The following is a 57,215-nucleotide window of genomic DNA, read 5'->3' as shown; positions in this document are numbered from 1 at the left end:
GCCCTGGACGCCGGCACCCGCGACGACGCGCTGGCCCAGGTGTTCTGGACGAGCTCGCCGGGGATCGCCCAGATGCCCCTGGCCGCCGCCCTCGGCCTGGTCGTGCTGGCCTGCTGGGGCGTGATCCTGGTCAGCCGCGGACGCTGGCGGCGCCTGGTCGCGGTGGCCGGCCTGCTGGCCTCGCTCGGCCTGGTGGTCACCTGGGCGGTCGCGCTGGCGCAGCTGCCCGACCAGGTCGCCGGCCGGCTCGCCGACGCCGGTGTCGCCCACGGCGAGCTGGAGCGCACCGGGTGGTTCTGGGTGGCGCTGCCGGCCGCCCTGCTGTGCGTGGCGGCCTGCGCGGTGGCCGTCCGCCTGGCCCCGGGCTGGCCCGCGATGGGGGCGCGGTACGACGCTCCCGGCACCGGCTCCGGCACCGGCTCCGCGCGGCGCCCCGCGGAGGACGCCACCGCCGGCACCCCGGGCGCCGGGGCGGCGCCGCCGGACCCCACCGAGCTGTGGAAGTCGCTGGACGAGGGCCGGGACCCGACCTGAGACCGCGCCCCCTAGAATGGCCGCGGACCTTCGCCCACCGCTGACCTTGGAGCGCACCTGAATGGCTGACAATCACGGCAACACCCCTGCAGCATGGACCGCGGTGTCGGTCGCCTTCCTGGGCTTCGTGGTCGGCAGCATCGCGCTCATGCTCAACCCCGTCAGCATGGTGCTCTTCTGGGTCGGCGTCGCGCTGGCCGTCGCGGGGCTGCCCGTCTTCCTCGTGATGGACAAGATGGGCTACCACCAGTCCAGCCACTGAGCGCCGGCGGCGTCGGGCACCCCGCCCGAACGCCGTCATCCCGATCTGCAGAAGCGAGTGAGCCCGTGTCCGTTCTCGACGACATCGTCGCCGGTGTCCGGGTCGATCTGGCGCGCCGAGAGGCCGAGGTCCCGCTGCGCGACCTCCGGGCCGCTCTGGCCGACGTCGACCCGCCCCGCGACCCGATGCCGCACTTCCGGGCACCAGGCTCGAGCGTCATCGCGGAGGTGAAGCGGCGCAGCCCCAGCAAGGGCGACCTCGCCGACATCCCCGATCCCGCCTCGCTCGCCGCCGCCTACGCCCGGGGCGGGGCCGCCGCCATCTCGGTCCTGACCGAGGAGCGGCGCTTCGGCGGCTCCCTGGCCGACCTCCGGGCGGTGCGCGCCGCGGTCGACGTGCCGGTGCTGCGCAAGGACTTCATCGTCGAGCCCTACCAGCTCCTCGAGGCCCGGGCGGCGGGGGCCGACCTGGCCCTGCTGATCGTGGCTGCGCTGGACGACGACCGGTTGCGCGGCCTCTACGACCTGGCCGGCGAGCTGGGCCTCACGGTGCTGGTCGAGGTGCACGACGAGGACGAGACCCGTCGCGCGGTCGAGGTGGGTGCCGGGCTGATCGGCGTCAACGCCCGCAACCTCAAGACCCTGGCCGTCGACGGCGCCACCTTCGGCCGCCTGGCCCCGCTGGTGCCCGAGGACCGGGTCAAGGTCGCGGAGTCCGGGATCAACGACGCCTCCGACGTGGCCGCCTTCGTCGCCCAGGGGGCCGGTGCGGTGCTCGTCGGGGAGGCCCTGGTGCGTCACGGGGACCCCGAGCAGGCCGTCCGCACGATGACGGGGGTGACGGCATGAGCGTCGTTCCCGGAGCCTTCGGCGCCGACGAGCGCGGCTTCTTCGGCGACTTCGGCGGCCGCTTCATGCCCGAGGCGCTGATCGCCGCGCTCGACGAGCTGGACGTCGCGTGGCGCGAGGCGATGGCCGACCCGGTCTTCGTCGCCGAGTTCGACGCGATCATCCGCGACTACGCCGGTGCCCCCAGCCGGCTCTACCACGCCGAGCGGCTCTCCCGGCAGGTCGGCGCCCGGGTGCTGCTCAAGCGCGAGGACCTCAACCACACCGGTGCCCACAAGATCCGCAACGTGCTCGGTCAGGCCCTGCTCACCAAGCGGATGGGCAAGACCCGGGTGATCGCGGAGACCGGGGCCGGTCAGCACGGCGTGGCCAGCGCCACCGCCGCGGCCTACTTCGGCCTGGACTGCACCGTCTACATGGGCGCCGTCGACACCCGACGCCAGGCCCTCAACGTGGCCAGGATGCAGCTGCTGGGCGCCACCGTCGTGCCGGTCGACTCCGGCAGTGCGACGCTCAAGGACGCGATCAACGAGGCGCTGCGCGACTGGGTCGCCAGCGTCGACCACACCGCGTACCTCTTCGGCACCGCCGCCGGGCCGCACCCCTTCCCGAGCATGGTCCGCGACTTCTGCCGCGGGATCGGCGACGAGGCGCGGGCCCAGTGCCTGGAGCAGTACGGCCGGCTGCCCGACGCGGTGGCCGCGTGTGTCGGCGGCGGCTCCAACGCCATCGGGATCTTCACCGCCTTCTTCGACGACCCCGAGGTCGCCCTGCTGGGCTTCGAGCCCGGCGGCGACGGAGTGGAGACCGGCCGGCACGCCGCCACCATCCACGCCGGTGCCAGCGGCGTGCTGCACGGCGCCCGGACCTTCGTCCTCCAGGACGAGGACGGGCAGACCGTCGAGTCGCACTCGATCTCCGCCGGGCTCGACTACCCCGGCGTGGGGCCGCAGCACGCCCACCTGGCCCGGGTCGGGCGCGCGGTCTACCGGCCCGTCACCGACACCGAGGCGATGGAGGCGATGGCGCTGCTCAGCCGTACCGAGGGGATCATCCCGGCCATCGAGAGCGCCCACGCGCTGGCCGGCGCGCTGCGCGAGGTGCCCGCCCTGGTGGAGCAGCACGGACCCGAGGCGACCCTGCTGGTCAACCTCTCGGGCCGTGGCGACAAGGACATGGGCACCGCGATCGAGTGGTTCGGCCTGGGCCGCACCGACGCCGCCCCGGAGGAGTCGCGATGAGCACCCGCGCCGCGTTCGACCGGGCGCGCTCCGAGGCCCGCGCCGCCCTCGTCGGCTACCTGCCGGCCGGCTTCCCGGACGTGGAGGGCTCCATCGACGCCCTGCGGGTGCTGGTCGAGTCCGGCTGCGACGTGATCGAGATCGGGCTGCCCTACAGCGACCCCGTCATGGACGGGCCCACCATCCAGGCCGCCGCCCAGCAGGCCCTGGACGCCGGCACCCGCACCCGCGACGTGCTGCGCGTGGTCGAGGCCGTGGCCGCGACCGGCGTGCCCACCGTGGTGATGACCTACTGGAACCCGGTCGAGCGCTACGGCGTGGAGCGGTTCGCCGCCGACCTGGCCGGGGCGGGCGGTGCCGGGCTGATCACCCCGGACCTGACGCCCGACTCGGCGCAGGAGTGGCTCGCGGCGGCCGACGCCCGCGACCTCGACAAGATCTTCCTGGTCGCGCCCAGCTCGACCGACGACCGGATCGCCATGACCACCTCCCACTGCCGCGGGTTCGTCTACGCCACCGCGGTGATGGGGGTGACCGGCGCCCGGACCACCACCAGCGACCTCGCGCCGCCCCTGGTGGCCCGGACCAAGGCCGTCACCGGGCTGCCGGTGGGCGTGGGCCTCGGGGTCAGCAACGCCGCGCAGGCCGCGGAGATCGCCGGCTACGCCGACGGCGTGATCGTCGGCTCGGCCTTCGTGCGCACCCTCCAGGAGAACCGCGAGGACCGCCGGGCCGGGCTGCGCGCCCTGGCCACCCTGACCGAGAGCCTCGCGCGGGGAGTGCGGGGGGAGCACGCATGAGCCGCCGCCCGGTCACCGCCCTGGTCAGCCTCCTGCTCGCGCTGGCCCTGCTGGCCGGCTGCGGAGGCGGGGGCGGCGCCGAGGGTGCCGCGGCCGACCTCGACGGCGACGGCCTGCACGGCACCGCCCTGGACGAGCCCTACGTGGTGCCCGACACCCGCCTCGTCGACACCTCCGGCGCCGACTACTCCCTGGCCGAGGCCGAGGCCGACCTGACCCTGGTCTTCTTCGGCTACACCCACTGCCCGGACATCTGCGGGATCGTGATGTCCTCGATCGCCAGCGCCCTGGTCCGGCTCGACGAGGCCGACCGGGAGCGGGTCGACGTGGTCTTCGTGACCACCGATCCGGCCCGCGACGACCCGCGGACGCTGCGGAGGTACCTCGACGCCTACGACCCGGAGTTCGAGGGGGCGACCGGTGGGATGAGCACGATCGTGGAGACCGCGCGCGAGCTGGCCGTCTTCGTGGAGAAGGGTGAGAAGCTGCCCGGCGGCGGGTACGAGGTCGTGCACAGCGACCCCGTGCTGGGTCTCGACGACCAGGGTCGGGCACACACCGTCTGGTCGGCCGACACCTCCGCCCAACAGCTCGCCGAGGACATCGAGGAGCTGCTCTCCCCGTGAACCGCCCCAGGAGTCGATGACCATGCTCGCGTCGCTGTCGGCGTTCGCCATCCCCAGCCCCGACCACGGGGTCTGGCACCTCGGTCCCGTCCCGCTGCGCGGCTACGCGCTGGCGATCATCCTCGGCATCGTCGCGGCGATCTGGATCGGCGAACGGCGGTGGGTGGCGCGCGGCGGCGCCTTCGGCGAGGTCCAGGACCTGGCGATCTGGGCGGTCCCCTTCGGCCTGGTCGGCGGCCGGCTCTACCACGTGGCCACCGACTACGAGCGCTACTTCGGACCCGGCGGCGACCCGTGGGCCGCGCTGCAGATCTGGCGGGGCGGACTGGGGATCTGGGGTGCCATCGCCCTGGGCGCGGTCGGGGTGATGATCGGCGCCCGGCTCCACCACATCCGCCTCGCGCCGATGCTCGACGCCCTGGCGCCCGGGGTGCTGGTCGCCCAGGCGGTCGGGCGGTGGGGCAACTGGTTCAACCAGGAGCTCTACGGCCGACCGACCGACCTCCCCTGGGGGCTGGAGATCGACCAGGCGCACCGGGTCGAGCAGTACAGCGGTCCCGAGGACGCCGACCTGCTCTTCCACCCCACCTTCCTCTACGAGTCCCTGTGGGCGCTGGCCGGCTTCGCGCTCCTCGTGTGGGCCGACCGCCGCTTCCGGCTCGGGCACGGCCGGGTGCTGGCGCTCTACGTGATGGTCTACACCGCCGGCCGCGGCTGGATCGAGACCCTGCGCATCGACGACGTCCAGCTCTCCGACGTCGCCGGGCTGCGGCTCAACGTGTGGACCTCGCTGGTCCTCTTCGTCGCGGCGCTGGTCTTCTTCGTGGTCTCCGCCCGACGCCACCCCGGCCGGGAGACCCAGGTCTACACTGGATCCCGGACGTCCGAGGCGCAGGCGGTCGACGCGGAACGGCGTGACTGAGGCCTGTTACAGGGTGGTAAAGTCGGTCCTCGCGCTGGCCAACGTCGTCCCGTGCTCGCACCACGCCTTGCCAGTTCGCCCTTCGGCCCTCCGGCCCGGGCGCAGACGACGGGAGGATGCCCATGCATGCATTCCCTCCGCCCCAAGGGCTCTACGACCCCACCCACGAGCGTGACGCTTGTGGTGTGGCCTTCGTGGCGACCCTGACCGGCGTTGCCAGCCACGACATCGTTGCCAAGGCGCTCACCGCGCTGCGCAACCTCGACCACCGCGGTGCCGCGGGCGCCGAGACCAACTCCGGGGACGGTGCCGGCATCCTGATGCAGGTGCCCGACGCCTTCCTGCGCGAGGTCGTCGACTTCGAGCTCCCGGTCCCGCAGGGCTACGCCGTGGGCACCGCCTTCATCCCCGGCAGCCCCGAGGAGGCGGCCAAGACCCGGCAGCGGATCGAGGAGATCGCCGCCGAGGAGGACCTCGCCGTCCTCGGCTGGCGCGAGGTCCCGATCGAGCCGGGCATCCTGGGGGCGACCGCGCTCAGCGTGATGCCGGCCTTCAGCCAGCTCTTCGTCACCGCGCGCGGCGCGCGCCGCACCGGCATGGCCCTGGAGCGGATGGCCTTCTGCCTGCGCAAGCGCGCCGAGCGCGAGACGGGCGTCTACTTCCCCTCGCTCTCCTCGCGGACGCTCGCCTACAAGGGCATGCTGACCACCGACCAGCTCGACACGTTCTTCCCCGACCTGCGCGACGAGCGGGTCGCCTCCGCGCTCGCCGTGGTGCACTCGCGGTTCTCCACCAACACCTTCCCGAGCTGGCCGCTGGCCCACCCGTTCCGCTTCATCGCCCACAACGGCGAGATCAACACCGTGATGGGCAACCGGAACTGGATGCGGGCCCGCGAGGCGCTGCTCGCCTCCGACCTGATCCCCGGCGACCTCGAGCGCCTCTTCCCGATCTGCACGCCCGGTGCCTCGGACTCCGCCTCCTTCGACGAGGTGCTCGAGCTCCTGCACCTCGGCGGCCGCTCCCTGCCGCACTCGGTGCTGATGATGATCCCCGAGGCGTGGGAGAACCACACCGAGATGGACGCCGCCCGCCGCGCGTTCTACGAGTTCCACTCCACGCTGATGGAGCCGTGGGACGGCCCGGCCTGCGTGGTCTTCACCGACGGACGCCAGATCGGCGCGGTCCTCGACCGCAACGGCCTGCGCCCCTCCCGCTACTGGGTGACCGACGACGGCCTGGTCGTGCTCGCCTCCGAGGTGGGGGTGCTCGACCTCGACCCCGCCACGGTGGTCCGCAAGGGCCGGCTCCAGCCCGGCCGGATGTTCCTGGTCGACACCCAGGAGCACCGGATCGTCGAGGACGAGGAGATCAAGAGCGAGCTCGCCGCCGAGCAGCCCTACGACGAGTGGCTGCACGCCGGCCTGATCAACCTCGACCAGATCCCGGACCGCGAGCACGTGGTGCACACCCACGCCTCGGTGACCCGGCGCCAGCAGGTCTTCGGCTACACCCAGGAGGAGCTCCGCATCCTCCTCACCCCGATGGCCAACACCGGCGGCGAGCCGATCGGCTCGATGGGCACCGACACCCCGTTGGCCGCGCTGTCGGACAAGCCGCGGCTGCTCTTCGACTACTTCGCCCAGCTCTTCGCGCAGGTGACCAACCCGCCGCTGGACGCCATCCGCGAGGAGCTCGTCACCTCCCTCTACGGCACGGTCGGCCCTGAGGCCAACCTGCTCGACCCGACGCCGGCCTCGTGCCGTCAGGTGGTGATCCCCTTCCCGGTGATCTCCAACGACGACCTGGCCAAGCTGCGCCACATCAACCACGACGGCGACATGCCGGGCTTCATCACCCACGTCTCCCGCGGCCTCTACGAGGTCGACGGGGGAGGCGAGGCGCTCGCCCGGCGCCTGGAGGAGATCTGCCGCGAGGTCTCCGACGCGATCGCGCGGGGCGCACGGATCATCGTGCTCTCCGACCGGCACTCCACCGCCGAGCTGGCGCCGATCCCGTCGCTGCTGATGACGGCGGCCGTCCACCACCACCTGGTCCGGGAGAAGACCCGGACCCAGGTCGGCCTGGTGATCGAGGCCGCCGACGTCCGCGAGGTGCACCACGTCGCGCTGCTGATGGGCTACGGCGCGGCCGCGGTCAACCCCTACCTGGCCATGGAGTCCGTCGAGGACCTCGCCCGTGAGGGCTACTACGTCAAGGAGGAGCCCGCCAAGGCGGTCGCCAACCTGGTCAAGGCGCTCGGCAAGGGCGTCTTGAAGGTGATGTCCAAGATGGGCGTCTCCACGGTGGCCTCCTACACCGGCGCGCAGATCTTCGAGGTCGTCGGCCTCTCCCAGGAGGTCGTCGACAAGTACTTCACCGGCACCACCTCCAAGCTGGGCGGCATCGGCCTCGACACCATCGCCGAGGAGGTCGCCCGGCGCCACGCGACGGCGTACCCCCGGGGCGGGATCGTGCCGGGCGTCCGCGAGCTGGCCACCGGCGGCGAGTACCAGTGGCGCCGCGACGGGGAGCCGCACCTCTTCGACCCCGAGACGGTCTTCCGGCTCCAGCACTCGACCCGCAGCGGACGCTACGACCTGTTCAAGGAGTACACCCGCCGCGTCGACGAGCAGGCCGCCCGGCTGATGACCCTGCGCGGGCTGTTCCGGTTCAGCTCCGACCGGACCCCCGTGCCGCTGGAGGAGGTGGAGCCGGTCTCGGAGATCGTCAAGCGCTTCTCCACCGGTGCCATGTCCTACGGGTCGATCAGCCAGGAGGCTCACGAGACCCTGGCGATCGCGATGAACCGGCTCGGCGGCAAGTCCAACACCGGCGAGGGCGGGGAGGACCCCGACCGCCTCTACGACCCCGAGCGCCGCAGCTCGATCAAGCAGGTCGCCTCGGGCCGCTTCGGGGTCACCTCGGAGTACCTCACCAACGCCGACGACATCCAGATCAAGATGGCCCAGGGCGCCAAGCCCGGCGAGGGCGGGCAGCTGCCCGGTCACAAGGTCTACCCGTGGGTGGCCAAGACCCGGCACTCCACCCCGGGCGTGGGGCTGATCTCGCCCCCGCCGCACCACGACATCTACTCCATCGAGGACCTCGCCCAGCTGATCCACGACCTGAAGAACGCGAACCCGTCCGCACGGGTGCACGTCAAGCTGGTCGCGGAGGTCGGGGTCGGCACCGTCGCGGCGGGGGTCTCCAAGGCCCACGCCGACGTGGTGCTCATCTCCGGGCACGACGGCGGGACGGGCGCCTCGCCGCTCACCTCGCTCAAGCACGCCGGCGGTCCCTGGGAGCTCGGCCTCGCCGAGACCCAGCAGACGCTGCTGCTCAACGGGCTGCGCGACCGGATCGTGGTGCAGGCCGACGGCCAGCTCAAGACCGGGCGCGACGTGGTCATCGCGGCCCTCCTCGGTGCCGAGGAGTACGGCTTCGCCACCGCGCCGCTGGTGGTCTCCGGCTGCATCATGATGCGGGTGTGCCACCTGGACACCTGCCCGGTCGGCGTCGCCACCCAGAACCCGGTGCTGCGTGAGCGGTTCACCGGGAAGCCGGAGTTCGTCGTCAACTTCTTCGAGTACATCGCCGAGGAGGTGCGCGAGCTGCTGGCCGAGCTCGGCTTCCGCAGCCTCGACGAGGCGATCGGCCAGGTCGGGGCCCTCGACGTGGTCGAGGCGGTCGACCACTGGAAGGCCTCCGGGCTGGACCTGTCGCCGATCCTGCACCAGGTCGAGCAGCAGGAGCAGTTCGGCGGCCAGGACCTGCGGTGCACCAAGACCCAGGACCACGCCCTGGAGAAGGCGCTGGACAACCGGCTGATCGAGATCGCCCGGCCGGCGCTGGAGTCCGGCGAGCCGGTGCGCGCCCAGATCGAGGTGCGCAACGTCAACCGCACGGTCGGCACGATGCTCGGGCACGAGGTCACCAAGCGCTACCGCGGCGAGGGCCTGCCCGACGGCACCATCGACCTGACCTTCACCGGGTCGGCCGGTCAGTCGTTCGGGGCGTTCGTGCCGCGGGGGATGACCCTGCGGCTCGAGGGCGACGCCAACGACTACGTCGGCAAGGGGCTCTCGGGTGGCCGGATCGTGGTCCGCCCGGACCGGGCGGCCGCGTTCGACGCCTCCCAGCAGGTCATCGCCGGCAACACGATCGGCTACGGCGCGACCGCCGGCTCGATCTTCCTGCGCGGCCAGGCCGGCGAGCGGTTCTGCGTCCGCAACTCCGGGGCGACCGCGGTGGTCGAGGGGGTGGGCGACCACGGCTGCGAGTACATGACCGGTGGCCGGGTGGTGGTGCTCGGCCCCACGGGCCGCAACTTCGCCGCCGGCATGTCGGGCGGCTACGCCTTCGTCCTGGACCTCGACGAGGGCCGGGTCAACCGCGAGCTGGTGGAGCTGGCCCCCGTCACCGGGGAGACCGTCGCCGAGCTGCAGGGGATCGTCCGCGAGCACCTGGAGGAGACCGGTTCCTCGGTCGCCCAGGAGCTGCTCGACGACTGGGCCACCGCGGTGACACGGTTCACCGAGGTGATGCCCAGCGACTACAAGCGGGTGCTCGAGGCCCGTGCGGAGGCCCTCGAGGAGGGTCTCGACGAAGACGAGGCCGCAGCGCGGATCATGGAGGTGCTTCATGGCTGACCCCAAGGGATTCCTCAAGCACGGGCGCCAGGTGGCCACCCGGCGGATCGTCGAGGAGCGGGTGAAGGACTGGAACGAGGTCTACCCCGACGGCATCGGCCGAGCGCTGCTGCCGATCATCAACACCCAGGCGGGGCGCTGCATGGACTGCGGCATCCCGTTCTGCCACCAGGGCTGCCCGCTGGGCAACATCATCCCGGAGTGGAACGACCTGGTCTGGCGTGACGACTGGGACGGGGCGATGGACCGGCTCCACCTGACCAACAACTTCCCGGAGTTCACCGGGCGGCTGTGCCCCGCGCCGTGCGAGACCGCGTGCGTGCTGGGGATCAACCAGGACCCGGTCACCATCAAGAACGTCGAGGTGGCGATCATCGACCGCGCCTGGGAGTCCGGCTACGTCCGGCCCCAGCCGCCGGAGTGGCTCTCGGGGCGCACCGTCGCGGTGATCGGCTCCGGCCCCGCCGGGCTGGCCGCCGCCCAGCAGCTGACCCGGGCCGGGCACACCGTGGCGGTCTACGAGCGCGACGAGAAGGCCGGGGGACTGCTGCGCTACGGCATCCCCGAGTTCAAGATGGAGAAGAAGCACCTGGACCGGCGTCTGGACCAGATGCGCCGCGAGGGCACGATCTTCCGCACCGGCGTCGAGGTCGGCACGGGCAACCTCACCGGTTCGCGGCTGCGCGAGCGGTACGACGCGGTGGTGCTGGCCACGGGCTCGACCCTGCCGCGCGACCTGCCCGTCCCGGGACGCGAGCTGGCGGGGATCCACCAGGCCATGGAGTTCCTGCCGCAGGCCAACCGGGTGGCCCTCGGCGAGGAGGTGCCGGACCAGATCCGCGCCGACGGCAAGCACGTGGTGATCATCGGCGGTGGCGACACCGGGGCCGACTGCCTCGGCACCTCGATCCGTCAGGGTGCGGCGAGCATCACCCAGCTGGAGATCCTCTCCCAGCCGCCGGTGGAGCGTCCCGCGGGCCAGCCCTGGCCGACCTACCCGATGACCTTCCGGGTCTCCTCGGCGCACGAGGAGGGCGGGGAGCGCGTCTACGCGGTCTCCACCCAGGAGTTCCTCGGCGACGAGCAGGGCCGGGTTCGTGCGCTGCGCCTCGTCGAGGTCGACAGCAGCTTCGCCCCGGTGCCCGGCACGGAGCGGGAGATCCCGGCCGACCTGGTGCTGCTGGCGATGGGCTTCACCGGCCCGCAGCGCGCCGGCCTGGTCGAGCAGCTGGCCCTCGAGCTCGACGAGCGCGGCAACGTGGCGCGCGACGGGTCCTACGCCACCTCCGAGCGTGGCGTCTTCGTGGCCGGCGACGCCGGCCGGGGCCAGTCGCTCATCGTCTGGGCGATCGCGGAGGGGCGTGCCGCGGCCGCTGCCGTCGACGCGTTCCTCACCGGCTCCACCGCGCTCCCCGCGCCGGTGGCGCCGACCGACCGGCCGCTGGTGGTCTGAGCGGTTCCGAGCAGCACGCGTGTCGCACGCCCCGGGTCGGCCACCGACCCGGGGCGTGCCGCGTCCGGCACCCTGCCGGGGCCGTCGTCCCGGCGCCCGGACCCGGTGCCCGCCTTCGGTTGGAACGTTCAAGGGGTAGGCTCGAGGTGTGCGTAGAGCAAAGATCGTCTGCACCCTCGGCCCGGCCGTGGGCACCCCCGAGAAGATCCTCGACCTGGTCGAGGCCGGGATGGACGTCGCCCGGCTCAACATGAGTCACGGCTCCTACGAGGACCACGCCCGCATGTACCGGATGGTGCGCGAGGCCAGTGACGCGACCGGTCGCGGGGTCGGCATCTTCGCCGACCTGCAGGGGCCCAAGATCCGGCTCGAGCGCTTCCGGGACGGCCCGGTGGAGCTGGAGGCGGGCCAGGCCTGGACCATCACCACCCGCGACGTCCCCGGTGACGCGGTCGCCTGCGGGACGACCTACAAGGGGCTGCCCGGAGACGTGGCGGCCGGCGACCCGATCCTGATCGACGACGGCAAGGTGCGCCTGCAGGTGACCGGCGTCGACGGCGCCGACGTGCACACCCGGGTGCTGGTCCCCGGCCGGGTCTCCGACCACAAGGGGATCAACCTGCCCGGCGTCGCCGTCTCGGTGCCCGCGCTCTCCGGCAAGGACGTCCAGGACCTCCGGTGGGCCCTGCGCCAGGGCGTCGACTTCGTCGCGCTCAGCTTCGTGCGCTCCGCCTCCGACGTCAACGACGTGCGGGCGGTGATGCTGGAGGAGGGCTTCAGCGTCCCGGTGATCGCCAAGATCGAGAAGCCCCAGGCGATCGACAACATGGAGTCGATCATCGACGCCTTCGACGGACTCATGGTGGCCCGCGGCGACCTCGGCGTGGAGTGCCCGCTCGAGGACGTCCCCCTGATGCAGAAGGCCCTGGTCGAGCTGGCCCGGCGCCACGCCAAGCCGGTGATCGTCGCGACCCAGATGCTGGAGTCGATGATCGGCGCCCCCGCGCCCACCCGCGCGGAGGCCTCCGACGTGGCCAACGCGGTCCTGGACGGCGCCGACGCGGTCATGCTGTCGGGGGAGACGAGCGTCGGCCAGTATCCGCTGGAGGCGGTCCGCACCATGGCCCGCATCATCGAGTCGACCGAGGACCACGGCCTGGCGCGGATGGCGGGCGTGGCCTGGGCCCCCCGGACCCGGGGCGGCATCATCGCCAAGGCGGCCGCCGAGGTGGCCGACCGGATCGGCGCCCGCTACCTGGTCGCCTTCACCCAGAGCGGCGACTCGGCGCGACGGCTCGCCCGCTACCGCGGAGCCATCCCGGTCCTCGCCTTCACACCCCTGGCCAGCACCCGCTCCCGGCTGTCGATGACCTGGGGCGTGGAGACCTTCAAGACCTCCGACGTGGAGCACACAGACGAGATGGTGCGCCAGGTCGACGAGGCCCTGCTGGCGATCGGTCGCGTCCAGGAGGGCGAGCAGGTCGTCATCATCGGCGGCAGCCCGCCCGGGATCGCCGGGTCGACCAACGCCCTGCGGATCCACCGGATGGGCGACGCGATCCACGGGAAGGCGCCGGCCTACCGCCGGCTCGGCGAGCGCTGAGTGCCCCGGGTGGGATTCGAACCCACACTGGACGGTGTTTGAGACCGCTTCCTCTGCCGGTTGGGATACCGGGGCCTGGCCAGGCGACACCGTACCCGAACCGTATCGGCGCCCCCGGACACGGGCCGGGCCGATACCCTCTGCTGCGTGAACGCGAGCGAGCCCCGATCCGCCCCCCGTGTCGTCATCGCCGAGGACGAGGCGCTGATCCGCATGGACCTGGCCGAGATGCTCACCGAGGAGGGCTACCAGGTCGTCGGCCAGGCCGGTGACGGGCAGCGGGCGATCGAGCTCGCCGAGGAGCTGCGCCCCGACCTGGTCATCCTCGACGTCAGGATGCCGGTGCTCGACGGGATCGCCGCCGCGGAGCGGATCGCCACCCAGCGCATCTGCCCCGTGGTGATCCTGACCGCCTTCTCCCAGCGCGACCTCGTGGAGCGCGCCCGCGACGCGGGCGCGATGGCCTACCTGGTCAAGCCGTTCAGCAAGTCCGACCTGGTGCCGGCGATCGAGATGGCGGTCAGCCGCTTCGCGGAGGTCCGCAGCCTGGAGGCCGAGATCGGGGACCTGACCGAGCGGCTGGCCACCCGTAAGGCGATGGACCGGGCCAAGGGGGTCCTCCAGTCCGAGCTGGGCATCAGCGAGCCCGAGGCGTTCCGCTGGATCCAGAAGACCGCGATGGACCTGCGTCTCTCGATGCGGCAGGTGGCCGACGGGGTGATCACCCACGGCCCCGGCATCGCCGGTCAGTCCTGACCTGTCCTGACCTGACCTGGCCTGACCTGGCCCGACCGGGCCTGAGCGGGTGACCCGCGCCGTGCCTGGCCGGGTGAGCCGCGACGCCTGACGAGCACGACGGTTGAAAAAGGTCACCGTTTGGCATCACTCGCGGCCATGGTCCGGCCGATCCTCCCCAATGTGGCGCGTCACACCTACACTTCCGTGTGCGTCCGCGACGGGGCGTGCTGATGGGAGGCCTCGAGTGAAGGTTCGCCAAGATTCGCCCCAGGTGTCGCCACGAGCCGCCGGCAGCCTCCGGCTGCTGCTGGTCATGCTCGTGGCGGGGATCGCCTGGTCGCTGGTGCCACCGGCCCAGGCGGTGATGACGCTGTGCATGCCGAGCGAGACCACCGGCTGCCTGGGCGGCACCCTGCGCACCGAGGAGGGCGTGGTCCCCGACGTTGACGTCAAGGTGACCAGCCCGTCGGGTGAGGAGACGGTTCTCACCACCAACGACCAGGGCAAGTGGAACCTCACGGTCGAGGAGGAGGGTCCGTGGACCCTCCAGGTCGACCCCGAGACGCTCCCCGACGGCGTGGGCACCACCGGCGAGGAGGTCGTCACCGTCCAGGCCCGGTTCGGGGCCACCATCCCCGGCCTCATCCCGGTCCGCACCGAGAACTTCAGCTCCGAGCGGAGCTTCACCGAGTACCTCGCCCAGAGCGCCGTCAACGGCCTGCGGCTGGGGCTGCTGCTCGCGCTGGCGGCGGTGGGGCTCTCCCTGATCTACGGGACCACGCGGCTCTCCAGCTTCTCCCACGCCGAGCAGGTGACCCTGGGCGGCATGGTCGCCTACGGCCTGGTCAACGTGGTCGGGCTCAACCTCTGGATCGGCGGGGCCCTGACCGTGCTGATCTGCGCCGCCACCGGCTGGACCCAGGACCGCATCATGTGGCAGCCCCTGCGACGCCGCGGGCTCGGCCTCACCCAGATGATGATCGTCACCATCGGTCTCTCGCTGGCCATGCAGTACTGCTTCCAGTACTTCGTGGGCGCCCGGACCGTCCGGGTGATCCAGGACAACCCCGAGGTCCTCGACATGGGCCCGATCACGCTCACCTACCAGTCGCTGGCCGCGATGGGCATCTCGGTCCTGGTCCTCGCCGGGGTGGGCTACGGCCTGCTCCGCACCCGGGTGGGCCGGGCGACCCGCGCCGTCTCCGACAACCCCGCCCTCGCGGCGGCCTCCGGGATCGACGTCGACAAGGTCATCCGGCTGGTCTGGGTGGTGGCCACCGGCCTGGCCGGGCTGTCGGGGATCATGTACGCCCTGGTCACCAACGGCATCAAGTGGGACTCCGGGATGCAGATCCTGCTCCTGCTCTTCGCCGCGGTGACCCTCGGCGGCCTCGGCACCGCCTTCGGCGCCCTCCTGGGGGCGCTCATCATCGGCATGGTCGTCGAGCTCGCCCCCGTCTTCGGGATGCCCGGCGACTTCAAGTACGCGACCGCGATGCTCATTCTCATCCTGCTCCTGCTGGTGCGGCCCCAGGGCCTGCTCGGCAAGGCTGAGCGGGTCGGGTAGGAAGGGAAACCCATGACCATGGATGCAGAGGCACGCACGCTCGCCGAGGCGCCGGCACAGGAGCCGAGCAAGCTCCGCCGCGGACTCGTGATCACCGCCGGGATGGTCGGCGGGCTCGTCGCGCTGTGGCTGGTGGGCCAGTTCGCCCCCGGCGACGTCGGCTCGATCGCCCGGGCCATGATGCGCGAGGCCATCTCGCCGCAGACCGCCGCGGTCGCCATCGCGGTGATCGGGCTCAACGTGCACTTCGGCTTCACCGGCCTGCTCAACATCGGCCAGGCCGGGTTCATGCTGCTGGGCGCCTACGGCTTCACCATCTCCATCAGGTACGACGTCCCCCTGGTGCCGGCGGTCCTGATCGGGCTGCTCTCGGCGGTGGTCTTCGCCCTGATCCTCGGCCTGCCGACCCTGAAGCTGCGCGGGGACTACCTCGCGATCGTGACCATCTCGGCCGCGGAGATCATCCGCTACGTCGGACGCTCCGCGCTGCTGACCGACTTCACCGGTGCCGCCCAGGGCATCCAGGGCAAGACGTACCGCGACCCCTTCACCGACCTCTCGTTCTTCGGCAGCGGGGAGGCCAGCATCGGCTTCCTCAACTACCAGATGACCGGCGTCAACGGGTGGTGGGTCAGGTTCGTGGCCTGGACCCTGGTCGGCCTGTGCGTGCTCGGCATCTTCCTGCTGGTGCGCAGCCCCTGGGGGCGTCTGCTGCGCGGCATCCGCGAGGACGAGATGGCCATCCTGAGCCTCGGCAAGAACGCCTTCGCGGTCAAGATGCAGGCGCTGGTCATCGGCGGCGTTCTCGGTGCCCTCGGCGGCATGGTCTACGTGCTGCCCTCGGCGGTGCAGCCCGACTCCATGGGTCGCGCCCTGACCTTCTTCGCGTGGACCGCCCTGCTGCTGGGCGGCGCGGCCACCATCTTCGGCCCGGTGCTCGGCTCGATCCTGTTCTTCACCGTCCGGATCTTCATCAAGGGGACCGCCGACGTGGTGGTGCCCAACTCGCTGATGAACAGCCAGCAGACCGAGCAGTTCTCCTGGATCGTGGTGGGCGTCGCGCTGATGCTGCTGGTGATCTTCAAACCACAAGGAATCCTCGGCGACAAGAGGGAGCTTCGGTTCAATGTCTGAGACGACGACCGGGACCGCCCGGTTCGACAGTGCCGACCCCGAGCAGCGCCGAGCGCTGATGGCGGGCGTCGCCGCGGAGCCCGGCTCCGCCAAGCCCGACCCGATCCTCAAGGTCGACAACATCGTGCGCACCTTCGGCGGCATGACCGCCGTCGACGTCGGCCACCTCGAGGTCCAGCGCGGGGTGATCACCGCCCTGATCGGTCCCAACGGAGCCGGCAAGACCACCTTCTTCAACCTGATCACCGGCTTCGACAAGCCCACCTCGGCGCGCAGCGGTGCCCACTGGTCCTTCGACGGCGCCAAGCTCGACAAGACGTCGCCGGCCAACGTGGCCCGCGCCGGCATGGTCCGCACCTTCCAGCTGACCAAGGCGCTCAACCGGATGACGGTGCTCGACAACATGATGCTGGGCGCCACCGGACAGGCGGGGGAGAACCTGCTGAAGTCCTGGCTCTCGCCGCTGTGGCGGGCCCAGGAGCGGGAGATCGAGGCCAAGGCCAAGGACCTCCTCCAGCGCTTCAAGCTTCTGGAGAAGAAGGACGACTACGCCGGCAGCCTCTCCGGCGGTCAGCGCAAGCTGCTCGAGATGGCGCGGGCGCTGATGACGGACCCGAAGATGATCATGCTCGACGAGCCGATGGCCGGGGTGAACCCGGCTCTGACCCAGTCGCTCCTGGGCCACATCCAGAGCCTGCGCGACGAGGGGATGACCGTCCTGTTCGTCGAGCACGACATGCACATGGTCCGGCACATCTCCGACTGGGTGGTCGTGATGGCCGAGGGCCGGATCGTGGCCGAGGGAGCCGCGGGCGAGGTGATGAGCAACCCGGCCGTCATCGACGCCTACCTGGGTGCCCACCACGACACCGACCTGGGCGACGACTCGTTGCTCACCGACGAGACCATGGAACAGCTCGCCGAAGAGGCGCAGGACGAGGAGCCCGCCGAGCCCCACCCGGCCGGCACGACGGAGGAGAGCCGATGAGCCAGCTCACGGACGGGTCCGTGCCCGTCATCGAGGCGCAGGACATCGTCGCCGGCTACCTGCCGGGCGTCAACATCCTCAACGGGTGCAGCCTCACCGCCTACCCGGGCGAGATGATCGGCATCATCGGGCCCAACGGCGCCGGCAAGTCGACGCTGCTCAAGGCGATCTTCGGCCTGGTCAACGTGCACGAGGGGACGGTCCGCCTGCACGGCGAGGACATCACGAACGCGCGGACCAACAAGCTGGTGGAGATGGGGGTGGGCTTCGTCCCGCAGACCAACAACGTCTTCCCCAGCCTCTCCATCGAGGAGAACCTGCGGATGGGGCTCTTCCTGCGGCCGAAGAAGGTCAGCGAGCGGCTGGCCGCCATGTGGGACCTCTTCCCGGTGCTCCACGACCGGCGCAACCAGAGTGCCGGCGCGCTCTCCGGTGGTGAGCGCCAGTCCCTGGCCATGGCCCGGGCCCTGATGATGGAGCCCTCGGTGCTGCTGCTCGACGAGCCGTCGGCCGGGCTCTCGCCGGTGCGCCAGGACGAGACCTTCCTGCGCACCCGGATGATCAACAAGACCGGGGTCTGCGTGGTGATGGTGGAGCAGAACGCGCGCCGCTGCCTGCAGATCTGCGACCGCGGCTACGTCCTCGACCAGGGCCGCGACGCCCACACGGGCTCGGGCCGCGAGCTGGCCAACGACCCCAGGGTGATCGAGCTCTACCTCGGCACGCTCGCAGCCGACGTGGAGACCAAGGGCACCGAGACCCAGGCCCCCGCCTGACGGCTCCGCCGGGCGAGGGCGACCTCCGCCCGGCCCACACGGATCAGCACCCGGAACAGCGCACGAAGAAGGCCCCGGACCTCTCGGTCCGGGGCCTTCCGCGTGCGCGGTGGTGCAGGTCAGATCTTGCCCTCGACCGTGCCCGAGCGCTCGTTCTTGTTGTTGCCGTCGAAGGTGTAGATGCCGACGTAGGCAGAGGACGGGTCGTTGTCCTCGTTGATCGGGCCGATGCCGGAGGGACCGACGTAGCGGATCTCCTCACCCGCCTCGATCAGCTCCACGCAGTCGGCGTAGGAGGTGCACTCCTCGCCGTCGGTGGCACCGGAGACGGCCGCCAGGTTCTTCTGGACGGTCGTCGACTTGGTGTCGCCGCCCTTGACCGCGGCCAGCGCGGCCAGGATCACGGCGTCGTAGGACTCCTGCCCGTAGGCGAAGTCGTTGAGGGTCTCGTTCTCGGCCTGCTCGTACCAGGCGATCAGCTTGTCGCCGAAGTCCTCGGCGACCTCACCACCGGGGATCGTGCCCTGCGCGCCCTCAAGCGTGCCGGCCTCGAAGTCCTTCGTGTAGTCGGCGGTGTTGCCGTCGGTGAAGTAGGTCTTCGGCATGTCCCAGCCCTGCGAGGCGAGCTCGGGCACGATGGCCTTCGTCTCGTCGAAGGCGAGGACCACGATCGCGTCCGGCGAGGAGTTGAGCGCGGCGGTCACCTCGGCCGAGAAGGTGGTCTGGCCGGCCGGGAACTCGTCCCCGTCGCCCTTGCCGCCGTAGACGACCTCGCCACCGGCCTCGGTGAAGGTCTTCTCGACCGCGTTGCGCAGCCCGGTGCCGTAGGTGTCGTTGAAGACAAGGAAGGCCAGTCGCTGGTGGCCGTCCTGGGCGATCAGGTTGCCCAGCGCGTTGCCCTGGATGGTGTCCGGGGGAGCGGTGCGGAAGTAGAAGTCCGAGTAGCCGCTGAGGTCGAGCGCCGTGTTGGCCGGGGAGATCTGGACGATCTTGTTGTCGGTGAGGGTGTCCACGAAGTTGAGGGACACGCTCGACGACGCCGCGCCGATGACGACCGAGGGCTTGCCCGAGACCATGTTCTGGGCGGCCGCGGTGGAGATCGACATGTCGGTGGAGTCGCCGGAGTCCTCGATGGTGTGGCAGGCGTCCGCGCCGCCGACGCCACCGGCCGCGTTGATGTCGGAGACGGCGAGGCCGACGCCCGAGATCTCCGGGGGGCCGAGGTAGGCCAGGTTGCCGGTCAGGGGCAGGATGCCGCCGACCTTGAAGGTGTCGGCGCTGGTGACGTCGCCGCTGCACTCGTCGTTGGTGAAAGTCATCTCGGCGGCCTCGGCCGACGGGGAGTCGCTGGCCTCGTTGCCGGACTCAGACTCATCGGTGTCGCCACCGCAGGCGGTGAGCGCGAGGGACAGCGTGGCAGCGCCCGCCATCACCTTCAGCCAGGAGGCTGTCGTGGATCGATTCACGTCGTGAACCTTTCTTTCAGGAGTTGTCTTCCACCGGCGCCCTTTCCAGACAGGGTGGGCTCAGCCCTGTCAAGGTAGGGCTGAGAGACCCCGACGAGCCCCGCCCGTCCCGGGTCGTTGCCGATTCGTTACCCATGTGCCCGGCATCCGGACCCGGGCAGTGGAATGCGCGGATCTCCGGACACCTCCTCCTCCACCGGTCCGAACCGCCCCTGCCGGAGTGCAGGCGGAGCCGCTATCGTGTTCACCCGGCGCGTGCGGGGGGCAAGAGCGTGGCCGGGTCCTGGCTGTCGGAGGTTGACCATGGTGCGAGCCAGCGTGACGATGCGACCCGCCACGCCCGACGACGCGGAGGCGCTGGTCGAGCTGTGGGGCGACGCGCTGCGTCGGGGTTCGCAGGAGCAGCAGGCCGACGACGTCGCGCGCATCCTGGGGACGGCGGCCGCCCCCTCCTCCGGGGTCCGGGTGCTGGTGGCCGAGGTCGACGGCCGGACCGCCGGCGCGGTCTACCTCCAGGTGAGCACGATCTCCCCGGTCAACCGCGAGCCGGTGGTGCACGTCGTCGCCCCTCACGTGCATCCCGACCACCGCCGGCGAGGCGTCGGCACCGCCCTGATGGAGGCCGCCGTGGCCTTCGCCGAGGAGCGCCACGTCCCGTTGCTCGGCGCGGCCGCCATCTCGGGGTCCCGCGAGGCCAACCGCTTCTTCGCGAGGCTCTCGTTGGGCGCGAGCGCGACCCTGCGCATGGCGACCACCCAGAGCGTGCGCCACCGGCTGGTGGCCCTGCGCCCCGAGCGGGCGGGGCAGCAGGGCAGCCGTCACCTCGACCGGGTCCTCGCGGCCCGGCGGAGCCGGCGGGGTGAGCGGGTCTCCTGACCCCCGCGGCCTCAGTCGGTGGGGCGGACTGCCGGGATCAGCGCGCAGGTGATCCGGGAGGTGCACAGCCGGCGTCCCTGGTCGTCGCTGATCACGATCTCGTAGGCGGTGCTGGTCCGCCCGCGGTGGATGGCGGTGGCCACGCCGGTCACCAGTCCCGAGGTGGCCGAGCGGTGGTGGGTGGCGTTGATGTCGACGCCCACCGGGATGCGGTCGGGGTGGGCGTGGACGGCGGAGGCCATGGAGCCCAGCGACTCCGCGAGCACCACCGACGCACCTCCGTGGAGCAGGCCGAAGGGCTGGGTGTTGCCCTCCACGGGCATCGTCGCGACGGCCCGCTCGGCGGAGAGCTCGAGAACCTTGATCCCCATCTTGTCGCCGAGCGCTCCGTTGTGCTCGGACATCAGGGCGACGAGGTCGTCGAGGGGGGTGTCGTGGTCGGGGGTGCTCCGCTGCTCGCTCATGGCCCCATTCTGGGGGACGCGGCCCCGTCGCCGTCGGCGGATAGGGTCAGGACGTGACCGCGACACCCTCCCGCCCCCGCCTGCTCCTGCTCGACGGCCATTCCCTGGCCTACCGCGCCTTCTTCGCGCTGCCGGTGGAGAACTTCTCCACGACGACCGGTCAGCCGACCAACGCCGTCTACGGCTTCACCTCGATGCTGATCAACGTGCTGCGCGACGAGGAGCCCACCCACGTCGGGGTGGCCTTCGACCGGTCCCGGCAGACCTTCCGGCTCGAGGAGTACGCCGAGTACAAGGCCAAGCGCAACAAGACCCCCGACGAGTTCAAGAGCCAGCTGCCGCTGATCCAGGAGGTGCTGGACGCCCTGCACGTCCCCCACCTGTCCGTCGAGGGCTACGAGGCGGACGACATCATCGCCACCCTCGCCACCCAGGCGGTCGCCCAGGGCATGGAGGTGCTGATCCTCACCGGGGACCGCGACTCCCTCCAGCTGGTGGGGGAGACCTCCACCGTGCTCTACCCGATGCGCGGGGTCTCCGAGCTGGCCCGGATGACCCCGGAGGCCGTCGAGGCGAAGTACAACGTCCCCCCGCATCGCTACCCCGAGCTCGCGGCGCTGGTCGGCGAGGATTCCGACAACCTCCCGGGCATCCCCGGGGTGGGGCCCAAGACCGCGGCCAAGTGGATCAACGAGTACGACGGTCTGGACAACGTGATCGCCCATGCCGACAAGGTGAAGGGCAAGGCCGGGGAGAACCTGCGTCTCCACCTGGGCGACGTGATCCGCAACCGCCGGCTCAACGCGCTGGTGCGCGACCTGGAGCTCTCGCTGAGCCCCGACGACCTGCTCCGGCAGCCGTGGGACAGGCAGGAGGTGCACACCCTCTTCGACGGGCTGGAGTTCCGCGTCCTGCGCGAGCGTCTCTTCGAGTCCCTCACCTCCGAGGAGGACGTGGAGGAGGCCGGCTTCGAGCTGAGCGGCGTGGTGCTGGCCACCGACGAGGTCGCGGGGTGGCTCGCCGAGCACGCCACCTCGACGATCGGGCTGCACGTGCGCGGCGCCTGGGGCTCGGGCACCGGGCACGTCGAGGCGCTCGCGCTCTCCACCGCGTCCGGCGAGGCCGCCTACCTGGACGTCTCCACCCTCTCGCCCGCCGACGACCAGGCCCTGGCCGCGTGGCTCTGTGACGAGGACCGGCCCAAGGTGATGCACGACGCCAAGGGGCCGATGCTGGCGCTGGCCGCCCACGGCTGGTCCCTGGGCGGGCTGCGCAGCGACACCGCCCTGGCCGCCTACCTGGTCCGCCCCGACCAGCGCTCCTACGACCTCGCCGACCTCACCATGCGCTACCTGCGCCGCGAGCTCCGCGAGGAGGTGGAGGACGGGCAGGCCCTCCTCTTCGACCAGGACGAGGCGGTGGCCGACGTCGCGATGCTGCGGGCCCGCGCCGTGGTGGAGCTGGCCGCGGCCCTGGAGGACGCCGTGGAGGAGCACGGCGGGACCCGCCTGCTGGCCGACGTCGAGCTCCCGCTCGTCCACATCCTGGCCGGGATGGAGCAGACCGGGATCGCGGTCGACCTCGAGCACCTCCAGGGCCTGGAGGAGGAGTTCGGCGACGAGGTCCGCCGGGCGGCCGAGGAGGCGTTCTCGGTCATCGGCAAGGAGATCAACCTCGGCTCGCCCAAGCAGCTGCAGGTCGTCCTCTTCGACGAGCTCGGGATGCCCAAGACCAAGCGGACCAAGACCGGCTACACGACCGACGCCGACGCCCTCCAGCAGCTCTTCGTCAAGACCGAGCACCCGTTCCTGCTGGCCCTGCTGCGGCACCGCGACGTGAGCCGCCTGCGCCAGACGGTCGAGGGCCTGCTCAAGACGGTGGCACCCGACGGACGCATCCACACCACGTTCAACCAGATCATCGCGGCGACCGGCCGGCTCTCCAGCACCGACCCCAACCTCCAGAACATCCCGGTGCGCACCGAGGAGGGCCGCCGGATCCGTGCCGGCTTCGTCGTGGGGTCGGGCTACCAGACCCTGATGACGGCCGACTACAGCCAGATCGAGATGCGGATCATGGCGCACCTCTCCGAGGACGAGCTCCTCATCGAGGCCTTCCGCTCCGGGCGCGACTTCCACTCCATCACCGCTTCGCGCGTCTTCGGGGTCGACGCCGAGGCGGTGACCGGCGAGATGCGCGCCAAGATCAAGGCGATGAACTACGGCCTGGCCTACGGGCTCTCGGCCTACGGGCTGAGCCAGCAGCTCAAGATCGAGCCGTCCGAGGCGCGGGTCCTGATGGACGACTACTTCGAGACCTTCGGGGGAGTGCGGGACTACCTCGGCGGCATCGTCGACGAGGCGCGGCGGTGCGGGTTCACCGAGACGATCATGGGGCGTCGGCGCTACCTGCCCGACCTGACCAGCGACAACCGCCAGCGCCGCGAGATGGCGGAGCGGATGGCCCTCAACGCCCCGATCCAGGGCTCCGCGGCCGACCTGGTCAAGGTGGCCATGCACGGGGTCCACGGCGAGATGGCTCGTCAGGGACTCCGCTCCCGGATGCTCCTCCAGGTCCACGACGAGCTCGTCTTCGAGGTGGCCGAGGGCGAGCTGGAGGCCCTCGAGACGCTGGTCCGCGACCAGATGGGGCGCGCCGCGGACCTGACCGTGCCCCTCGACGTCTCCGTCGGCACCGGTCGCAGCTGGCACGACGCGGCGCACTAGGACGACGCGGCGCACCAGGACGACGCGGCGCACCAGGACGAAGGTGCGCCGGCCGGCGGCTGCGGCCAGCCCGGCCGGCCCCCCAGCAGGCCTCGACCGGCTGGGCAGGGCTAGGGCTGGTCGGGCAGGGCCGCCGGCGTCTCCTCGAGCGGCTGCGGCTCCTCGTCGTCGCTGAGCAGGTAGAGGCTGGTGGCGGCGAGCGCCGCGAGCAGCCCGAGGTCGACCAGGGCGACCCAGGCCAGCAGCCCGTCGATGGAGTCGGTGAAGACGGCGCCGGTGATCAGCGCGGCCAGCGCGGCCCAGAGCAGGTAGACCGAGCGCTGGCCCTGCCGGGCGATCACGGAGTAGACGAGCAGCTGCAGCATCGCCAGCGCGGTGCCCAGGACCGCGAAGGCCCAGAGGCGGTCCTGGATCTCCACGAACTCCGGGCCGCCGACGAACTTCAGCGCCAGCGACGACAGCAGCCACGCGGCCAGGGTGCCGAGCACCCCCATCGCCCCCACGAGCCCCAGCCCCCGGGCCAGGGCACGCCGGCGGCCCCGGGTGGAGGCCATCGCCGGGAAGGCCACGATGACCACGAACTGGGGGAGGAAGAGCATGGCCTTGGTCAGGATCAGGCCGCCGGCGTAGAGGCCGGCGTCGTGGCCGCTCAGCACGTTGCGAGCCACGATCAGGTCGACGTTGGAGAGGATGAAGAACGCCAGCAGCGCCTGGGAGTTCTGCAGCGCCTCCTTGGCGACCGCGCGGCCCCGGTGGGTCGCGGAGGAGGCCCCCGGGGCCCGGTCGTGCCGCAGCGCCCACCACCCGACCAGGACGGGAGCGACTGAGGTGAGGGTGACGGCCAGCATCGCCGAGAACTCGGTCGGCTGCCAGGCGAGCAGGGCGACGCCCACGAGCAGCCGGGGCAGGCCCGCGGCCACGTAGAGGACGCCGAGCGGCAGCCAACGGCGCTCTCCCTGCAGCGTCCCGGCCAGGCCGCCCATCATCGTCAGGGGCACCATCGCCGGCCCGATGAGTGCCGCCATCGCCAGGTTGTCCAGGTTGAGCAGGACGTTGATCACCGGGGACAGGAGGAGCAGGGCGAGGCCCAGCACCAGAGCCACCCGGGTGGTGACCCGCAGGACCTGCCGCTGGATCTGGTCGACGTGATCGGGATCGGCGGAGATCCGGCGGGCGGCGGTCGTCTGGAGTCCCAGGCTGACGACGCTGACGACCAGCAGCAGGTTCATCATGGACGCGAACGCGCCGTACTGCTGAGGCCCCAGCAGCCGGGCGGCCACGATCGTGTAGCCGTAGGAGGCGACGTTCATGATCGCCATGGCGACCGCGATGCCGGCCCCGCTGTGCATGAGGTCGCGCAGGCGCCCGCTCAGAGTTCTCACGTCGGCCGAGACTACGCCGAACCGCCGTCCCCGCTGGTAGGGGGCACGCGGTGGATGCCGCGATGCTGCCCCTGACCGGGCGGGCCGACCGACTGCCGACCGACTACGGTGTGCCCAGCGTCGTGGGGAACGGAGGCCGCGTGGTGGGGTGGGAGAGGTGGCTGCCGGCTGCCTGGTCCGCGGTGCTGGCCGTCCTCCTGCTCGGTCCGGCACTGGGCCCGGGGTTCGTGCTGGCCTACGACATGGTGTGGGTGCCCGACCTGACGCTGCGGGCCGACTCGTTCGGCCTGGGTCCGGCGCTGCCCCGGGCGGTGCCGGCCGACGCGGTCGTCGCCGTGCTGGACGAGGTCGTCGGCGGCATGGTGCTGCAGAAGCTGGTCCTGGTCGCCTCGCTCGTCGGCGCCGGGGCCGGGGCCGCGGCGCTGGTCCGAGGGCTCCCGCTGCCCGGCCGGTTGGTCGCCGCGAGCGTGGCGGTGTGGAACCCCTACGTCGTGGAGCGACTCCTGCTCGGCCACTGGACGATGCTGGTCGCCTACGCCGCCCTGCCGTGGGTGCTGCTGTGGTCGCACCGGCTGCACGCCACCGGGCGGCTGCCCGCCTCCCTGGCGGTGGTGCTGCCCCTCGCCTCGCTGAGCCCCAGCGCCGGCCTGATGCTCGCGCTCGCGGTGGTCGCGGCCGCCGCACGCCGGGGCACCGCCCTGGTGGTGCTGGCCCTGGTGGCGGCCGCCAACGCACCCTGGGTGGTCTCGGGACTGCTCCACGCGAGCTCCGCCACCTCCGACCCGAGGGCCGCCGAGGTGTTCGCCTTGCGGGGCGCCCTCCTCCCGGCGCCCCTCGAGGCGCTGGCCCTGGGCGGCATCTGGAACAGCGAGGTCGTGCCGGCGAGCCGCGACACCCTGCTCGCCGTGGTCGGGCTCGTGACCCTGGTGGCCCTGGCCGCCGTGGGGGCCCGGTCCTGGTGGGCGGGCACCGAGGCGCGGCTGCGCATCGCGCTGCTGGCCCTCTGGGTCGTGGGCCTGGTCCTGGCCCTGCTCACCTGGGCCTCGCCCGGCGCCACCGGCTGGCTGGCCGCGCACGTCCCGGGCGGCGGACTGCTGCGCGACGGCTCGCGGCTGCTCGGGCTGGGCATGCCGCTGCTGGCCTGCCTCGTCGGGCACGGCGTGGCGTGGCTCGTCTCGCTCCTGGCGGGGAGGTGGCAGCGCTGGCAGCGGGGCCTGGTGGCGGCTTCGCTGGCCTGCCTGCCGGTGACCTTCCTGCCCGACGCCGCCTGGGGGGCGGGGCTCCCGGCGCCCACCGACTTCCCGGCGCCCTGGGCCGAGGCCCGACCGGCCCTGGCCGGCGACGGGGGGCGGGTGGTGGTGCTGCCGTTCGCCAGCTACCGGGCGCCGGAGTGGAACGACCGCGCGAAGGTGCTCAACCCGGCTGGCCGCTACTTCTCCGCCCCCGTGGTCACCTCCGACCAGCTGGCCGTCGACGGCCGCGTGCTGGCGGGGGAGGACCCGCTGGCGCGGCGGGTCGCCGCCGCGCTGCGCCACGACGACCCCGCCGCCGTAGCCGCGGGCCTGCGGGCCGCGGGGGTCGATCGGGTGCTGATCGAGCGGGACCTGGATGCGGCCGTGCCCCCGATCGCCGGGACGGTCGTCTTCGGCAACGAGGCGTTCGAGGTCGTCGACCTCGGTGACGCGGACCCCGGCGGCGACCCGCCGGCCTGGCGCCCGGCGGTCGCGGGCGCCTGGGCGGCCTGGGTCGGCCTCGTCCTCGTGGGTCTCGCGCTGCCCTGGGCCGGTCGTCGTCGCGGCCGCTCCGCCTAGCCCGACGCGTCCAGGGCGCCCCTACGCCCCCGACGCGCCCCGCTTTTTTGGGACGAAGATGGCCCTGGGCCTCTACCGGCTGGTAGCGTAGAGGGAGTAGTCAATTGAGGGAGGACAACTGTGGGAAGCTCCGTCATCGGTGCCTTTGTGAGTCTGTTGGTCGGTACGGGAGTCGCCGCCGCGACCGTGGTCGGTGTGATCTCGTCCCAGACGAGCGCGCCCGAGTCGTCGCCCGCCGACGTCAACGAGTCGTCGATCATCGTCGACTACGGCAGCAACTGACGCACGACCGGCACCCCTGAGGACCGGCGCTCCATACCTCCGGAACTCTTCAGCCGCCCAGGACCCCGAGGACCTACACGGTCTCCTCGGGGTCTTGTGCATGCACCGTGACTCCGTGCCAGACCTCGTGGAGGACACGCGCGAACGAGCCGTGGGAGTGCTCCCAGGTGAAGCGGTGGCTGGTCTTCCGGGCGCCGTCGGCCAGGTCGCCGCGCAGCGCGGCGTCGGTGAGGACGCGGCGCAGGCCCTCGACGAACTCCTCGTAGCTGTCGGCCAGCAGGCCAGAGACGTTCTCGTCGATGGACTCCTGCGTCCCGCCCGCTGAGCGGTAGGCGACCGTCGGCGTGCCGTGGGCGCCGGCCTCGCCGACTACCAGCCCCCAGCCCTCCTTGAGCGACGGCAGCGCCATCACCCACGACTCGGCGTAGACCCGCTGCTTCTCGGCCTCGCTCACGTGACCGAGCAGCTCCACCTCGCCGAGTGGGTCGACCTTCGCGGCGTGCGCGCGCAGCTCGTCCTCCCACCAGCCCGAGCCCACGATCCGCAGGCGCAGCCCGGGGATGTCCTCGCGCAGCCGCGCCCACGCGTCGATCGCGTGCTCGACCTGCTTGTGCGGCACGAGACGGCCGACCACGCAGATGGAGGGCGCCTGCGTCCTCGGCAGGTCGAGGGTCGCAGTGGGGGCGGTGCCGTTGTGGACCACCGCCACCCGCGCGGTGTCGACGCCGACCTCGGCGAGCTCCTCGCGGGTCGCGCGCGAGACCGCGACGTACTGGCACCGGCGGTAGAGGCGGGGGGCGAGCCAGGACTCGATCCACCAGCCGACCCGGGCGATCGGTCCCGGGTAGACCACCGGCCACTGCTCCCGGTGCACGTGGTGGACCAGGACCACCACGGGACGGCGGGTGACCAGCCGGGAGAAGAAGGGGAGACCGTTCTGGACGTCGACGACCGCGTCGACCCGCCCGAAGCGCCGGGCGGCCAGCAGCAGCATGCCCCAGGCGTAGACCGTGAGCTTGGAGCCCCGGCGGACGAAGCGGACCCCGTCGGTCATCCCCTCGGCCGGCGCCGCCGGGTGGGCCGCGCAGAAGACGGTGACCCGGGCACCGCGGGAGACCAGCCCCCGGGCGATCTCCTCGAGGTAGACCTCCGCCCCACCCCCCTCGGGGTTGCGGACGTCGCGCCAGCTCAGGAAGACCACGTGCCGCCCCTCGAGCGAGAGCGTTCCTGCGCCGGCTCCTTGCGTCGTGCCTCCCACAGCGGGCTCCTCCCTCAAGTCCGGCCACTCCCTCATCCCTGGCGAAGCACACTACGACACGAGTGGCGCCGGAGTTACTCATCGGTCAGGTATGGTCGCCGCCGTGACGACGCCGACCCTGTCCGCCGACGAGCGGCCGAGCGCCCGCTGGGAGACCCTGAGGCGCTCCATCCGGCTCTTCCGCGAGTTCCGGGTTGAGCAGACCGACCCGGCCAGGTTCTACACCGCCCTGGCCGAGGACTCCGCGAGGCAGCTCTCCGGCTACCAGGACCTCACCGGCATGAAGATGCTGGACGTGGGTGGTGGCCCCGGCTACTTCCGGGACGCCTTCCGTGCCCGCGGGGCCACCTACTACGCGCTCGACGCGGACGTCGGCGAGCTCTCCAGCGCCGGGCAGATCGCGGAGGGGACCGTGCTGGGCAGCGGCATGGAGCTCCCCTTCCGGGACGGGTCGCTGGACGTCACCTACTCCTCCAACGTGCTCGAGCACGTCCCCGAGCCCTGGACCATGGCCGAGGAGATGGTCCGGGTGACGCGCCCCGGGGGGCTCGTCTTCATCAGCTACACCGTCTGGTACGGCCCCTGGGGCGGCCACGAGACCGCTCCGTGGCACTACCTCGGCGGCCGGTTCGCCCGGCGGCGCTACGCCCGCCGCCACGGTCACGAGCCGAAGAACAAGTTCGGTGAATCCCTGTACAAGGTCACCGTCCGTGATGGACTGGCCTGGGCCGCCGCCACGACCTCGGCCGAGGTCGTGGCCGTGCTGCCCCGCTACAACCCGTGGTGGTCCTGGTGGTTGCTGCGCGTCCCGGTGATCCGTGAGGTGGTGACGTGGAACCTCGTGCTCGTGCTGCGCAAGAGGTGACCCCGGACCACCACCTTCCCTCCGTCGACTCCGGCCGTGACGCCGGGAAGTGGCGGATGCGGCTGCTGGCCGGCTGCGCGCTCCTCACCGGCCTGGCCTTCGTCCAGGCCTCGGGATTCCAGGTGGCCGACACGAAGTTCGACCTCGTGGCCGACCCGTTGCAGTTCCTCTCGCGCGCCCTCCACCTGTGGGACACCGGGGCGCTGGGGCAGCTGCAGAACCAGGCCTACGGCTACCTGTGGCCGATGGGCTCGTTCTTCCTGCTCCTGTGGGGCTACCAGTTCCCCGAGTGGGTGATCCAGCGGCTCTGGCTGGCGCTGGTGCTGTGCGTGGCCTTCGTCGGCGGCGCCAAGGTGGCGCGCGCCGTCGGCGTGCGCTCGCACGCGGCCGCCCTGCTCGCCGGGTTCGCGTTCGCGGCCTCGCCCCGCATCCTGAGCACCGCCGGCTGGATCTCCATCGAGGCCTGGCCCAGCGCGGTGGCGCCCTGGGTGCTGCTGCCGTTGGTGCGCGGGAGCGTCCAGGGCTCGACGCGGCGGGCGGCGCTGCTCGCCGGGCTCGGCGTGGCGCTGGTGGGCGGCGTCAACGCCGCCGCGACCTTCGCGGTGATCCCGCTGGGCGTCATCTGGCTCCTCACCCGGCAGCCGGGAGCCCGCCGTCGCAGCCTGATGATCTGGTGGCCGATCTTCACCCTGATGGGCACCCTGTGGTGGCTCGTCCCGCTGTTCCTGCTCGGGGCCTACAGCCCGCCCTTCCTGGACTACATCGAGTCGGCCCGGGTCACGACCTTCCCGACCACCATCTTCGACGCCCTGCGCGGCACGTCGGCGTGGGTGCCTTACATCGACGAGACCCGCCAGGGCGGCCGCGGCCTGACCACCACGCCGTACGCCGCCCTCAACAGCGGGATCGTGCTGATGCTGGGTGTGATCGGCATGTCCCTGCGCTCCAACCGGCACCGGCAGTTCCTGGTGCTGAGCACGCTCGCCGGCCTCTTCCTGGTCACCATGGGACACCTCGGCTCGGTCCAGGGCTGGTTCGCCGGCTCCCTCCACGAGGCGCTCGACGGGGTGCTGGCCCCGGTGCGCAACGTGCACAAGTTCGACCCGGTGGTGCGGCTGCCGCTCGTGCTGGGCCTCGCCTGGTTCGTCGACGAGGCGGTGCGGGCCAGCGCGGCCCGGCGCACCGCCGGGCGACAGGTGCCGGGCTGGCTCCAGCCGCGCTGGACCTTCGGTGGCCTCGCCGTCCTCGGGGTGGTGGGTGCCTCCATGCCGCTGATGTCGGGCAGCCTGCTCACCACCGAGCGCGTCGCCGAGACGCCTGCCTACTGGCAGGAGGCGGTCGGCTGGCTGGACGACAACACCGGCGAGTCGGCCGTGCTGGTGGCGCCCGGCTCGGAGTTCGCCGAGTACCTGTGGGGCCAGCCCCAGGACGAGCCCGTGCAGTATCTCGGCCTGGACCGCTGGACGACGCGCAACGCCATCCCGCTGACCCCTCCGGGCAACATCCGGATGCTCGATGCCATCGAGGAGCGGTTCAACCAGGGGGAGGGGGCGGAGGGCCTCGCCGCCTACCTGCGGCGGGCGGGCATCGGCTACGTGCTGGTCCGCAACGACCTGGCCCCCTCCCCGGAGATCCCGGATCCGGCACTGGTGCACCAGGCTCTCATCGACTCCCCGGGCATCCGGCGGGTCCGGGGCTTCGGTCCCGAGATCGGCGGCGACGGCAGCCTGGTCAGCGAGGAGGGGCGCCTGCTGCCCAACGGCGGCTGGGACTTCGAGCGCTCCGCGATCGACGTCTACGCCCTCGTCGACCAGCCCGCCCGCGCGGCCACCTCCGACGCGCTGTCCGTCGTGGTCGGTGGTCCCGAGGACCTGCTGGACCTCTCGACCGCGGGGCTGCTGGGCGACGAGCCCGCGCAGCTCGCGGCCGGGTCGGAGGAGGAGACGTTCCTGGACCCCGAGTCCCGCCTCCTGCTCACCGACGGCATGCAGGAGCGTGAGCGCAACTTCGGGCGGATCCACGACGCGATCTCCCCGGTGCGCACCGCCGGCGACGTGCGGCGCTCCCTCAACCGGGCCGAGGACTACCGGCTCGAGGACGGCACCCGGTGGCTGACCACCACCCGGCTTCTCGGCGCCACCGCCCTGTCCGCATCGAGCTCGCGCTCGGACCCCAACGCGGTGGGCGGCGCGCGGCGCGCCCACCTGCCCTACGCCGCCGTCGACGGCTCCGAGGAGACCGAGTGGGTCGTCGGAGAGGGCCAGGGGACGCCGTGGTGGCAGATGGAGCTCGACGAGCCCCAGGTGCTGCGCCGGCTCGCGGTGCGGCTCGGCCGGGACGGTGCGGCCCGTGCGCAGGTGCGCGTGGTGACCGACCGCGGTGCCTCCGCCGTGCGCACGGTGCCCGCCGGTGAGGTCCGCTACTTCGACCTCGGCGACGAGGCCGTGTCGCGGGTGCGCGTCGAGGGCGCCGGCACGCTGGGCCGGCTGGCGCTGGCCGAGGTGTCCTACGACGGCCTCGAGGTCGCCCGCCCGCTCGTGACGCCACCGCTGCCCAACGGCGCGCCCGCCCCCGAGGGGGTGCTGCTGAGCACCCTCTCCGACGGACGCACCGGGTGCGTGCTGCTCGAGGACCGGGTGCCGTGCCGGGAGTCGCGGGTCGTCGCGCCGGAGGAGCCCGAGGGCTTCGACCGGATCGTCCCCCTGCCCGCCGAGGTCGACTACGAGGTGTCGATGACCGCTCGGCCCCGGATGGGCGACGCGCTCGTCGACCTGCTCCAGCGCGACCAGCTCATCAAGGCCGAGGCCAGCTCCACCGGACCCGCCGACGCCCGGGCCTCGGCCGTGGCCGCCGTCGACGGCGACCTGGGGACCAGCTGGACGCCCAGCACGGAGGACGACGAGCCGAAGCTCACCCTGCGCTTCCCCGACGAGCGCACCGTCGACGGCGTCACGATCCTGGTCGACGACGACGCGCCCGTGCGCCGTCCCACCGAGGTGAGGCTGCGCTGGCCGGGCGGCTCCCGCAAGGTCGAGCTCGACGAGCGGGGCCGGGCCACCTTCGCGCCGGTGAGTGCGGAGTGGATCAGCCTGCAGCCCACCGACGGCGAGAACGCCAGCTCGGTGACCAGCACCGGCGGGACGGAGGTGCTGCCCCTGGGGATGGGGGAGGTCCAGCTGCGCGGCCTCGATCTGCCCGCGCAGTCGCTCACGCGGCAGGAGCGGCGCTACGAGTGCGGCTCAGGACCCTCCCTGGAGGTCGACGGGGAGCAGCTCCCCACCCAGCTGGTGACCAGCCCGGCCGCGCTCTACGCCATGGAGGTGGTCGAGGCCCGTCCCTGCGAGCAGGGCGCCGTCCGGCTGGGTCCCGGCGAGAGCCGGGTGCGCTCGGTGCCGACCGGCGCCGTGGTCGCCGAGACCGTGGCGCTGCGGGAGTCCTCCGCGGCGTCGTCGCCGGCCGGGGCGACGGTCCACCCGGCCGCCACGCAGGGAACCCGGGTCACCACCCGCATCTCGCCCACCGCGGCCGACGAGGTGGTGGTGCTCCGCCAGAACGTCAACCCGGGCTGGGTCGCGCAGCAGGGCGGCGAGACGCTCACGCCGGTGACGGTCGACGGCTGGCAGCAGGGCTGGCGCACCGGCCGGACGGGCCTGGACCCGGTCTTCGCGGAGTTCAAGCCGGACCGCACCTACCAGACCGGGGTCGTCTTCGGCCTCGCGCTCCTCCTGATCCTGGCCTTCCTCGCCTTCCAGGGCAGGGGATGGTCGGCCGGGAGCCGGACCGCCCCCGCCGGTCCCCGGCGGCTGGGCTGGGTGAGCGTCTCGGTCATCGGGCTGCTCGCGCTCGGCACCCTGGGCGGGTGGGTCGGTGTCGGCGTCGGGATCGGCGTCGGGATCGTCGTGGCCGGGCTGCAGCGACTGGGCGACGACGTCGCGCCGTGGCTGTGCGGAGCGACCGTGTGGGTCGCGGCCAGCGCCTACTTCTTCCGGCCGTGGGGGAGCAGCCAGGGGTGGGCGGGCGACTGGTCCTGGCCCCACTACCTGGTCCTGGCGGCCCTGGCCGGGGTCCTCTTCTTGTCGGTGGAGCCGGGGACGCGGTCCTTGAAGCGGAGGAAGGGTGTCTCCACCGACCGGTAGAGCACCTCGGAGGCCACCACGGTGAGCGCCAGGGTGGCCAGCCACATGCCGAGCATCTGACCGGAGAAGAGCGGGTAGTCGGTGAGCCAGCCGACTGCGTGCAGGATCGGGAGGTGGATGCAGAACATGGCGTAGGACGTCCGGCCCAGGTGGCGCAGCAGCGGCGTGCTCATCACGCGGTGGTAGCCCGTCCCGGGGCGGGCGAAGACGCCGGTGGAGACGACGAGGAGGCCGACGAGCAGGTAGAGCAGGTTCTTGGTGACCGCCTCGGCCGTGGTGGGCGGCACCAGCAGCGTCGGTCCGGCCAGGGGTGTGGTGGCGACCAGCATCAGCCCCAGCACCAGCACCCAGCAGGCGCCGGGCTGCAGCGCGATCGCGTCGACGGTCCGACGCAGCCAGCGCGGGGCCTCGCCCCGCGCGATCAGCACCTCGGCGAGGGCGAGCAGGATCCCCGCACCGAACCATCCTCCGAAGGCGGGCAGCCACTCGTTGACCGGGAGGTTCTCGGTGCCGGGCAGCCGTGCGGCCAGGCCGCTGAGCCAGGCGACGCTGAGCACCAGCATGCCGGCGACCAGCAGCAGCAGACGGCGCACCGGCAGCCCGCGTCCGCGCCCGGGGCGGCCCAGGCCGAGCGCCATCAGGGCCGGGAGCGCGAGGTAGAACGAGACCTCGGTCGCCAGGCTCCAGGTGTGGGAGAGCCCCGCCGGCAGCGACGGGTCGACGTAGATCCCCACCATGGCGAGCGTCGTCAGCACCTCGCCGGCGCTCAGGTCGGCGTTGTCGCTGACGAAGAAGATCGCGAGCAGCGCGGTCACGATGTAGAGGGGGTAGATCCGCAGCAGGCGGTGCCACAGGTAGCGCCGGACCTCCGGCGTGGGGCGCCGCTCCGCACGGGCCGAGATCCACTTGCGGGAGAGCAGGAAGCCGGAGAGGACGAAGAACAGCGCCACCCCCACGTCCAGCCGGGAGTAGAACGGTCCCAGCACCGGGTGCGAGCCGTAGGACCCGGTCCAGAAGGCGACGTGCGTGGTCAGGACCGCCAGGGCGCCGACGAACCGCAGCGTGTCGAGGACGGGGTAGGAGTCCTGCTCCCTCGACCCCGCCGTCGCCTGCGCCGTCGCGTGCACCGTTGCCTGCTCCCTTGGCTGCTCCACGCCCGTGACTATCTCACGGGGCGACTCGAGGGCGAGACGCTTGCGCCGAAGCCTGACCGACCAGTAACAACCTGTTAGTGTGCCGCTCACCACACGGGACTGGAGGAAATAAGTGCGTAAGATCACCAGCTGGGTGCTGCTCTTTCTGGGGGCATTCCTGCTCGTCGCTGCGGCCATCGGTGCGTTCTGGGCGCCCGGCCAGGTCAAGAAGACCCCCTTGGACATCGACCAGGTGACCCGCCTGTCCGGCACGGCCGTCTATGTCGGTGAGCCGTACGACGTCCGCGTCGCGAACTACACCAAGGTCGACTCCGAGGCCTCGGACGACGGCACGGCCGTCTTCGTGACCAACACCTGTCTCGTCAAGGACATCCCGAACACCCCGGACTGCGGTCGGGGCGGGACCGGCGACGACGCCGACCCCAACGTCATCAACATCGGCGACGACATGTTCGCCACCGACCGGGTGACCGCGGAGTCGGTCGACCAGGAGGGCTACCTGCCCGACACCGTCGTCCAGCACGAGGGCGTCGTCAACAAGTGGCCCTTCGACCCCGAGAAGCGTGACTACGTCTCGTGGGACAGCATCCTGGAGATGGGCGTGCCGGCGACCTACATCGGGGAGCGCGAGATCGACGGTCTCCCGACCTACGAGTACACCGTCAACGTCAGCGAGGAGCCCGCGATCGTGTCGGGCGACATCTCCGGCCTCTACAGCCAGGAGAAGACGGTCTGGGTCGACCAGGTGACCGGGGCGCTCATCGACCAGGAGCAGAAGGAGCTGCGTACCAGCGAGGACGGTCAGGTCCTGCTCGACCTCGACGTCTCCTTCACCGACGAGCAGGTCGCCACCAACGTGGCGGACGCCAAGGACAACGGGGCGAGCCTCAAGCTCATCACCAGCACCGTCCCGCTCGTCGGCGTCATCGGCGGTCCGATCCTCATCATCATCGCGCTGTTGCTGGCTCGCCAGCCGCGCCGGAGCAAGAGCTAGTCGCTCCACTCCTCTCGGGGCCCACGGCTCCCGTACCGCCTCGCGCGGTGCGGGAGCCGTCGTGCGTCAGCCCCCCAGGTCGGCGACGAGGATCGCGGTGCCCGGTGTCAGCAGGCCGCGGGTGCGCGACCACCCGCCCCAGGTCCGGTCGTGGTCCGCGGGCCACTCCGGCTCCAGCAGCCGGCGCAGCACGAACCCGCGGGCCGAGAGCAGCTCGACCCAGTCGCCCAGGGTGCGGTGGTGCTCCACGTAGGCCACCGTCCCGGTCTCGTCGTCGATCTCCACGTACGGGGTGCGGTCCCAGTAGGACTGGGTGGCGGTGAGCCCCGCCTCGCCCGGGTCGTCGGGGAACATCCACCGCGTGGGGTGGGTGATGGAGAAGGCGAGCCGGCCGCCGGGGGTCAGCACCCGGACGACCTCGTCGAGGCAGCGCCCGAGGTCGCTGATGAACTGCAGGGCCCCGAAGGAGGAGAAGACGACGTCGAAGGCGGCGTCGACGAAGGGGAGCTCGGTCGCGGTCGCCAGCACCGAGGGGACGGCGACGCCGGTGTCGAGGTCGAGGCGCCGCGAGTGCTGGAGCTGGCGGTGGGAGAGGTCGAGGCCGAAGGCGACCCCGCCCTGGGCGCGGATCCAGCGCGAGCACTGCCCGGCGCCGCTGCCGATCTCCAGCACCCGGCGGCCGGCGACCTCGCCCAGCACCGAGGCCTCGGCCTCGGTGAGGCCCTCGGGGCCCCAGACGAAGCCGACGTCGCCGAGGAACTCGCCGTGGGTGGCCTGGTACTCGTCGGCGTACCGGTCCCAGTCGGGGCCGTTGGCCCGCCTGGACTCCGCCTCGTCCACGTCCCGGCGCTCGACCCGCACGGCCTGTGGTTGGTGGTCGGTGGGTGGGAGGCGCGAGGATTCGGGCACAGCACGAGGCTAACGCGCGCCTGCCCGGTCCGTGCGCGGTGCCGGGTTGGACGCTGGCCGCGGCGGGCGCGTAGACTTGTGGATTGCGCCAGTCGTCTGCCCGGGTCCCATACGGAGCGGACCCCCGCTCGTCGCCCTCGCGGACGACGAAACCGACTTCAGGTGTGCCCGCACGACTCCATCCATCCCAAGGACATCCCGCCCCTATGACGAGTACCATCTCCGCTCTTCCGGACTACGACGCCCCTCAGGTGGCGATCAACGACATCGGGTCCGAAGAGGACTTCCTCGCGGCTATCGACGCGACCATCAAGTACTTCAACGACGGCGACATCGTCGACGGCACGATCGTCAAGGTCGACCGTGACGAGGTGCTCCTCGACATCGGCTACAAGACCGAGGGCGTCATCCCCTCGCGCGAGCTGTCGATCAAGCACGACGTCGACCCGTCCGAGGTCGTCGCCGTCGGCGACAAGGTCGAGGCCCTGGTGCTCCAGAAGGAGGACAAGGAAGGCCGCCTGATCCTGTCCAAGAAGCGCGCCCAGTACGAGCGCGCGTGGGGCACGATCGAGCAGGTCAAGGAGGAGGACGGCGTCGTCGAGGGCACCGTCATCGAGGTCGTCAAGGGCGGCCTGATCCTCGACATCGGCCTGCGCGGCTTCCTGCCGGCCTCGCTGGTGGAGATGCGTCGGGTGCGCGACCTTCAGCCCTACGTCGGTCAGACCCTCGAGGCCAAGATCATCGAGCTCGACAAGAACCGCAACAACGTGGTCCTGTCGCGCCGTGCCTGGCTCGAGCAGACCCAGTCCGAGGTTCGCCACGGCTTCCTGACCCAGCTCCAGAAGGGTCAGATCCGCAAGGGTGTCGTCTCCTCGATCGTCAACTTCGGTGCCTTCGTGGACCTCGGCGGCGTCGACGGCCTCGTGCACGTCTCGGAGCTGTCCTGGAAGCACATCGACCACCCGTCCGAGGTCGTCACCGTGGGCGACGAGGTCACCGTCGAGGTGCTCGACGTCGACATGGACCGCGAGCGGGTCTCGCTCTCGCTCAAGGCCACCCAGGAAGACCCGTGGCAGCACTTCGCCCGGACCCACCAGATCGGCCAGATCGTGCCGGGCAAGGTCACCAAGCTGGTGCCCTTCGGCTCGTTCGTGCGGGTCGAGGAGGGCATCGAGGGCCTGGTCCACATCTCCGAGCTGGCCGAGCGCCACGTGGAGATCCCGGAGCAGGTCGTGCAGGTCAACGACGACGTCATGGTCAAGATCATCGACATCGACCTCGAGCGTCGCCGGATCTCGCTGTCGCTGAAGCAGGCCAACGAGACGGCCACCGCCACGGACGTCGAGGAGTTCGACCCGACCCTCTACGGCATGGCTGCGACCTACGACGAGCAGGGCAACTACATCTACCCCGAGGGCTTCGACCCCGAGACGGGTGAGTGGCTCGAGGGCTTCGACGAGCAGCGGGCCATCTGGGAGGAGCAGTACGCCAAGGCGCACGCGCGCTGGGAGGCCCACGTCAAGCAGCAGGCCGAGGCCAAGGTGGCCGAGGTCGAGGCTGGCGAGGCGACCTCGTACAGCTCGGGCGGCGAGGCCGTGGCCGCGCAGGAGACCGGCGGCTCGCTGGCCTCCGACGAGGCCCTGCAGGCTCTCCGCGAGAAGCTCACCGGCGGCGGCGCCTGAGTCCAGGCCCAACCCGCGTCTGTCGGACGTCCCGTCCACCCGTCAGGGTGGGCGGGACGTTCCGCGTCCGGACGGGTTCCGCGTCCGGACGAGCTCGTGAGCTCCTCCGGGAGCTCTCAGGGCCTCAGCAGCCCTGAGGAGTCGTCAGCGGTGCTCAGCGGCGCCCGAGGAGCCGAGGCGGTCGCGGCGGACCTTGCCGCTGGCCGTACGAGGCAGGTCCGGTGGGAAGGTCCAGTGCTTGGGGCGCTTGGCCGGCGCGAGCCGTTCCCGGGCGAAGGAGTCCAGGGTGAGCGCGTCGGCGCTCCCGACGACGGCGGCACAGACCCGCTGACCCCACTCGGCGTCCGGCTCGCCGTAGACCGCGACGTCGTCGACGCCGGGGTGCTCGCGCAGGGCGTTCTCCACCTCCAGCGGGTAGACGTTGACCCCGCCGCTGATCACCAGGTCCTCGCGGCGCCCGTCGAGGTGGACGTAGCCGTCCGCGTCGATGCGGCCGTGGTCGCCCACGGTGAACGCCGGTCCTTCCGGCGTCGTCCGCCAGGCGGCCGCGGTCTTCTCGGGCGCGTTGCGGTAGGTGAAGCGGGCGTGCTCGGGGACCACGCACCACAGCTGTCCCGACTCCTCCACGTGCAGGGACCGCCCCGGCCTGGCCCGGCCCACCGTCCCGGGCCTGGCCAGCCACTCCTCGGAGCGGCAGGCGGTGAACTGGCCCTCGGTGGAGCCGTAGAACTCCCAGGTGGTGCCGGGCTCGAAGAGGTCGATGAGTCGGCGCTTGACGGCGGGCGGGCACGGGGCGCCCGCGTGCGCCACGAGGCGGAAGCAGCTCAGGTCCGGCACGCCGACCTCGTCCCAGTGGGCGAAGAGCCGCTGGAGGTGGGTCGGGACGCAGAACATCGTGGTCGGCCGGGACTCCTCGATCGCCCGGGTGAGGGTGGCGGCGTCGAAGGGCCCGGGCACCACCAGGCTCCCGCCGGCCAGCAGGGTGCCCATCGCGAAGCGCAGCGGGGCGGAGTGGTGCAGGGGACTGATGACCAGGTTGACGTCGTCGGCCGCGAACTCCCACAGGTCGCGCTCCTCGGCCAGCAGCGACCGGGCCGCAGCCGGGTCCAGGAGGCCGGAGTCGACCGGCTTCGGTCGCCCCGTGGTGCCGCTGGTGACGTGCATGGGCCGGCCGAGGGGAAGCAGCCCGGTGACCGTTGCGGGCAGCGTGGCGGCCAGCGCGTCGAGGGTCTCCGGGTCGTCGACGACCATGGCGGGGTCGACGTCCGCCAGGATCCCGGCCCGCTCCCGGGCGGTGAGCGAGGGGTCCAGCGGGACCGGGAAGACCCCGGCGGCCAGCAGGGCGGTGACCACCTCGACGTACCGGAGCGAGCCGGGCAGGGACAGGACGACGCGGTCGCCGGCGTGCAGGCGGGGGAGGGGGCACTCGGTCACGGGCCCGATCCTGCCACCGCCGCGACTGGTAATCTCCGGCACCATGTCCGTCGAGACCCCGCCCCCGCTCGGCTGGCAGCGCTACACCTTCTCCATCGTCGGCGTGCAGAAGTCGGGCACCTCGACCCTGTCGGCCCTCTTCAACGCCCACGTCAACATCGCGAAGGCGCCGCGCAAGGAGATCCACTACTTCGACAAGGACAACGTCGACTGGGCGCGGACCGACCACCGCGACTACCGGGTGCCGCGCCGGCGGCGGGCGCACCGCCACATGGGCGACGCGACCCCGCGCTACCTGGCTTGGCCGGGGGCGCTGGAGCGGATGCGGGCCTACGACCCGGACATGCAGCTGATGGCGATCTTCCGCGACCCGCTCGACCGGCTGGTCTCGCACTGGACGATGCTCCGGCTCCGGCACGGCGAGGCGGGTCCGGACTGGGCCGAGTTCACCGCCTGGCGGCCCGAGGGCATGCCCGACGCGGTGCCGCAGGACCTGCGGGGCAAGGCCGACCCGGGCCGCTTCCAGCGCGCCTCCGGGGTCATCCGGGGCTACTACGGCAGCCAGGTGCGACGCGGGCTCGAGCTCTTCGGGCGGGAGCAGTGGCTCTTCATGGACTTCGTCTCCTTCCTCTCCGACCACGAGCGTCACCTCGACCTCGGCACCGACTTCCTGGGGCTGCCGCGGTTCGAGGAGCACCCGCCCCTGCGCCACCTGATGAAGGCCACCGGCACGATCACCGGGACGCCCCCCACGGGGGCCGAGCTGTGGGAGCTGGCGGAGCTCTACCGGCCCGAGGTCGCGGAGTTCGCCGAGCTCACCGGGCTCCGCGTCGACCACTGGACCACCGTGCGCCTGCTCGCCGGCGATCTCGACCCCGACGAGCTGGCGGCCCGCTACGCGGCGAAGGCCGGGCTCGTCGCCGCGGGCGCAGGGACCCCTGAGAGCGCCTGAGGCGGGCCACGTACCCTCGTCGGGTCCAGGACACCGAGCAGGAGGACGGGTGGCAGCAGTGCGGGTCGGACTGACAGGCGGCGTGGCCTCGGGGAAGAGCACGGTCTCGCGGATCCTCGCCGAGCTCGGCGCCGTGGTGATCGATGCCGACCTGCTGGCCCGCGAGGCGGTCGCGCCCGGGTCGGAGGGCCTCGACGAGGTGCTGGCCGAGTTCGGCCCCGGCGTGCTGACGCCCGACGGCGCACTGGACCGCGCGGCCCTCGGCGCGCTGGTCTTCGCCGACGAGGGCCGCAGGCGGGCCCTGGAGGCGATCATCCACCCGCGGGTGCGGGCCCGTGGCGCCGAGCTCGAGGCGGCGGCTCCGGCCACCGCGCTGGTGGTCCACGACATCCCGCTGCTGGTCGAGACCGGTCAGGCGGGAGCCTTCGACGCCGTGGTGGTGGTCGACGTCGAGGTGCAGACGCAGGTGGACCGGTTGATCTCCGAGCGGGGAGCGACGCCCGAGGAGGCCCGGTCCCGGATCGCCGCGCAGGCCACCCGGGAGCAGCGGCGGGCGGCGGCCACGCACGTGCTCGACAACTCCGGCACCCTGGAGGAGCTGCGCAGCGCCGTGGAGTCCCTGTACGCCGAGCTCACGGCCCGGGCGGCCGCCCAGGACGACCGATGAGGCCTCTGCTCGCGGCGCTGCTGGTGCTGTGCCTGGGTGCCTGCGGGCTGGTCGGGGACTCCTCGCCAGGCCCGTCGGAGAGGCGCTCCGGGGGCGACCCCGTGGGCGGGGACCGGGCCGGGGCCGAGGCGGCGCAGGAGGGTCCGCTGCTGTGGGGCCCCACACCCGACGAGGTGGAGCGGGCCCGCCGGCTCGTCGCCGGCTGGGGGCCGGAGCGCCTGGCCGGCCAGGTGATCGTCGGGCGCTACCACTCCACCGACCCCGAGGTGCCCGCCCAGCTGGTGCGCGACCTGCACCTGGCCGGGGTGGCCGTGACTTCGGACAACGTCGTCGACGCCCAGCAGGTGGTCGAGACGACCGCCGCGATCGCCGCCGCGCACGCTGAGGACGGGCGGACCCACCCGGCCGTCATCGGGGTGGACGAGGAGGGGGGCTCGGTGGCTCACCTGCGCGGCGTGGCCAGCACCTTCCCGCCCTTCCGGGCCGCCGGTGACGCGATCGACGTCGACCGCGCCGAGGGCGGACGGGCAGGCCGCAAGCTGGTCCGGGCCGCGATGCGGGCCTCGGGGCTCGAGCTGCGCGGCCTGGGGTTCACCTGGGTCTTCGCGCCGGTGGCCGACGTGACCGTGGGCTCGGCCGACCCCACCATCGGCAGCCGCTCGCCCTCCACCGACCCCCGGACGGCCGCCACCGCCGCGGCGGCCGCGGTCCGCGGCTACAACGCGGCCGGCATCGTCTCCGCCACCAAGCACTACCCGGGGCACGGCGCCGCCACCGGGGACTCGCACCTGGTGCTGCCCACGCTCGACACCCCGATGGCCGAGCTCGTCGCGCGCGACCTGCTCCCCTTCAAGACCAGCATCCGCGCCGGCGCCCCGGCGGTGATGATGAGCCACCTGGAGGTCACCGCCCTGCAGCCCGGCCTCCCGGCGTCGGTGGCGCCGAAGGTCTACCGCCACCTGCGCGAGGAGATGGGGTTCGACGGCGTGACCATCACCGACTCCCTGGGGATGGGGGCGGTGGCCGCGCTGGACCTCCCGGCGGTCCGGGCGCTGGAGGCGGGCGCCGACCTGCTGCTGATGCCCGTCGACACCCGGGCCACGCACGGCACGGTCGTCTCGGCGCTCAAGGACGGCACCCTCTCCCGCGAGCGGGTGGAGGAGGCGGCGGCCGACGTGGTGGCGCTGCAGCTGTGGCAGCAGCGGACCGCCGCCCGGACCCCGGTGCCGCCGGACGCCGCGGTACGCGCACAGACGGCAGCCTCCGAGCTGGAGGCTGCCGCCTGGTGAAGCCGGCTCAGGCCGGGTGTCAGGACCAGCGACTCAGGACCAGCGACTCAGGCCGCGAGGTCGGGGTCGCCGAGCCGGCGCAGCTTCTGCAGCGCCTCGCGCTCGAGCTGACGGACCCGCTCCGCGGAGATGCCGTGGCGGGCGCCGATGTCGGCCAGCTTGTGCTGGCGGCCGTCGACCAGGCCGTAACGGGCCCGGACGATGTCGGCCGACCGGTCGTCGAGCTGGGAGACCAGCCGGTTGAGCCGCTCGCGCGACTCCACGTCCAAGACGTTGGTGTCGGGGCTCGGGGCGGTCTCCTGGGCCATCAGGTCACCCAGGGAGGTGTCGCCGTCCTCGTCGATCGGGGTGTCGAGGGAGACGTGGTCGCGCCCCCAGGCCATCAGGTCGAGCACCCGCTCGAACTCCATGCCGAGCTCCTGGGCGATCTCCATCGGGTCGGGCTCGCGCCCGAGCTGGCGCTCCAGGTTGCGCCTGGCGCTGCCGACCTGGTTGAGCTCCTCGACGACGTGCACGGGCAGACGCACCACCCGCGCCTGCTGGGCGATGCCGCGGGTGATGGCCTGGCGGACCCACCAGGTCGCGTAGGTGGAGAACTTGTAGCCCTTGGTGTAGTCGAACTTCTCGACCGCCCGGATCAGGCCGGTGTTGCCCTCCTGGATCAGGTCGAGCATCGGCATCTGCGCGCGGCCGTACTTGCGGGCGATGGAGACCACCAGACGCAGGTTGGCGGTGATGAAGGTCTTGACCGCCTCGCGACCCTGCTCGGCGAGCCACTCCAGCTCCTCCTGCGTGGCGCGCCCGGGGGCGCCGCCCTTGCGGCGGCCGACCCGGCCCTCGCGCAGCAGCGCCTCGGCCATCAGCCCCGCCTCGATGCTCTTGGAGAGCTCCACCTCGCGGGCGGCGTCCAGCAGGGGCGTGCGCGCGATCTCGTCCAGGTAGAGCCCGACGCTGTCGCGCCCCTCGATCTCGCGGGACGTGCTGGTGCGAGCTGCTGTTCTGGTTGCCATCTGCCGCCTCCTGCTCCGTGACCGTCGACGTGGTCACATCGTGGTCAACGACCCGGAGGGATCGGTCATTCCCGAGCACCCGGAGTCGCTGTCTCTCACCAGCAACGACGTGCGGGAGCCCTGGAGAGTTGCCGGCTGGGACAACTCTCAGGGACTTCTCAGGGGGTGTCGCTCCCCGTTGCGCCGTCAAGGGTGGGTACCCCCGCCTGTGCGGCGCCATGCGCAGGCGCGGGCGGGGTGTCGGCCAAGCCCATCCGGTCCAGGATCCAGGCGAGGGAGAAGGCCCGGTCGTGCCAGGCCTTGTAGCGGCCCGAGACGCCGCCGTGGCCGGCCGCCATCTCGGTGCGCAGCAGGAAGTCGCGGCGGCCCACGGCCCTGGCCCGCAGCCGGGCCACCCACTTGGCCGGCTCCACGAAGAGCACCCGGGTGTCGTTCAGGGAGGTCTCGGCCAGGACCGGCGGGTAGTCGACCGCGGCGACGTTGTCGTACGGCGCGTAGCCGGCGATCCGTGCGTAGGCGTCGGCGTCGGCTTCGGGGTTGCCCCACTCGTCGTACTCGCCGACGGTGAGGGGGAGGGTCGCGTCCAGCATGGTGGTGAGGGTGTCCACGAACGGGACGCTGGCCACCACCCCGGCGAAGAGCTCGGGTGCCTCGTTCAGCGCCGCGCCGACGAGCAGGCCGCCGGCGCTGCCGCCCTCGGCCACCAGGGTCTGCGGCGAGGACCAGCCCGTCTCGACCAGGTGCCGGGCCACGTCGACGAAGTCGTGGAAGGTGTTCTCCTTGTGCTCCAGCTTGCCCTGGTCGTACCACCGCCGGCCCATCTCGCCGCCACCACGGACGTGGGCGATGGCGAAGGCCGCCCCCCGGTCGAGCAGCGAGAGCCGGGAGGGGGAGAAGTAGGGGTCGATCGACGCCTCGTAGGCGCCGTACCCGTAGAGCAGGGTCGGCAGGGGCCCGGCCTCCCGGGCGCCCTTGCGGCAGACGAGGCTGACCGGCACCCGCTCCCCGTCGCGGGCCGGGGCCCAGAGCCGGTGCTCCTCGTAGTCGTCGGCGTCGTAGCCGCCCAGCACCGGGGTCCGGCGCAGCAGGGTGAGCTCGCGGGTGCGCACGTCGTAGTCGTAGACCGAGGAGGGCACCGCCAACGAGGTGTAGCCCAGGCGGACGGTCGGCTGGTCGAAGGCCGGGTTGGCGCCGGAGCCGACGGTGTAGACCTCCCGGTCGAACTCGACCAGGTAGTCGTCCCCGGCGCCGTCCTCGCCCAGCTCGATGATCCGCAGCTGGGTGAGGCCCTGGCTGCGCTGGTGGACGACGAGGTGCCCGGCGAAGGCGTCGACCTCCTCCAGGCGGACCGCGGGGTCGTGCGGCAGCAGCGGGGTCCACTCCTGCGGCGGCGTCGGCGCGACGGGCGCGGTGGCGACCTCGAAGTCGGGTCCGGTCCCGTTGTGCAGGACGAGGAAGACCTGGCGGCCCGCCAGCACCGCGGGCTCGAGCGTGTACTCCAGCCCCTCGCGCCGCGGCGACCAGGTGACGAACCCGGAGCCGGGTTCCGCGGTGTCGCGGACCTGCCACTCGGTGGTGGTCTTGGAGCCGCTCACCACGAAGAGGAACCGGTCGTCGCGGCTCCGGCCGACGCCGACCCAGAAACGCTGGTCCTGCTCGTGGAACACCAGCTCGTCCGCCTCCTGTGCGGTCCCCAGCCGGTGGCGCCACACCTTGTCCGCGCGCCAGGCCTCGTCGACGGTCGTGTAGTAGAAGCCGGACCCGTCGGGCTCCCAGGTCACCCCGCCGAGCACGCCCTCCACCACGTCGTCGAGCAGCCGGCCCTCGGCCAGCTCCTTGACGCGCACCGTGTAGCGCTCGTCCCCGGTGGTGTCGACCGACCACGCCAGCAGGCGGCCGTCCAGGCTGAGCGCCGAACCGCCCAGGGAGAAGAACTCGTGCCCGCGGGCGAGCTCGTCGAGGTCGAGCAGGATCTCCTCGCCGGGCAGGGCGGGCCGCTCGGGGGAGGCGTCGCCGTCGGGGCGCGGGGGCGTCCAGTCGTCGGGGTCGAGGACCGGCACCCGGCAGCTGGCGCCGTACTCGCGGCCCTCGAAGGAGCGCGCGTAGAACCACCAGCCGCGGTTGCGGGTGGGCACCGAGAGGTCGGTCTCCTTGGTGCGGGCCTTGATCTCCTCGAAGATCCGGGCCCGCAGGCCGGCCAGGTGGCTGGTCCGCTGCTCCGTCCAGGCGTTCTCCGCCTCCAGGTGGGCCAGCACCTCGGGGGACTCCTTGTCGCGCAGCCAGTCGTACTCGTCGGTGCGCTCGTGACCGTGCAGCACCCGCGTCACCGGACGGGGCTCGGCGACCGGCGGGGCGGTCAGGGCGGGGGCGGAGGGCGCGGACGTCGGCTCGACGGGGGTCTCGGGCATGTGGCCGAGGGTACGACCTGCCCTCGGCCGGGAGCAGAATGGTCGCCGTGCACGTGGACCTGAACGCCGACCTCGCCGAGGAGGTCACCGACGACCTGGCCCTGCTGGCCCTGGTCACCAGCGCCAACGTCGCCTGCGGCTACCACGCCGGCACGCCCGCGGTGATCCGGATCGCCTGCGCCGAGGCGGCCCGCCTGGGGGTCTCGGTCGGCGCCCAGGTCTCCTACGCCGACCGGGAGAACTTCGGTCGACGCCGCACCGACCTGCCGGCCGAGGTGCTGCGCGAGCAGGTGGCCGACCAGGTCGGCCTGCTTTCCGACATCGCGACGCAGGAGGGGACGGCGGTCCGCTACCTCAAGCCGCACGGCGCGCTCTACCACCGGGTGGTCGACGACGAGGACCAGGCCGCGGCCGTGCTGGCCGGGTCGGGGCGGCTCCCCGTGCTGGGGCTGCCGGGCGGCGTGCTGCTGCGGATGGCCGAGGGGCAGGGACGCACCACCTGGCACGAGGCGTTCCCGGACCGCGCCTACACCGACGACGGCGCTCTGGTGCCGCGGGACCAGCCCGGCGCCCTGGTGGTGGGGGAGCAGGAGGTGGCCCGGCGCGCCGTGGCGCTCGCCGGCGCCGGGACCGCCCACTCGCTGTGCCTGCACGGCGACTCGCCGGGCGCGGTCGCGCACGCGCGGGCGGTGCGGCGCGCGCTCGAGGACGCAGGCTTCGCCCTGCGCGGACTCTGACCCGTGGCTCCCACCCCCCGCCCCGGCGACGGACCGGGCTCACGCGGCTCCCGCGACCTCCTGGGCGTCCGGCGGGCGGGGCCGGGAGCCGTGCTGGTCGAGGTGGCCGACCACCGGGCGGCAGCCTCGCTCGCCGCGTGGCTGCGTGCCTCGCCGCTGGCGTGCCGCGAGGTCGTCCCGGGGGCCTGCACGGTGCTGCTCGAGGGGCTCGCCGAGGGGCCTGCCGAGGAGGGGGGATCCCCCGAGTCGCTCGCGGGGCTGCTCGCGCGGTGGCCCGGGACCGACGAGGCCCCGTCGGGTGCGGCAGCGGTGGTGGAGGTGCCGGTGACCTACGACGGCGAGGACCTGTCCCGGGTGGCCGTGCTGTGGGGGACCTCGGTCGCCGAGGTGGTGCGCCGGCACACCGGGCTGGAGTTCGTCTCGGCGTTCTGCGGCTTCGCCCCCGGGTTCAGCTATCTCGCGGGGCTTCCCGACGAGCTCGCGGTGCCGCGGCTCGCGACCCCGCGGGCCCGGGTGCCGGCCGGCTCCGTCGCCCTCGCGGACCGTTGGTGCGGGGTCTACCCGACCGCCTCGCCGGGCGGCTGGCTGCTGCTCGGGCGCACCTCCGCGACGGTCTGGGACGTCTCGCGCGCCGCCGGCCCCGCCCTGCTGCCGCCGGGGACCCGGGTCAGGTTCACCGTCGCATGAGCCTGCTGGTGACCGACGCGGGAGCGCTGACCACGGTCCAGGACCGGGGGCGGCGGGGCTGGGCCCACCTCGGCGTCCCGGTGGCGGGGGCGTGCGACGCGCCGGCCGCCGAGCTGGCCAACAGGCTGGTCGGCAACGACCTCGACGCCGCGCTGCTGGAGACCACCCTGACCGGTGTGGAGGTCGTGACCCGCCGGTCCCGTGTCGTGGCGGTGACCGGGGCCCTGTGCGAGGTGCGGGTCGAGGGGCGCGCCGTCCCCCTCGACCAGCCCGTCGCGGTGCCGGCCGGGGCCCGGATCAGGGTGGGGCCCGCCCTCGACGGGGTGCGCAGCTACCTGGCGGTCGCCGGAGGGATCGACGTGCCGCCGGTGCTGGGGTCGCGGTCGACCGACACCCTCTCCTGGCTGGGGCCGCCCCCGGTGGCCGCCGGCGACGTGCTGGAGGTGGGACGGGCGGCGCGGCAGCCGGTTCCGGTGGACGTCAGCCGGCGCCTGCCGCGGCGGCGGGCGCTGCGGCTCCACCCCGGGCCACGGACCGACTGGATCGGGGACCTGACGCGGCTCGAGGGGCTGCGCTTCCGGGTCGGGGCGTCCTCCAACCGGGTGGGGCTGAGGCTGGAGGGGCCAGGGCCGGCGCTGCGCCGGTCGGGGGAGCTCCCGAGCGAGGGGGTGGTGCTCGGCGCCGTCCAGCTCCCGCCGTCGGGTCAGCCGGTGGTCTTCCTGCCCGACCATCCGGTGACGGGCGGCTACCCCGTGGTGGCGGTGGTCGACCACGCCGACCTGGCCGAGTGCGCCCAGGCGCGCCCGGGCGAGGAGCTGCGGCTCACTCTGGCCTGAGCGGCTCGGCCGCCTCCAGGGCCGGGTCGTCGTCGCGGAACGAGCGCACCGGACCGGGGCCGGTCGCGGCCGTCTCGAACCTCACGGTGACCACGCCGCGTCCGGAGCCCCAGACCCAGCCCGGCCCCAGCTCGGCGTGCACGACGTCCATGCCCGGGCGCCAGCCGGACGAGCTGCGCGGCGGCTGGAAGTCCGTCGCCTCCGTGGGTGGCGCCTGCTCGGTCTCGTCCTCGAAGAGCGACTCCTGCACCCAGTCGGCGAGCCCGGAGACCCCGACCCCGAGCAGGCGCACCCCACCGGAGGTGTCGAGGTCGGCGAGCAGCCCACGGGCGAGCCGGGCGACCACCGGGCCCGACTCCACGGGCGTCGGCAGGGTCGTCGACCGGGAGAGCGTGGTGAAGTCGTGGAGCCGGACCTTGAGGCTCACGGTGCGTCCCGCCAGGCCCTGCTTGGCGAGGCGCTCCGCGACGGTGCTCGCCTGGCGGGAGACGAGCGCCTCCATCAGCTTCCGGTCGGTCAGGTCGGTGTCGTAGGTGTCCTCGACGCTCACCGACTTCGCCTCCCGCTCGGCCACCACCGGCCGGTGGTCCTGGGCCCGTGCCAGGGCGTGGAGGTTCTGGCCCTGGGCGCGGCCGACCAGCCGCACCAGCTCCTCCTCCTCGACCCGCTCCAGCTCGGCGACGGTGTGGATGCCGGCGCGCCGCAGGCGCTCGGTGGTGGCGGGCCCCACGCCCGGGATGACGCTGACCCGGAGGGGCCGGAGCAGGTCGCGCTCGGTGCCGGGGGGCACCACGGTGAGCCCGTCGGGCTTGTCGAGCTCGCTGGCGATCTTGGCGATGAACTTGGAGGAGCCGAGGCCCACCGACGCGGTGAGCCCGTCGGTCACCTCGTGGACCCGCGCGCGGAGCCGCTGCGCGACCGAGGTGAGGGTGGGCACCTCGAGGTCGGGCAGGTCGGCCGCGGCCAGGTCGACGAAGGCCTCGTCCAGGGAGAGCGGCTCCACCAGTGGCGACAGGTCGCGCAGCACCGCCATCACCGCCGCGCTGGCCTCCCGGTAGGCATGGAACCGGCCGGAGAGGAACGCGGCGTGCGGGCACCTGGCCCGGGCCTCCCGGGTCGACATCGCCGAGCGCACCCCGAAGCGGCGCGCCTCGTAGGACGCGGTCGAGACCACGCCCCGGCCGCCGATCCCGCCGACCACCACGGGCTTGCCGCGCAGCGAGGGCTTGTCGCGCTGCTCGACCGAGGCGAAGAAGGCGTCCAGGTCGAGGTGGAGCACCGAGGCGTGTGACCTCATGCCTCGTGCGCCTGCGTCCTCATGCCTCCATTGTGGACTCCCCGGCCCGCTCGCCGTGCACAGCCGGACGGGATGCGCGGGTCCTCCCCAGGCCGGCCGGCCGACTCCGGCACGGCGCCGGCCGCCGCGACAGGCTCGCCGGCATGGACATCCCGCTCGGCCTCGTCGCCCGCTCCTCGGAGGACCTGCTCGCCTGCGTGCCGCTGCTCCTCGGCTTCGTGCCGGAGGAGTCGGTGGTGATGCTCGGCCTCGGGGGTGCGGGCGCGCCGCACGCCCGCGTCGACCTCGGCGACCCCGAGGACCTGCCGGGCGTCTGTGCCGCTCTGCTCGCGCCGGCAGTGCGGCATCGGCTCGACCGCGTCGTCCTGCTCGTCTATGCCGGGCTCGACCGGGCGGCGGCCGCCGCCGGGACGCTCCGGCGCTCCTTCGACCGGGCCGGCATCTCGGTGCTGCTGGTGGTCGGCTGCGACGGCCGGGCGTGGGCCCAGGTCGACGGTCCGGGGCGCGCCCCGGCGAAGGAGTTCGACGTCCTGGCCCACCCCTTCGTGGCCGAGGCCGTGGTGCGCGGCCACGTGGTGCACCGGTCCCGGGCCGACCTGGCCCGGTCGCTGGCACCGGTGCCGGAGCGGGTCCGCGAGACCGCTCGGGCCCTCCCCGCCGTGCGGTTCCCGGACCAGGCGTGGGTGCGGGCGACCGTGTGCCGTCTGGCCGGGAGCGGCCGGGTCCCCGACGCGGGCGAGGTCGCGCGACTGGCCCTGGCCGCCGCCCACCCCCGGCTGCGCGACGAGCTATGGATCCGGGTCCCGCGGACCGACGCCCGGCGCCACGTCGACCTGTGGATCGCGGTGCTCCGGGCGACCCCCGCCGCGCTCAGCTCCGCGCCGGCCTCGGTCCTGGGCATCCTCGCCTGGCGCGCCGGAGACGGGGCGCTGGCCTGGTGCGCGGTGGACGCCGCCCGGGCCGGGTCCGGGGTCTGTCCGCTGGCGCTGGTGGTCGCCGACCTGCTCACCCGGGCGGTCCCTCCGGACGGGCTGCCGGTCCTCGGGCAGGTGTCCTCGTGGCAGCCGTCCCGGGAGGCTGCGTCGGGGGCCGGGTGGGTGGCGCCGGTGGACGCCGAGGACCACCAGGCGGGCGACGCCGGCTGATGGGCCGCCCCTGGCCCTCCGGATGGCTATCGTGACGCCATGGGCGCAGAGGTAGAGGCACAGGAGTTCTCCCGCTCCGACCGGACCCGGCACCGGGAGAAGGTCCGGCGCTGCCTCGACGTCTTCGCCCGGATGCTCAGCGAGTCCCGGTTCGACACCGACGACCCGATGACCGGGCTGGAGGTGGAGCTCAACCTGATCAACGCCGACGGCGACCCCTCGCTGAGCAGCGCGGAGGCGTTGGAGGCGATCGCCGACCCGTCCTTCCAGACCGAGCTGGGCCAGTTCAACATCGAGATCAACTGCGCGCCGGCGCGACTGCGCGAGCGCGGCCTCGCGGCCTTCGAGCAGGGGTTGCGCACCAGCCTCAACGACGCCGAGGCCAGCTCCTCCCAGGTCGGCGCCCACCTGGTGATGATCGGGATCCTGCCCACGCTGGCGGAGGGTCACATGACCCGGGAGTCGTTGAGCCCCAACCCCCGCTACAAGCTGCTCAGCGAGCAGATCCTCAACGCCCGCGGCGAGGACATCACCATCTCGATCGCCGGCCCCGAGCGGCTGGAGACGACCACCGACTCCATCGTCCCGGAGGCGGCCTGCACCAGCACGCAGTTCCACGTCCAGACCTCCCCGGAGGAGTTCGCCGCCTACTGGAACGCCAGTCAGGTGATCGCCGGGGTCCAGCTGGCGGTGGGAGCCAACTCGCCCTACCTGCTCGGACGCCAGCTGTGGCGGGAGACCCGGATCCCCCTCTTCGAGCAGGCGACCGACACCCGCAGCGAGGAGCTCAAGGCCCAGGGCGTGCGCCCGCGGGTCTGGTTCGGCGAGCGGTGGATCACCTCGGTCTTCGACCTCTTCGAGGAGAACGTGCGCTACTTCCCAGCCCTCCTCCCGGTCACCGAGGAGGAGGACCCGCTGGAGGTGCTGGAGGCCGGCGGCACTCCGGCGCTGAACGAGCTGCGGCTGCACAACGGCACCATCTACCGCTGGAACCGGCCCGTCTACGACGTGACCCCCGAGGGCCCGCACCTGAGGGTGGAGAACCGTCTGCTCGCGGCCGGCCCCACGGTGGCCGACACCATCGCCAACGCGGCCTTCTACTTCGGTCTGGTGCGCGCCCTGGCCACCGGCGAACGGCCGCTGTGGTCCCAGATGTCCTTCAGCGCCGCCGAGGAGAACTTCCACGTGGCCGCCAGGCACGGGATCGACGCCCAGGTCTACTGGCCTGGCCTGGGGCAGGTGAGCGCCAGCGAGCTGGTGCTGCGCCGGCTGCTGCCGCTGGCCGACGAAGGCCTGGCCGCGAGCGGGGTGGAGGCCGGTGAGCGCGACCACTACCTCGGCATGATCGAGCAGCGCTGCCTGCTGCGCACCAACGGCGCGGAGTGGTTCGCGGCCCAGATGGAGGCGCGGCAGCACCAGGACCGCTTCGACGCCCTGCGGGCCTCCCTGCTCGACTACGTCGAGCGCATGCACAGCAACGAGCCGGTGCACACCTGGTCCTGACCGGACCCGACCCGCCCAGCCCTTGGTCGGGCCGCCGCTCAGCTGCGGCGGCGAAGCCGGCGCCAGGTCCGTTCCGCGCCGCTGGGGTGGTGGCGCCAGCCGTGCCGGGTGAGCACCACGAAGCCGGGCCGCAGGCCGAGCTCGTGCCACGCCTCGCTGCCCGCCGCCTGCCACTCCAGGTCGCACGGCGCCGGCTCCAGCTCACCCGAGCGCGCGAGCCACAGCAGCGGCTCCGGCACCAGCAGCAGCGCGCGGTTGGCCAGGGCGACCGCCACCTCGACGCGGCTGTCGTGGTCGAGCGGGTCGGCCGGGAGCGGCCGGAACACCCACGCCCTCTCGTCGTCGGGGCAGCCGGGCAGGCCCGCCCGCAGCACGGGTGTCAGGTGGCCGCGCGGGGCGGCGGTCTTGTGCGCCAGCACCGCGGCGCGCAGTCGCCCCTGGAGGTCGCGCGACGGAGCAGCGGGCTCGCCGCCGACGGCTGGGCCCGGGCGCGAGGGAGTGGGTGAGGGGACCACGGCGCCACCCTGCCCCAGCCGCGGGCCCGGCGATGTCGTTTCTCCACAGCCTCCCCAAGGCCCCGCGGATTGGGTACGGTGCTCGCGTGCCGCCGCCCGGCGGCACTCGAACCTGGGAAAGAGGTAGTCGCTGATGCCGACCGTGGTCGTGGGATATGTCGCCAAGCCGGAGGGGGAGGCGGCGCTGGCCAAGGCCATCGAGGAGGCCCGGCTGCGGGGGGCCAAGCTCGTCGTCGTGAACTCGCACCGGGGCGGTGCCGAGTACGACGGTGAGGCGGCCCAGCGCACCTCCCGCGAGATCGAGTCGGTCCAGCAGCGGCTCGACGAGGCGGGCATCGACTACGACGTCCGCCAGATGGTCCGCGGCTTCGAGCCGTCCGAGGACCTGATCAGCCTCGCCGAGGCCAACAAGGCCGACCTGATCGTGATCGGGCTGCGCAAGCGCACGCCGGTCGGCAAGCTGATCCTGGGCAGCAACGCGCAGCGCATCCTGCTCGACGCGCACTGCCCGGTGATGGCGGTCAAGGCCTGAGCCCCCCGGGGTGCGAGGGCTCCGCCCCTCCGCCCCGGTCCCACCACAGGGAGGGGATGTCCCATGCCCACATGGGCGGTCATCGTGTGCTTCGCCGCGTTCGTCATCGGGCTGAACCTGACGTTGTGGCTGTGCGGAGCCAAGGGCAGGCCTCGCTCGGACAGCAGCAACGAGACGCAGGCCTGGTCGAACAACTTCGACCATCCCCAGTTCTGAGGCGGCGTCCTCCGGGCGACGCCACGTCGACCCTGACCGCCTCCGCGACGCCGAGGCGACGTCACCGCATCGTAGGCTGGGGGCATGGGTTTCCAGATCGCCAACGAGCCTGAAGCAGACCGCGTCCTGGACGAGTACCCGTTCGCCGTGCTGGTCGGCATGGCGCTGGACCAGCAGTACGGGATGGAGCACGCGTTCCGTGGAGGCGCCAAGCTGCTCGACAGGCTCGGAGCGCTGGACACGGCCCAGATCGCGTCGATGGACCCCGACGACTTCAAGGCTGTCTGCTCGCAGCCGCCGGCGGTGCACCGTTTCCCCGGGTCGATGGCTGCCAAGCTCCACGGCATCGCGACGATCGTGGAGGAGCAGTACGGGGGCGACGTCACCCGGCTCTGGAACGAGGCGACCGACGGCAAGGACCTCCTCAGGCGGGTGATGGCCCTGCCGGGGTTCGGCAAGCAGAAGGCCCAGATCTTCGTGGCTCTTCTTGCCAAGCAGATGGGCGTGCGCCCCGAGGGCTGGGAGGCCGCGGCGGGTGACTACGCGCTGGAGGGCTACCGATCCGTGGCCGACGTGGTCGACGCCGACAGTCTGCTCAAGGTGAGGGAGTACAAGCAGGCCGCCAAGGCCGCGGCGAAGGCCTCCGGCGCGTAGCGACGGGACCGGAAGAAGACGTCCGCCGGGAGTGGGGCGCCGACCCGTCACCGGGGGCATGGCAGAATGTTGGACGCGGCCTTGACGTAAGCGGGCCTTGCCGCGCCCCTTTTCCGTGACGAGAGGTGTTCGTGTCTTCGAACGCACGCAAGCTGCTCCCCGCCGAGGTGCTGTCGCACCCGGCCGTCGTGTCCCTCATCAAGACAGGTGCGGCCACCGGCACGGTGACCCCGGACCAGGTGCGTCAGGCCAGTGACGCCGCTCTGGTCGAGCCGCGCCACCTCAAGGCGCTCCTCACCCACCTGAGCGGGCAGGGGATCACGGTCGACATCAGCGCGCAGTCGACGTCGCGCACCGCCGCCGCGGGGACCCCGCGCAAGACGACCACGGCCAAGGCCGCCAAGAGCGGCGCGGTCAAGGCGACCCCGGCGAAGCGGGCCGCGCCCGCCAAGCGTGCGGCCAAGACGGCGGCCCCCGGCCCCGTCGGCGAGCCGGTGATCGGCGCGGACGGCAAGAAGGTCCTCCCCGACATCCCCGACGAGCAGTTCGAGAAGGACGTCGTCGTCGACCCGACGATCAAGGAGGACGAGAAGCAGGCCTTCGTCGTCTCCGCCGCCGACGACACCGACGAGCCCGAGCAGCAGGTCATGGTCGCCGGTGCGACCGCGGACCCGGTCAAGGACTACCTCAAGCAGATCGGCAAGGTCCCCCTCCTCAACGCGGAGATGGAGGTCGAGCTCGCCAAGCGGATCGAGGCGGGCCTCTTCTCCGAGGAGAAGCTGGCCAAGGGCGGCAAGCTCAGCGCCAAGACGCTCGAGGAGTTCGAGTGGATCGCCGAGGACGGCCGCCGCGCCAAGAACCACCTGCTCGAGGCCAACCTGCGTCTCGTGGTCTCCCTGGCCAAGCGCTACACCGGCCGCGGCATGCTCTTCCTCGACCTGATCCAGGAGGGCAACCTGGGTCTGATCCGCGCGGTGGAGAAGTTCGACTACACCAAGGGCTACAAGTTCTCGACCTACGCGACCTGGTGGATCCGCCAGGCCATCACCCGCGCGATGGCCGACCAGGCCCGGACCATCCGGATCCCGGTCCACATGGTCGAGGTCATCAACAAGCTCGCGCGCGTGCAGCGTCAGATGCTCCAGGACCTGGGCCGCGAGCCCACCCCGGAGGAGCTGGCCAAGGAGCTCGACATGACCCCGGAGAAGGTCATCGAGGTCCAGAAGTACGGCCGGGAGCCGATCTCGCTGCACACCCCGCTCGGCGAGGACGGCGACTCGGAGTTCGGTGACCTGATCGAGGACTCCGAGGCGATCGTCCCCGCGGACGCCGTCTCGTTCACCCTCCTCCAGGAGCAGCTGCACGCCGTCCTGGACACCCTCTCCGAGCGCGAGGCGGGCGTGGTGAGCATGCGGTTCGGTCTCACCGACGGGCAGCCGAAGACACTCGACGAGATCGGCAAGGTCTACGGCGTCACCCGCGAGCGGATCCGCCAGATCGAGTCCAAGACGATGTCCAAGCTGCGCCACCCCAGCCGCTCCCAGGTCCTGCGCGACTACCTCGACTGAGGTCGAGCCGGGTCGGCGATGACTGATGGGCGGGATCCGGTGGGGGCGCGGCCGGAGGGGCCGCTTGGCGGGCGCCGCCCTGCTGGCGCTGGTCCTCGCGGGTGCCCTGGCCTGGTGGGCCGGCTCGGTGGGTGAGGAGCCCGAAGGGAGCTCGGACCCCGAGCTGCGGGCGCTGCTGCGCCCCTGGTACGAGGCCGTCCGGGAGCGCGACGAGGCGCCCGCGCGCGTCGTGGTCGTCGGCGACTCGATCTCTGAGGGGATCTGGATGACGCCCCCGGTCCACCGCACCCGACTGGTCGGCCTCCTCCAGGACGAGCTGCGCGAGCGCCTGGACGCCCCCGGAGCCGCCGGCTACCTGCCCGCCTTCTACGTCGACTCCGTCACCCAGGACGACGCGGTGCGGGGTGGGGCGCCCTCCCACGAGCACCTGTTCGATGCCTGGGGCCTGGGTGGACGGAGCCTCTTCATGCCGCCCACCGCGACGCTGCGCTATCCCGCGCTCGAGGCGCGCCGGGTGCGGGTCTGGTACGGCACCACGGGCGTCGCCGGGGGGCAGGGGAGGGTGCTGGTCGACGGGGTCGACGTCACGGCGCAGGGCTCACTGAGCGACGGGTCGGACGCGGGGGGGACGATCAGCTCCGCCGTTGCGGCGCCCGAGGCCGGCCTCTGGTGGGAGTCCGCCGACCTGGGGGCGGGGGAGCACGTCGTGGAGGTGCAGAGCGTGGGCCCGACAGGCGACCTCGTCCACAACGGCGTGGAGTTCCTCGACCCCGACGCCCACTCCGGCATCCACGTCTACGACGGATCGCACTCCGGAGCCGGGACCCAGCACTTCGTCACCCTGGAGACGGCACGAGGCCACTGGCGCGAGGTGGCGGCCCTGGACCCCCGGCTCGTGCTGATCAACCTCGGGACGAACCCCGACCCGCTCTACCGCCAGGACCTCCAGATCGTGGTGGAGCGCGCCCTGGCCTCCGCCCCGCGGGCGGTGGTGCTGATCGTCGACGGCTACGAGGCCGGCACCTGGGACAGCGTCGCCTGGCAGGAGGTCCGCCGGGCCCGGCAGGAGGTCGCCGCCCTCTACCCGGACCGGGTGGGCGTCTTCGACCTGGCCGCGCACTGGCCCGTGCTCGCCAAGGACGGCTCCACCAGCGAGGACCTGATGCTGGAGGAGAGCCTCCCCCTCCACCCGAGCCAGGAGGGGACCGAGCGGATGGCGTCGATCTACGCCGACCTCCTGACGCCTCCGGACTGATCCCGCCGGGCCGGGGGCCGGGCGGGACTCAGCCCAGGAGCACGCCGGCGACCCAGGCCAGCGTGGCCAGCATCGCCGCAGCGAGCTCCACGACGACGCTGAGCAGCACCGCCCTCAGCGCGTGACCCGTGGAGCGCCGGGCGGCCACCCCGCCCAGCCGGCGCTGCTCGGCAAGGCGCACGCCCAGCACGAAGCCGAGCAGCAGGCCGACGACCGGCACCACGAAGAAGCCGGCCACCGCGAAAGCCCCGCCGGCCCACAGCGTCGAGGCGGGGATGCCTGCGTCGCGCAGGCGCCGCCCGGGCACCACGTACTTGACCACCGCGCCCACGGCCAGCAGGGCGACGGCGGCGGCCAGGAC

The 57,215-nt window shown here is 72.6% G+C and carries 48 protein-coding genes and 1 tRNA gene (2 of these 49 running past the window's edge); 36 read left to right on the top strand and 13 right to left on the bottom strand.

The features are described 5' to 3' along the window. The 10 genes from AC4BGE_RS00505 to pyk all read left to right on the top strand — a co-directional run. On the top strand, positions 1–534 hold the 3' portion of the coding sequence (locus AC4BGE_RS00505; protein WP_490574030.1) for a Trp biosynthesis-associated membrane protein. It extends 87 nt beyond the left edge of the window; the window shows 534 of its 621 coding nt (coding positions 88–621); its start codon lies off the left edge, out of view; its stop codon occupies positions 532–534. 61 nt (positions 535–595) lie between these two features. Then, entirely contained in the window at positions 596–796 is a 201-nt protein-coding gene (locus AC4BGE_RS00500) for an HGxxPAAW family protein (RefSeq protein WP_490570052.1), read from the top strand. Between the two features lie 65 nt (positions 797–861). Then, on the top strand, positions 862–1,644 hold the full coding sequence (gene trpC, locus AC4BGE_RS00495; RefSeq protein ID WP_490574029.1) for an indole-3-glycerol phosphate synthase TrpC: 783 nt from the start codon (positions 862–864) through the stop codon (positions 1,642–1,644). After that, positions 1,641–2,885: a tryptophan synthase subunit beta gene (gene trpB, locus AC4BGE_RS00490; protein ID WP_490574028.1), complete on the top strand. Its 1,245-nt coding sequence runs from the start codon at positions 1,641–1,643 to the stop codon at positions 2,883–2,885. The genes trpC and trpB overlap by 4 nt, the downstream gene beginning before the upstream one ends. Beyond that, positions 2,882–3,685: a tryptophan synthase subunit alpha gene (gene trpA, locus AC4BGE_RS00485; protein WP_490574027.1), complete on the top strand. Its 804-nt coding sequence runs from the start codon at positions 2,882–2,884 to the stop codon at positions 3,683–3,685. The genes trpB and trpA overlap by 4 nt, the downstream gene beginning before the upstream one ends. After that, complete coding sequence (locus tag AC4BGE_RS00480; protein ID WP_490574026.1) at positions 3,682–4,311, top strand: SCO family protein; 630 nt, start codon at positions 3,682–3,684, stop codon at positions 4,309–4,311. Before trpA ends, AC4BGE_RS00480 begins: the two co-directional genes overlap by 4 nt. A 22-nt stretch (positions 4,312–4,333) precedes the next feature. After that, positions 4,334–5,233, top strand: coding sequence for a prolipoprotein diacylglyceryl transferase (gene lgt, locus AC4BGE_RS00475; protein ID WP_490574025.1), 900 nt, complete (start codon positions 4,334–4,336; stop codon positions 5,231–5,233). 122 nt (positions 5,234–5,355) lie between these two features. Next, positions 5,356–9,885: a glutamate synthase large subunit gene (gene gltB, locus AC4BGE_RS00470; protein ID WP_490574024.1), complete on the top strand. Its 4,530-nt coding sequence runs from the start codon at positions 5,356–5,358 to the stop codon at positions 9,883–9,885. Continuing rightward, positions 9,878–11,338 carry a glutamate synthase subunit beta gene (locus tag AC4BGE_RS00465; protein ID WP_490570059.1) on the top strand — a complete coding sequence of 487 codons (1,461 nt, stop codon included), beginning with the start codon at positions 9,878–9,880 and terminating at the stop codon, positions 11,336–11,338. Before gltB ends, AC4BGE_RS00465 begins: the two co-directional genes overlap by 8 nt. Positions 11,339–11,486: 148 nt before the next feature. Beyond that, positions 11,487–12,941, top strand: coding sequence for a pyruvate kinase (gene pyk / locus AC4BGE_RS00460; RefSeq protein ID WP_490570060.1), 1,455 nt, complete (start codon positions 11,487–11,489; stop codon positions 12,939–12,941). Position 12,942: 1 nt separating this feature from the next. On the opposite strand, the gene AC4BGE_RS00455 is transcribed toward pyk, so the two are convergent. After that, positions 12,943–13,016: transfer RNA gene (locus AC4BGE_RS00455), tRNA-Leu, on the bottom strand. A 72-nt stretch (positions 13,017–13,088) separates the two neighbouring features. Here AC4BGE_RS00455 and AC4BGE_RS00450 point away from each other — a divergent pair. From AC4BGE_RS00450 to AC4BGE_RS00430, 5 genes are all read left to right on the top strand, one after another. After that, a complete protein-coding gene (locus AC4BGE_RS00450) occupies positions 13,089–13,697 on the top strand; it encodes an ANTAR domain-containing response regulator (RefSeq protein WP_490574023.1) in 609 nt (202 codons plus the stop codon). A gap of 253 nt (positions 13,698–13,950) precedes the next feature. Beyond that, a complete protein-coding gene (locus AC4BGE_RS00445) occupies positions 13,951–15,246 on the top strand; it encodes a branched-chain amino acid ABC transporter permease (RefSeq protein WP_490574022.1) in 1,296 nt (431 codons plus the stop codon). 12 nt (positions 15,247–15,258) lie between these two features. Next, a complete protein-coding gene (locus AC4BGE_RS00440) occupies positions 15,259–16,380 on the top strand; it encodes a branched-chain amino acid ABC transporter permease (protein ID WP_490570063.1) in 1,122 nt (373 codons plus the stop codon). Further along, complete coding sequence (locus tag AC4BGE_RS00435; protein ID WP_490570064.1) at positions 16,373–17,368, top strand: ABC transporter ATP-binding protein; 996 nt, start codon at positions 16,373–16,375, stop codon at positions 17,366–17,368. Before AC4BGE_RS00440 ends, AC4BGE_RS00435 begins: the two co-directional genes overlap by 8 nt. Continuing rightward, positions 17,365–18,144, top strand: coding sequence for an ABC transporter ATP-binding protein (locus tag AC4BGE_RS00430; protein ID WP_490570065.1), 780 nt, complete (start codon positions 17,365–17,367; stop codon positions 18,142–18,144). Before AC4BGE_RS00435 ends, AC4BGE_RS00430 begins: the two co-directional genes overlap by 4 nt. Positions 18,145–18,263: 119 nt before the next feature. On the opposite strand, the gene AC4BGE_RS00425 is transcribed toward AC4BGE_RS00430, so the two are convergent. Beyond that, the gene (locus AC4BGE_RS00425; protein ID WP_490574021.1) at positions 18,264–19,610 is read right to left on the bottom strand and encodes an ABC transporter substrate-binding protein; all 1,347 of its coding nucleotides are present in this window, start codon (positions 19,608–19,610) and stop codon (positions 18,264–18,266) included. 303 nt (positions 19,611–19,913) lie between these two features. Between AC4BGE_RS00425 and AC4BGE_RS00420 the strand changes: the two genes are divergently transcribed. Next, positions 19,914–20,486, top strand: a complete 573-nt coding sequence (locus tag AC4BGE_RS00420; protein WP_490574020.1) for a GNAT family N-acetyltransferase — start codon at positions 19,914–19,916, stop codon at positions 20,484–20,486. Between the two features lie 11 nt (positions 20,487–20,497). Here the strand turns inward: AC4BGE_RS00420 and AC4BGE_RS00415 are convergent, their stop codons facing one another. Then, positions 20,498–20,950: a hotdog fold thioesterase gene (locus AC4BGE_RS00415; RefSeq protein WP_490570067.1), complete on the bottom strand. Its 453-nt coding sequence runs from the start codon at positions 20,948–20,950 to the stop codon at positions 20,498–20,500. 53 nt (positions 20,951–21,003) lie between these two features. Here AC4BGE_RS00415 and polA point away from each other — a divergent pair, with 53 nt between their 5' ends. Next, on the top strand, positions 21,004–23,676 hold the full coding sequence (gene polA, locus AC4BGE_RS00410; protein ID WP_490574019.1) for a DNA polymerase I: 2,673 nt from the start codon (positions 21,004–21,006) through the stop codon (positions 23,674–23,676). A gap of 110 nt (positions 23,677–23,786) precedes the next feature. Here polA and AC4BGE_RS00405 read toward each other — a convergent pair whose 3' ends face one another. Further along, a complete protein-coding gene (locus tag AC4BGE_RS00405) occupies positions 23,787–25,058 on the bottom strand; it encodes a lipopolysaccharide biosynthesis protein (RefSeq protein ID WP_490570069.1) in 1,272 nt (423 codons plus the stop codon). 62 nt (positions 25,059–25,120) lie between these two features. Between AC4BGE_RS00405 and AC4BGE_RS00400 the strand changes: the two genes are divergently transcribed. Both AC4BGE_RS00400 and AC4BGE_RS00395 read left to right on the top strand, forming a co-directional pair. Then, entirely contained in the window at positions 25,121–26,869 is a 1,749-nt protein-coding gene (locus AC4BGE_RS00400) for an MmpA family trehalose lipid delivery protein (RefSeq protein WP_490574018.1), read from the top strand. A 120-nt stretch (positions 26,870–26,989) separates the two neighbouring features. Beyond that, complete coding sequence (locus AC4BGE_RS00395) at positions 26,990–27,151, top strand: DUF2613 family protein (RefSeq protein WP_490570071.1); 162 nt, start codon at positions 26,990–26,992, stop codon at positions 27,149–27,151. Between the two features lie 73 nt (positions 27,152–27,224). Here AC4BGE_RS00395 and AC4BGE_RS00390 read toward each other — a convergent pair whose 3' ends face one another. Next, a complete protein-coding gene (locus tag AC4BGE_RS00390; RefSeq protein WP_490574017.1) occupies positions 27,225–28,409 on the bottom strand; it encodes a glycosyltransferase family 4 protein in 1,185 nt (394 codons plus the stop codon). A 103-nt stretch (positions 28,410–28,512) separates the two neighbouring features. Here AC4BGE_RS00390 and AC4BGE_RS00385 point away from each other — a divergent pair, with 103 nt between their 5' ends. Beyond that, the gene (locus AC4BGE_RS00385; RefSeq protein ID WP_490570073.1) at positions 28,513–29,274 is read left to right on the top strand and encodes a class I SAM-dependent methyltransferase; all 762 of its coding nucleotides are present in this window, start codon (positions 28,513–28,515) and stop codon (positions 29,272–29,274) included. Then, positions 29,271–33,410, top strand: coding sequence for an alpha-(1->3)-arabinofuranosyltransferase domain-containing protein (locus AC4BGE_RS00380; RefSeq protein WP_490574016.1), 4,140 nt, complete (start codon positions 29,271–29,273; stop codon positions 33,408–33,410). The genes AC4BGE_RS00385 and AC4BGE_RS00380 overlap by 4 nt, the downstream gene beginning before the upstream one ends. Here AC4BGE_RS00380 and AC4BGE_RS00375 read toward each other — a convergent pair. Next, entirely contained in the window at positions 33,311–34,564 is a 1,254-nt protein-coding gene (locus AC4BGE_RS00375) for an acyltransferase family protein (protein WP_490574015.1), read from the bottom strand. The two genes, AC4BGE_RS00380 and AC4BGE_RS00375, sit on opposite strands and share 100 nt — an antisense overlap. 112 nt (positions 34,565–34,676) lie before the next feature. Between AC4BGE_RS00375 and AC4BGE_RS00370 the strand changes: the two genes are divergently transcribed. Beyond that, positions 34,677–35,558 (top strand): PorA family protein, encoded by an 882-nt coding sequence (locus AC4BGE_RS00370; protein WP_490570076.1) that lies wholly within the window; start codon positions 34,677–34,679, stop codon positions 35,556–35,558. A gap of 66 nt (positions 35,559–35,624) precedes the next feature. Here the strand turns inward: AC4BGE_RS00370 and AC4BGE_RS00365 are convergent, their stop codons facing one another. Continuing rightward, complete coding sequence (locus AC4BGE_RS00365; protein ID WP_490570077.1) at positions 35,625–36,467, bottom strand: class I SAM-dependent methyltransferase; 843 nt, start codon at positions 36,465–36,467, stop codon at positions 35,625–35,627. A 206-nt stretch (positions 36,468–36,673) separates the two neighbouring features. Here AC4BGE_RS00365 and rpsA point away from each other — a divergent pair, with 206 nt between their 5' ends. After that, positions 36,674–38,149 carry a 30S ribosomal protein S1 gene (gene rpsA / locus AC4BGE_RS00360; protein WP_490570078.1) on the top strand — a complete coding sequence of 492 codons (1,476 nt, stop codon included), beginning with the start codon at positions 36,674–36,676 and terminating at the stop codon, positions 38,147–38,149. A 144-nt stretch (positions 38,150–38,293) separates the two neighbouring features. Here rpsA and AC4BGE_RS00355 read toward each other — a convergent pair whose 3' ends face one another. Then, on the bottom strand, positions 38,294–39,583 hold the full coding sequence (locus AC4BGE_RS00355) for a class I adenylate-forming enzyme family protein (RefSeq protein ID WP_490574014.1): 1,290 nt from the start codon (positions 39,581–39,583) through the stop codon (positions 38,294–38,296). Positions 39,584–39,626: 43 nt separating this feature from the next. On the opposite strand from AC4BGE_RS00355, the gene AC4BGE_RS00350 reads away from it, so the two are divergent. Genes AC4BGE_RS00350 through AC4BGE_RS00340 form a run of 3 tightly spaced genes read left to right on the top strand, consistent with a single transcriptional unit; the run spans position 39,627 to position 42,491 of the window. Further along, a complete protein-coding gene (locus tag AC4BGE_RS00350) occupies positions 39,627–40,535 on the top strand; it encodes a sulfotransferase domain-containing protein (RefSeq protein ID WP_490574013.1) in 909 nt (302 codons plus the stop codon). A 58-nt stretch (positions 40,536–40,593) separates the two neighbouring features. Then, on the top strand, positions 40,594–41,202 hold the full coding sequence (gene coaE / locus AC4BGE_RS00345; RefSeq protein WP_490570221.1) for a dephospho-CoA kinase: 609 nt from the start codon (positions 40,594–40,596) through the stop codon (positions 41,200–41,202). Beyond that, entirely contained in the window at positions 41,199–42,491 is a 1,293-nt protein-coding gene (locus AC4BGE_RS00340) for a glycoside hydrolase family 3 N-terminal domain-containing protein (protein ID WP_490574012.1), read from the top strand. The genes coaE and AC4BGE_RS00340 overlap by 4 nt, the downstream gene beginning before the upstream one ends. A 47-nt stretch (positions 42,492–42,538) precedes the next feature. Here the strand turns inward: AC4BGE_RS00340 and AC4BGE_RS00335 are convergent, their stop codons facing one another. Together AC4BGE_RS00335 and AC4BGE_RS00330 are read right to left on the bottom strand one after the other, a co-directional pair. After that, a complete protein-coding gene (locus tag AC4BGE_RS00335; RefSeq protein WP_490570082.1) occupies positions 42,539–43,501 on the bottom strand; it encodes a sigma-70 family RNA polymerase sigma factor in 963 nt (320 codons plus the stop codon). 158 nt (positions 43,502–43,659) lie between these two features. Next, on the bottom strand, positions 43,660–45,909 hold the full coding sequence (locus AC4BGE_RS00330; protein ID WP_490574011.1) for a S9 family peptidase: 2,250 nt from the start codon (positions 45,907–45,909) through the stop codon (positions 43,660–43,662). Between the two features lie 38 nt (positions 45,910–45,947). Between AC4BGE_RS00330 and AC4BGE_RS00325 the strand changes: the two genes are divergently transcribed. From AC4BGE_RS00325 to AC4BGE_RS00315, 3 genes are read left to right on the top strand one after another with little or no spacing between them, the layout of a single operon-like run. Next, positions 45,948–46,646 carry a 5-oxoprolinase subunit PxpA gene (locus AC4BGE_RS00325; RefSeq protein ID WP_490574010.1) on the top strand — a complete coding sequence of 233 codons (699 nt, stop codon included), beginning with the start codon at positions 45,948–45,950 and terminating at the stop codon, positions 46,644–46,646. A 3-nt stretch (positions 46,647–46,649) separates the two neighbouring features. Next, on the top strand, positions 46,650–47,333 hold the full coding sequence (locus AC4BGE_RS00320) for a 5-oxoprolinase subunit B family protein (protein ID WP_490574009.1): 684 nt from the start codon (positions 46,650–46,652) through the stop codon (positions 47,331–47,333). After that, positions 47,330–48,169: a 5-oxoprolinase subunit C family protein gene (locus AC4BGE_RS00315; RefSeq protein ID WP_490574008.1), complete on the top strand. Its 840-nt coding sequence runs from the start codon at positions 47,330–47,332 to the stop codon at positions 48,167–48,169. Before AC4BGE_RS00320 ends, AC4BGE_RS00315 begins: the two co-directional genes overlap by 4 nt. On the opposite strand, the gene AC4BGE_RS00310 is transcribed toward AC4BGE_RS00315, so the two are convergent. Beyond that, entirely contained in the window at positions 48,156–49,466 is a 1,311-nt protein-coding gene (locus tag AC4BGE_RS00310; RefSeq protein WP_490570087.1) for a DNA polymerase IV, read from the bottom strand. The two genes, AC4BGE_RS00315 and AC4BGE_RS00310, sit on opposite strands and share 14 nt — an antisense overlap. Positions 49,467–49,609: 143 nt before the next feature. Between AC4BGE_RS00310 and AC4BGE_RS00305 the strand changes: the two genes are divergently transcribed. After that, positions 49,610–50,611, top strand: a complete 1,002-nt coding sequence (locus AC4BGE_RS00305; protein WP_490574007.1) for a DUF4192 domain-containing protein — start codon at positions 49,610–49,612, stop codon at positions 50,609–50,611. A gap of 39 nt (positions 50,612–50,650) precedes the next feature. Next, positions 50,651–52,114, top strand: coding sequence for a glutamate-cysteine ligase family protein (locus tag AC4BGE_RS00300; RefSeq protein ID WP_490570089.1), 1,464 nt, complete (start codon positions 50,651–50,653; stop codon positions 52,112–52,114). A gap of 38 nt (positions 52,115–52,152) precedes the next feature. On the opposite strand, the gene AC4BGE_RS00295 is transcribed toward AC4BGE_RS00300, so the two are convergent. Then, positions 52,153–52,629 (bottom strand): hypothetical protein, encoded by a 477-nt coding sequence (locus AC4BGE_RS00295; RefSeq protein WP_490574006.1) that lies wholly within the window; start codon positions 52,627–52,629, stop codon positions 52,153–52,155. A 133-nt stretch (positions 52,630–52,762) separates the two neighbouring features. Between AC4BGE_RS00295 and AC4BGE_RS00290 the strand changes: the two genes are divergently transcribed. The 5 genes from AC4BGE_RS00290 to AC4BGE_RS00270 all read left to right on the top strand — a co-directional run bounded on the left by AC4BGE_RS00290 (position 52,763) and on the right by AC4BGE_RS00270 (position 56,854). After that, entirely contained in the window at positions 52,763–53,161 is a 399-nt protein-coding gene (locus AC4BGE_RS00290) for a universal stress protein (RefSeq protein WP_490570091.1), read from the top strand. Between the two features lie 63 nt (positions 53,162–53,224). Further along, positions 53,225–53,377: a hypothetical protein gene (locus AC4BGE_RS00285; RefSeq protein ID WP_490570092.1), complete on the top strand. Its 153-nt coding sequence runs from the start codon at positions 53,225–53,227 to the stop codon at positions 53,375–53,377. A gap of 84 nt (positions 53,378–53,461) precedes the next feature. Continuing rightward, on the top strand, positions 53,462–54,031 hold the full coding sequence (locus AC4BGE_RS00280; protein WP_490574005.1) for an HhH-GPD-type base excision DNA repair protein: 570 nt from the start codon (positions 53,462–53,464) through the stop codon (positions 54,029–54,031). A gap of 125 nt (positions 54,032–54,156) precedes the next feature. Further along, positions 54,157–55,599, top strand: coding sequence for an RNA polymerase sigma factor (locus AC4BGE_RS00275; protein ID WP_490570095.1), 1,443 nt, complete (start codon positions 54,157–54,159; stop codon positions 55,597–55,599). Positions 55,600–55,663: 64 nt separating this feature from the next. Further along, the gene (locus tag AC4BGE_RS00270; RefSeq protein WP_490574004.1) at positions 55,664–56,854 is read left to right on the top strand and encodes an SGNH/GDSL hydrolase family protein; all 1,191 of its coding nucleotides are present in this window, start codon (positions 55,664–55,666) and stop codon (positions 56,852–56,854) included. Between the two features lie 28 nt (positions 56,855–56,882). Here the strand turns inward: AC4BGE_RS00270 and AC4BGE_RS00265 are convergent, their stop codons facing one another. After that, positions 56,883–57,215, bottom strand: the 3' portion of a protein-coding gene (locus AC4BGE_RS00265) for a DUF456 domain-containing protein (RefSeq protein ID WP_490570097.1). Its footprint extends 144 nt past the window's final position; the window shows 333 of its 477 coding nt (coding positions 145–477); the start codon falls outside the window, past its right edge; the stop codon is at positions 56,883–56,885.

It is taken from the genome of Nocardioides sp. Z50_6 (assembly GCF_058215755.1).
This window is presented reverse-complemented; position numbering and strand designations above follow the sequence as displayed.

What these genes read in the sequence shown, in the direction of transcription:
- AC4BGE_RS00500 (WP_490570052.1), top strand. Translation starts at nt 596, where the DNA reads ATGGCTGACAATCACGGCAACACCCCTGCAGCATGGACCGCGGTGTCG.
- trpB (WP_490574028.1), top strand. Translation starts at nt 1,641, where the DNA reads ATGAGCGTCGTTCCCGGAGCCTTCGGCGCCGACGAGCGCGGCTTCTTC.
- trpA (WP_490574027.1), top strand. Translation starts at nt 2,882, where the DNA reads ATGAGCACCCGCGCCGCGTTCGACCGGGCGCGCTCCGAGGCCCGCGCC.
- AC4BGE_RS00480 (WP_490574026.1), top strand. Translation starts at nt 3,682, where the DNA reads ATGAGCCGCCGCCCGGTCACCGCCCTGGTCAGCCTCCTGCTCGCGCTG.
- lgt (WP_490574025.1), top strand. Translation starts at nt 4,334, where the DNA reads ATGCTCGCGTCGCTGTCGGCGTTCGCCATCCCCAGCCCCGACCACGGG.
- gltB (WP_490574024.1), top strand. Translation starts at nt 5,356, where the DNA reads ATGCATGCATTCCCTCCGCCCCAAGGGCTCTACGACCCCACCCACGAG.
- AC4BGE_RS00465 (WP_490570059.1), top strand. Translation starts at nt 9,878, where the DNA reads ATGGCTGACCCCAAGGGATTCCTCAAGCACGGGCGCCAGGTGGCCACC.
- AC4BGE_RS00440 (WP_490570063.1), top strand. Translation starts at nt 15,259, where the DNA reads ATGACCATGGATGCAGAGGCACGCACGCTCGCCGAGGCGCCGGCACAG.
- AC4BGE_RS00435 (WP_490570064.1), top strand. Translation starts at nt 16,373, where the DNA reads ATGTCTGAGACGACGACCGGGACCGCCCGGTTCGACAGTGCCGACCCC.
- AC4BGE_RS00430 (WP_490570065.1), top strand. Translation starts at nt 17,365, where the DNA reads ATGAGCCAGCTCACGGACGGGTCCGTGCCCGTCATCGAGGCGCAGGAC.
- AC4BGE_RS00420 (WP_490574020.1), top strand. Translation starts at nt 19,914, where the DNA reads ATGGTGCGAGCCAGCGTGACGATGCGACCCGCCACGCCCGACGACGCG.
- AC4BGE_RS00415 (WP_490570067.1), bottom strand. Translation starts at nt 20,950, where the DNA reads ATGAGCGAGCAGCGGAGCACCCCCGACCACGACACCCCCCTCGACGAC.
- AC4BGE_RS00400 (WP_490574018.1), top strand. Translation starts at nt 25,121, where the DNA reads ATGCTGCCCCTGACCGGGCGGGCCGACCGACTGCCGACCGACTACGGT.
- rpsA (WP_490570078.1), top strand. Translation starts at nt 36,674, where the DNA reads ATGACGAGTACCATCTCCGCTCTTCCGGACTACGACGCCCCTCAGGTG.
- AC4BGE_RS00350 (WP_490574013.1), top strand. Translation starts at nt 39,627, where the DNA reads ATGTCCGTCGAGACCCCGCCCCCGCTCGGCTGGCAGCGCTACACCTTC.
- AC4BGE_RS00340 (WP_490574012.1), top strand. Translation starts at nt 41,199, where the DNA reads ATGAGGCCTCTGCTCGCGGCGCTGCTGGTGCTGTGCCTGGGTGCCTGC.
- AC4BGE_RS00335 (WP_490570082.1), bottom strand. Translation starts at nt 43,501, where the DNA reads ATGGCAACCAGAACAGCAGCTCGCACCAGCACGTCCCGCGAGATCGAG.
- AC4BGE_RS00330 (WP_490574011.1), bottom strand. Translation starts at nt 45,909, where the DNA reads ATGCCCGAGACCCCCGTCGAGCCGACGTCCGCGCCCTCCGCCCCCGCC.
- AC4BGE_RS00325 (WP_490574010.1), top strand. Translation starts at nt 45,948, where the DNA reads ATGGTCGCCGTGCACGTGGACCTGAACGCCGACCTCGCCGAGGAGGTC.
- AC4BGE_RS00315 (WP_490574008.1), top strand. Translation starts at nt 47,330, where the DNA reads ATGAGCCTGCTGGTGACCGACGCGGGAGCGCTGACCACGGTCCAGGAC.
- AC4BGE_RS00310 (WP_490570087.1), bottom strand. Translation starts at nt 49,466, where the DNA reads ATGAGGTCACACGCCTCGGTGCTCCACCTCGACCTGGACGCCTTCTTC.
- AC4BGE_RS00305 (WP_490574007.1), top strand. Translation starts at nt 49,610, where the DNA reads ATGGACATCCCGCTCGGCCTCGTCGCCCGCTCCTCGGAGGACCTGCTC.
- AC4BGE_RS00300 (WP_490570089.1), top strand. Translation starts at nt 50,651, where the DNA reads ATGGGCGCAGAGGTAGAGGCACAGGAGTTCTCCCGCTCCGACCGGACC.
- AC4BGE_RS00290 (WP_490570091.1), top strand. Translation starts at nt 52,763, where the DNA reads ATGCCGACCGTGGTCGTGGGATATGTCGCCAAGCCGGAGGGGGAGGCG.
- AC4BGE_RS00285 (WP_490570092.1), top strand. Translation starts at nt 53,225, where the DNA reads ATGCCCACATGGGCGGTCATCGTGTGCTTCGCCGCGTTCGTCATCGGG.
- AC4BGE_RS00280 (WP_490574005.1), top strand. Translation starts at nt 53,462, where the DNA reads ATGGGTTTCCAGATCGCCAACGAGCCTGAAGCAGACCGCGTCCTGGAC.